Here is a 45865-nt window from a genome sequence, read left to right as displayed (position 1 = left end):
GGTCCCCGCCGAGACGGCCCCGGCCGAGTCACCCCAGGCCGAATCAGACCCGGACGAACCAGACCCGGACGAGTTGACCCCACCCGACCCGTCCCCAGCCGAACCGGTCCCCGCCGAGACGGCCCCGGCCGAGTCACCCCAGGCCGAATCAGACCCGGACGAACCAGACCCGGACGAGTTGACCCCACCCGACCCGTCCCCGGCCGAACCGGTCCCCGCCGAGACGGCCCCGGCCGAGTCACCCCAGGCCGAATCAGACCCGGACGAGTTGGCCCCACCCGACCCGTCCCCGGCCGAAAGGGCCCCACCCGACCCGTCCCCGGCCGAAAGGGCCCCGGCCGAGGCATCCCCGGAGGAGACTGCCCCGGACGGACCAGACCCAGCCGAGACGCCTCCAGCCGAACCCGTCGCGGCCGAGACGCCCCCAGCCCGACCGGCTCCAGCCGAGTCACCCCCGCCCGAGCCCTTCCCCGTCGCACCGCCCGCGGCCGAACCGGCACCACCCGAACCGGCCTCACTCGAACCGATGCCAACCGCACCGCCCCCGCCCGATTCAACTCCAGCCGCCCCGCCCCCAGGCGATTGCCTGCTGTCGTTCACCCGGCTCACCCGGCGGAGCCGAACGCGGTGTTCATCTTCTTCGCGGCGGCCTCGGACGCGGCAGCCACGCTCTTCTTGCCGCTGATGATCTCCTGGAACATCGTGGGCAGGACGAGCGAGGAGTCGATCTCGGCCCAGGCGGGTGAGGCGGGGACGAACTTCGTGCCCGCCGAGAGGGTCCGCACGAAGGGCTTCACGAACGGTTCCTTCTCCGCGACCTGCCGGCGCACGTCCGTGAAGGTCGGCAGGAAGCCCATCGCGCCGAAGAGTCCGGTCTGGGTCTTCTTCGAGGCGAGCTGTTCCATCAACTGGACGGCGAGCGTGCGGTGGGACGTGCTCTTCAGGACGCCGATGTTGTTGCCGCCCGCGAAGGCCGGTGCGATCGAGCCGGGTGTCACTCCCGGCAGCGGGACGACCGCGTACTTGCCCTTGACCTTCCCGGCCTCGACGGCGGTGTGACTGAAGTCGCCGCCGATCGCCATCCCGGCCTTGCCCGCGGCGAACGCCGAGATCGTGTCGTTGCCACCCATGCCCGCGCACTTGGCCGCCGGACAGTTGTCGTCGCCGAAGAGGGACGTGTACGCCTTGATGCCCTTGCGCGCCTGAGGGCTGTCGATGCCGGAGGCGTACGAACCGCCCTTGCCGTTGGCGATTTCACCGCCGTTGGCCCAGACGAAGGGCATCGCGCCGTAGGTGTAGGCGCCGCCGACCACCAGCCCGTACAGCTCGGGCTTCGCGGCGCGTATCTCGCGGGCGGTGGAGGCCAGTTCGTCCATCGTCTTCGGGACGGACAGGCCGAGCTCCTTGAACACGTCCGTGCGGTAGTACAGCGCGCGGACGCCGACGTAGAAGGGAGCGCCGTAGACCTTGCCGTCGACCGTCACCGACTGCTTGGCCGTCGGGTCGGTGTCCTTCGCCTCGCTCCAGCCACCGAACTCCTTCGTGACGTCGAGGAGTCCGCCGTCCTTCACATACCCGGCCGTGTCGGTGTTGCCGTACTCCATCACGTCGGGAGCGGAGGCGGGGTCGTTGAAGGCGGCCTTGACGCGCTGGGCGCGGGTGTCGATCGGGATGTACTCGACGTCGACCTCGGTGCCCTTGTGGGCCTTCTCGAAGGCGGCGACGACCGAGTCGACGACCTTCTCCTTGGGTGTGTTGCCGACCTCCTGGAAGAGCCAGACGCGGAGCGTGCCGGTCTTCTCGTCCTTGTCGGAGGAGGAGTTCGTGGCGGTCTGGGGCGCGCAGGCGGTGGCCAGGAGGGCGGCGAGCGCGGTGAGCGCGGCACATCGGACGGACAGCTTCATGGAGTGCTCCTCCGAGGGAGTGTTGCAACATGCGCAATGACGGTTTCGCTGTGCACAACACTTCGGAGGCTAGGGACTGCATGAACACGCCCACAAGAGGTCTCAACCACTCTGTGACCAGCAGACGCATCCTGCGCAACGCCCAGACAGCACAAAAGCCTCCAGGGCGCGCAAAACGCACCCTGGAGGCCTTACGCCACGCGGGCCGGAGCTACTTGTCGCCCTTGCCCTTGTCGTCGTCCCCGGAGCCCATGGACTCGTAGATCTCCTTGCACATGGGGCACACCGGGTACTTCTTCGGGTCGCGGCCCGGCACCCAGACCTTGCCGCACAGCGCCACGACGGGGGTGCCGTCGAGGGCGCTCGCCATGATCTTGTCCTTCTGGACGTAGTGGGCGAAGCGCTCGTGGTCACCGTCACCGTGAGAGGTCTGCGGCGTCGGCTCTACGAGGGTCCCCGTACCAGTCCCGCGCTCGGGCTCGAGAGTGCTCATAGGCCCAAGAGTACTGAAGGTCACAGCCATCAGTTGAGCGAAGGGTCGTCCGGGTACGTCGCCACCATCGCCAGCTCGTTGCGCTGGCGGCGCAGCACCTCGCGCCAGAGCCTCTCCGGGGACGGCGAGGAGACGTCGCCGGGCTCCGACTCGACGACGTACCACGCGCCGTCCACCAGCTCGTCCTCCAGCTGGCCGGGGCCCCAGCCGGCGTATCCGGCGAAGATCCGCAGGGAGCCGAGGGCGGAGGCCAGCAGTTCCGGCGGAGCCTCCAGATCGACCAGACCGATCGCGCCGTGCACCCGGCGCCAGCCCAGCGGCGCGGTCTCCCCGGACGCACCGCCGGGGACGACGGCGACCCCGAGGGCCGAGTCCAGCGACACCGGGCCGCCCTGGAAGACCACGCCGGGCTCGCCGGCGAGATCGCCCCAGCCCTCCAGGATGTCGTCCACGTCCACCGGGGTGGGGCGGTTGAGGACCACACCGAGAGAGCCCTCCTCGTCGTGGTCGAGGAGCAGCACCACCGCGTGGTCGAAGTTCGGGTCCGCCAGGGCCGGCGTGGCCACGAGCAACCGCCCTGTGAGCGAGGACACCTCGGTCATGCCAGACATGATCCCGCATCTTCCCTGCCCATGGGGAGCCAATGCGGGGACGCGAGTGAACGCAGCCATGAATCAGAGATGCGGCCTGGTAAGGCCTCGATTGCGGGTGGTGGTGGGAGACGGGCGGGCGCACCGATGCGTCCCACGCGCACGGACGTGACCGTGACCCCACGTGCCCGGCACGGAACCGTTCGTGTTGTGACAGAGCTATGACGTGGCTGGGTCTGACTCAGGCTTACGGAAGGGGGGTGGAGGGCGATTACCCTTTCCCTCCTGGCCCCTGCCCGACTCCACGGAACGCGAGATTCATGACCGTCAACGACGATGTCCTGCTTGTCCACGGCGGAACCCCGCTGGAGGGCGAGATCCGTGTCCGCGGTGCGAAGAACCTCGTACCGAAGGCAATGGTGGCAGCGCTGCTGGGCAGCGCTCCGAGCCGCCTCCGCAATGTTCCGGACATCCGTGACGTACGGGTCGTACGGGGCCTGTTGCAGCTGCACGGTGTGACGGTCCGTCCGGGGGACGAACCCGGCGAACTGGTGATGGATCCGACGCGCGTGGAGAGCGCGAACGTCGCTGACATCGATGCCCATGCGGGTTCGAGCCGTATCCCGATCCTCTTCTGCGGTCCACTGCTGCACCGCCTCGGCCACGCGTTCATCCCGGGCCTCGGCGGCTGCGACATAGGCGGCCGGCCCATCGACTTCCACTTCGACGTACTGCGGCAGTTCGGCGCGCGGATCGAGAAGCGGGCGGACGGGCAGTACCTGGAGGCCCCGCAGCGGCTGCGGGGCACGAAGATCCGGCTGCCGTACCCCTCCGTCGGCGCGACCGAGCAGGTCCTGCTGACGGCGGTGCTCGCCGAAGGCGTCACCGAGCTCTCGAACGCGGCTGTCGAGCCGGAGATCGAGGACCTGATCTGCGTCCTTCAGAAGATGGGCGCCATCATCGCGATGGACACCGACCGGACCATCCGCGTCACCGGTGTCGACAAACTCGGCGGCTACACCCACCACGCCCTCTCCGACCGCCTGGAGGCCGCCTCCTGGGCGTCCGCCGCACTGGCGACCGAGGGCAACATCTACGTCCGCGGCGCCCAGCAGCGCTCGATGATGACGTTCCTGAACACCTACCGGAAGGTGGGCGGGGCCTTCGAGATCGACGACGAGGGCATCCGCTTCTGGCACCCCGGCGGCCAGCTGAAGTCCATCGCGCTGGAGACGGACGTCCACCCGGGCTTCCAGACCGACTGGCAGCAGCCTCTGGTGGTGGCCCTGACCCAGGCCACGGGCCTGTCCATCATCCACGAGACGGTCTACGAGTCCCGCCTCGGCTTCACGTCCGCCCTGAACCAGATGGGCGCGCACATCCAGCTCTACCGCGAGTGCCTGGGCGGCTCGAACTGCCGCTTCGGCCAGCGCAACTTCCTGCACTCGGCCGTCGTCTCCGGCCCCACCAAGCTCCAGGGCGCCGATCTGGTCATCCCCGACCTCCGCGGCGGCTTCTCGTACCTCATCGCGGCGCTGGCGGCCCAGGGCACGTCCCGCGTCCACGGCATCGGTCTCATCAACCGCGGCTACGAGAACTTCATGGAGAAGCTGGTGGAGCTGGGCGCGAAGGTGGAATTGCCGGGCAAGGCGCTCGGGTAGCGGCGCAGGCAGTGACGCCAAAGGGGCGGCCACCCGGTTCGGGTGGCCGCCCCTTTGATGTCACTCACTGTGGTTCGTACACCGTCGGCGTACGAACGGCAGGGTTACTTGCCCTTCGCGGCTTCCTTGAGCTTGGAGCCCGCGGAGACCTTCACGCTGTAGCCGGCCGGGATCTGGATGGGCTCGCCGGTCTGCGGGTTGCGGGCGGTGCGAGCGGCACGGTGGGTGCGCTCGAAGGTCAGGAAGCCGGGGATGGTGACCTTCTCGTCCCCCTTGGAGACGATGTCGCCGACCACGTCGGCGAACGCGGCCAGAACGGCGTCGGCGTCCTTGCGGGTCACCTCGGCGCGGTCGGCCAGCGCGGCCACCAGCTCACTGCGGTTCATGTTGTTACTCCCGTGTTCATCTTGCCGTTGAGGCGTCAGATCGAAGCCGATGCTGCCAGGGTCCTCCGTGAGTCCCCGGACCCGGGTCCGTCGTCAGACCCTCGCGCCCAGGGACGCATCCTGCCTCTACCTGCGGCGGGAAAGCCAATCCGGCACCCGCAGGAGTCGTGAGAACACCCATGGGAGTCACACGAAAAGAGGGCCTGAGCCTGGCCGACACGATAGAGGGCGGCCCAAGGGGTCGGGTTCCCCGACGCGCCGTTGCCAGGCCAGTCGTGGCAATCCTCACAGCGGCCGCAGGGCTGTCGCCCTACGGCTGTGAGGTCGTCGCCGCCGCGCCGACCGCCTTCGCGGCCTCCCGGACCGCCCCGGCGACCGCGCCCGCGACCTTGTCGTTGAAGACGCTCGGGATGATGTAGTTCGGGTTCAGCTCGTCCTCGGTCACCACGTCCGCGAGGGCCTTCGCCGCCGCGAGCATCATCTCGGTGTTGACCGTACGCGACTGGGCGTCCAGCAGCCCGCGGAAGACGCCCGGGAAGACCAGCACGTTGTTGATCTGGTTCGGGAAGTCGGAACGGCCGGTGGCCACAACGGCCGCGGTCTGACGGGCGATTGCCGGGTCGACCTCGGGGTCCGGGTTCGCGAGCGCGAACACGATGGCACCCTCGGCCATGGCGGCCACGTCGTCGCCGTCGAGGACGTTCGGGGCCGAGACGCCGATGAAGACGTCCGCGCCGCGCACGGCCTCCTTGAGCGTGCCGGTCAGGCTCTCGGGGTTGGTGTTGTCGGCGATCCAGCGCAGCGCCGAGTCCGGGGCGGCGTCCACCAGGTCCTCGCGGCCGGCGTGCACGACGCCGTGGATGTCGGCGACGACGGCGTTCTTGACGCCCGCGGCGATCAGCAGTTTCAGGATGGCCGTACCGGCCGCGCCGGCTCCGGACATGACGACGCGGATGTTCTCGATCGTCTTGCCCGTGACACGCAGGGCGTTCGTGAGGGCGGCGAGGACGACGATCGCGGTACCGTGCTGGTCGTCATGGAAGACGGGGATGTCGAGGGCCTCGCGCAGCCGGGCCTCGATCTCGAAGCATCGGGGGGCGGAGATGTCCTCCAGGTTGATGCCGGCGAAGCCCGGGGCGATCGCCTTGACGATCTCGACGATCGCGTCGGTGTCCTGGGTGTCGAGGCAGATCGGCCAGGCGTCGATGCCGGCGAACCGCTTGAAGAGGGCCGCCTTGCCCTCCATGACGGGCAGCGCGGCCTTCGGGCCGATGTTGCCCAGGCCCAGCACGGCCGAGCCGTCCGTCACGACCGCAACGGAGTTGCGCTTGATGGTGAGGCGGCGGGCGTCCTCGGGGTTCTCGGCGATCGCCATGCAGACGCGGGCCACGCCCGGCGTGTAGACCATGGACAGGTCGTCACGGTTGCGGATGGGGTGCTTCGACGCCATCTCGATCTTGCCGCCGAGGTGCATGAGGAAGGTCCGGTCCGAGACCTTGCCCAGCGTGACGCCCTCGATGCCGCGGAGTTCCTCGACGATCTCGTCCGCGTGCGCGGTCGACGAGGCCGCGATGGTGACGTCGATACGGAGCTTCTCGTGACCGGATGCGGTGACGTCGAGGCCGGTCACCGAGCCTCCGGAGGACTCCACGGCGGTGGTGAGCTGCGAGACGGCGGTTCCGCTCGCGGGCACCTCCAGCCGGACCGTCATCGAGTAGGAGACGCTGGGCGCCGTTGCCATGGCCGACTTCCTCTGCTTTCACCTGACGCTGAGTTGTGCCGTCCGATCGTCGCACCTACCGCTGAGTAGCAGGTAGCCACCCTCGATTGCGAACGTTTTGTTCGCGGAACAGGCAGGCAAAAAGAGACCCACGTCACGCTGACGTGGGTCTCTTCGCAAGTCAGGTGGCACCGACCCGCCATGCTCGCCTCGCGGCAAGTGGTCGCTCGTAGCGACGATGGTTGGGCCCGGGGGCTTGGATCGGGCCGGTGCCACATCCAGGCTAACAAACAGATCCCGTAAGGCCATTCCCGTACCGGGAGTTCATTTCGCCGGCACGTGGGTATCGGTGCGCGGTGCCGCCGGTCGGACCGGAGTCAGTCCCTGAGCAGGTCCGGTACTCCCGCCGCGTCGGGCTCGTCCCGGTCCGCCGAGACGACCGTGAGCTGCTGGGTGGCACGCGTGAGTGCGACGTAGAGCACCCGCAGGCCGGCCGGGGACTCGTCGGCGATCTCCGCCGGGGAGACCACGACCGTCGCGTCGTACTCCAGGCCCTTCGCCTCCAGGCTGCCGAGGGCCACGACCCGGTCGCCGAGCCCGGCGAGCCAGCGCCGGGCCTCCTCGCGGCGCTGCATGGCGACGACCACGCCGACCGTGCCGTCGACGCGCTCCAGCAGCCGGGCCGCCTCGGCGCGAACGGTTTCGGCCAACGTGCCGTCCACGACCGTGAAGCGCGGCTCGACTCCGGTGGAGCGGACCGCCTTCGGCGACGGGGAGCCGGGCATGGCCAGGGCCAGCACCTTCGAGGCGAGCTCGGCGATCTCGGCCGGGTTGCGGTAGTTCACGGTGAGCTCGAAGCGGCGGCGCGGGCGGGTGCCGAGGGCCTCGTCGCGGGCCTCGGCGGCCTCGTCCGGGTCGGACCAGGAGGACTGGGCCGGGTCGCCGACGACCGTCCAGGTGGCGTGCCGGCCGCGCCGGCCGACCATGCGCCACTGCATCGGGGTGAGGTCCTGAGCCTCGTCGACGATGACGTGCGCGTACTCGGTGCGCTCCTGCGCGAGGCGCTCGGCCCGCTCGCGCTGCGACTCCTCGCGCACCGGCATCAGCTCCTCCAGGCCGGTGAGCTGGTCGAGCGGGTCCATCTCGCGCTTCTTCCGGGGGCGGGCCGGGGTGCCGAGGACGGCCTGGAGCTCGTCGAGCATCGCGATGTCGTGCACGGAGTGGCCGTCGCGCCTGAGGGAGCGGGCGACCTTGCGGATCTCGCCGGGGTTGAGGATCCGCCGGGCCCAGCGGCCGAGGCGCCGCTCGTCGGCCATGGCGTCCAGGACGGCCGCCGGGGTCAGCTCGGGCCACCAGGCGTCGAGGAACGCGACGAAGGCGTCCTCGGAGGTGACGTCCTCGTCGAAGGAGGAGCGCAGCTCGGCGGCGAGCTCCGGGTCGGTGTGGCGGCCGGCCGCGCCGGACTGCTCCCACAGGGCGTCCAGGAGCAGCTTGCGGGCGCGCGGGCGCAGCAGGTTGACGGGGGCGGTGCCGCCGAGGGCGGCGCGCCGGATGCCCGCGAGCTGCTCGGCCTCCAGTTCCAGACGGCGGCCGAAGGCGACCACGCGCAGCCGGGTCGGTGAATCGTTCAGCTCCAGGGCTCCGCGCGCGGCCTTGCGCAGCACCTTGAGCATGCGGGACGAGCCCTTGGCGCGGGCCACGGAAGGGGAGTCGTAGAGCGTGGCCTCGGCGCCGTCGACGAGGGAGCCGATGGCGCGGATGGCGACCTGGCCCTCCTCGCCGAGGGAGGGCAGCACGCCCTCGGTGTAGGCGACGAGCAGCGGGGTCGGCGAGACGATCAGGATGCCGCCCGCGTACCGGCGCCGGTCCTGGTAGAGGAGGTAGGCCGCGCGGTGCAGGGCGACGGCGGTCTTGCCGGTGCCCGGGCCGCCCTCGACGTACGTCACGGAGGCGGCGGGGGCGCGGATGACCAGGTCCTGCTCGGCCTGGATGGAGGCGACGATGTCGCGCATGGTGTGGCTGCGGGCCTGGCCGAGCGCGGCCATCAGGGCGCCGTCGCCGATGACGGGCAGCTCGTGGCCGTCGAGGAAGGCCGTCAGCTCGGGGCGCATCAGGTCGTCCTCGACGCCGAGCACCTTGCGGCCCTTGGAGCGGATGACCCGGCGGCGGACGACGCGGCCAGGGTCCACGGGCGTCGAGCGGTAGAAGGGGGCGGCGGCCGGGGCCCGCCAGTCGATGACCAGCGGGGCGTAGTCCTGGTCGAGGACGCCGATGCGGCCGATGTGCAGCGTCTCGGCGATGTCGGCGGTGTTGTCCTCGCGAATCGCGCCCTCGGCGGGCTCCACGGCGGTGTACGCGCCGTCCGGGCCCTTCTTTCCGTCCTTGCCGCGCAGCAGGTCGATGCGGCCGAAGAGGAAGTCCTCGAACTCGTTGTTCAGCCGGCTGAGGTGTATGCCGGCCCGGAAGACCTGGGCGTCCCGCTCGGCGAGCGCGCCGGGAGTGCCGACCTGGCCGCGCTGGGCCGCGTCGTTCATGAGGAACTCGGCCTCGTGGATCTTCTCCTCGAGGCGCCGGTACACCCGGTCCAGGTGTTCCTGTTCGACGCCGATCTCTCTGTCTCTCAGGGAGTCGAGCGCGGTTTCCTGCTGAGCCTGAGCGGCCACCGGGCCCCCTTCTGACGTGCTGGGCAGCCGTCCACCGTACGCGAAGGGGACCCGGTAAGGCTACGCGTCGACCTCGACCAGCCGCTTGCCGTCGAAGGTCACTACCTCGAAGTGGTCGATCTCGTTCGGCTCGAAGGCGGCGCCGCCCTGGACGTACAGGGGCTCCTTGGCCTTCTCGGTCGTGGCGTCGGGGAGGCCGTAGCCCCACTCCGGGACGGACCAGGAGGACAGGGTCTCCCGCTCGCCGTTCTTGCCGACCGCGACGAGGGCGCACTTGAGCGGGCCCTTGACGTTCTTGAGCTCAGTGACCACGCCCGTCCCCCAGTCCTTCTTCTGGAGGGCGACCGTCGCGGTGACCTTGGTGCTCGGGTCGGTGGCCGAGATCTTGTCGGAGATGCCGTCGAAGGCCTCCTTGGCGGGGCTCGCCGCGAGCGGGCGGTTCTCCGCGCCGCCGCCGTCACCGCCGCTGTTCGTCGCGACCGCGACGAAGGGGCCGCCGATGATCAGCGCGCCGGCCGCGGCCACCATGTAGAAGCTGCGGCGGCGCTTCTGGGCGCGGCGGTCGGCGACCTCGTCGACCAGTTTCTCCACCAGGCGCGGGCGGGGCTTCGCGGACAGCGAATCGCCGATCGCGGGTGTGCTGCCGGAACCGGGCAGGTCGGCGAGGGCGGCGAGCATGGGCTCCATGCCGGCCAGCTCGTCGAGCTGCTGGGCGCACCATTCACAGGTGGCGAGGTGGGCTTCGAAGGCGGTCGCTTCGGCGTCGTCGAGGATGCCGAGAGCGTAGGCGCCGACGGTCTCGTGCTCGTTCGGCACCGGGGACTCCTGCATGGGACCAGACATACCCATGCCTCCCGTACCGAACCCTTGGTTACCCCCGTAAACACTCATCACGCCGTCACCCCCCGCTCCTCCAGTGCCAGCTTCATCGAACGCAGGGCGTAGAACACCCTGGAGCGGACGGTGCCGCTGGGTATGCCCAGGGTTTCGGCCGCCTCATTGACCGTACGCCCCTTGAAGTACGTCTCGACGAGCACCTCCCGGTGAGCCGGGGTCAGGTCGTCGAGTGCGTCCGAGAGAGTCATCAGCCACAGCGCCTTGTCGATCTCGTCCTCCGCGGGGATGACCTCCAGCGGCGACGGGTCGACCTCCTGCGGCCGGGCCTGCCGGCTGCGGTGGCCGTCGATGACGATGCGCCGGGCGACCGTCACCAGCCAGGGGCGTACCGATCCGGTCGCCCGATTGAGCTGACCGGCGTTCTTCCAGGCACGGATGAGCGTCTCCTGCACGACGTCCTCGGCGCGCTGCCGGTCTCCGGCGACCAGGCGCAGGACATATGCCAGAAGGGGTCCGGCGTGTTCGCGATAGAGCGCACGCATCAGCTCCTCGTCGGGTTCCGAGGGCTGGGACATGCGATGTCGGGCCCTCGGTGCACGTTCATTGGCCACGACGGAATCCTTGCGCACGCCCACCTCCGGTGTCCGGGGGTTCCCCCAGTCGGTCGCTCCACATGCCGTACGGACGCGAGGCGTTGGGTGTTCAAAGTGGCGTGACAGATTTCTTCGAAGTGACGTGACGAGCGGGACATGGGAGCACATTCCCACCCCGCGTTCTTTACATTTCCGCCACATCGACGCGATCAAGCCAGGCTTTCCCTACGGGTCCGTAGGTAAACGGCATGTAATCGAAATCACTTCGACGGCGCGCCCGCAGAAGTCGCATTTAGGACAGGGAAATTGGGTGCAGTGACCACCCAACGGCCTTGCCGCGAAGGGCAAAAGGGACTTAAGCCCGTGTGAGTGCCGCGCGGCGGCGGTGCCGGGCGACCCGTTCGCGGTTTCCGCAGACCTCGCTGGAACACCAGCGCCTCCTGCGCCCCCGGGAGGTGTCGAGGTACACGATCGGGCAGTTGTCGCCCTCGCACTGGCGCAGGGCAGCGCGGGCGACGGGGTCGGTCAGCAGGTCCACGGCGTCCCGGGCGACGGCCGCGAGCAGGGCGGGACAGCCCGGCGGACCGTCCAACTGCCGCAGGAGTTCGCCGTCTCCACCGCGGACCGCGCGCGGGGCGGGGGGCGCCGTACGGGCGAGATCGTTGACGCGCGCCAGCGCGAAGTCGTACGCCCTGGCTCCGGCTCCCGGCCAGCCGCGTACCAACCGGTCGATCTGGCCACGCAGTTCGCGGAAGGCGACCAGCCAGGCCGCGTCGGCGTGGGCCAGGGCGGTGTCCGCCGGGACCAGCCCGGAACCGGTGATCCAGGCCCGCAGCACGTCCACGGAGTCGAGCCGTTCCTCCGGATGCGTGGTCGAGAGCAGGTCGAGGCAGATCCGCCCGGCATCGAAGCGCAGCTCGTACGGGGCCGTGGCCGTACCCAGTGCCATGTGCCTGTCACCGCCTATAGGGGGTGCACCCCGGACGCGAGGGCTCGGTGAGGTGCCAGTGAGAGGGCCGGGAAACCGTTCCCTCTTACAGTGCCTGCCCACTCCGGCGCCGGGAACCCCTAGGGCCTGTCGCGAAAGTGCCCTCTGCCGCGCGACGCCCGGCACGCTCCCCCACTGCCTTGAGGGCGTGGGAGGTGCCCCCACTCGCCGCACCGCCCGAAAGCCCGAGTACGCCCGTACGAGGGCTTCCGGGCGGCACTCCCCCAGCCTTCGGCCGGGGGGACCCCAGAGCACGCACCGGACGCCGCGCGGCCGCCCTCCGGGCGACGAGGCCACTTTCGCAACAGGCCCTCGTGTCCGCAAAGTCCCGCCTGCCCCGGGCGGACGACGGGACTTCGCGGACACGACCTGGCACCGGCCGCTCGCCTGCCGGCGTGGCGGTATCCCGCTCAACCCGCGGACGCGCTCACGCGTCCACGTACTTCGTCTCCGCCGCCGGGTCCAGGGCGAGGCGGTACCCCCGCTTGACCACCGTCTGGATCAGTTTCGGGGTGCCGAGGGCCGTGCGGAGACGGGCCATGGCCGTCTCGACCGCGTGTTCGTCGCGGCCGGAGCCGGGCAGGGCGCGCAGGAGTTCCGCGCGCGCGACCACCCAGCCGGGGCGGCGGGAGAGGGCGCGGAGCAGGGACATGCCGGCGGGCGGTACGGGCTTGAGGTCGCCGTCGACCAGGACGGCGTGGCCGCGGATCTCCACCCGGTGCCCGGCGATCGGCAGCGCGCGTGCCCGGCCGGGCAGTTCCTTGCACAGGAGCTGGACCAGGGGGCCGAGCCTGAAGCGTTCGGGCTGGATCGTGTCGATGCCGCGGGACTGCAGCGGCAGGGCGGTGACCGGGCCCACGCAGGCCGGCAGCACGTCGTGGCTCAGGGCCTCCAGCACCTCGGGCAGCATCCCCCGCTCCTCCGCCCGGGAGAGCAGGGAGGCCGCGGCCGGGGCGCTGGTGAAGGTCAGCGCGTCCACGCCCCGGGAGACCGCCGCGTCCAGCAGCCGGTCCACCGGGGCGATGTCCTCCGGCGGCATCCACCGGTAGACGGGCACGCCCACGACCTCGGCCCCGCCCTCGCGCAGCGCCTCCACGAACCCGGGCAGCGGCTCACCGTGCAGCTGGATCGCGATCCGCTGCCCGTCGACGCCCTCCTCCAGCAGCCGGTCGAGCACCTCGGCCATGGACTCCGAGGACGGCGACCACTCCTCCGTCAGCCCGGCGGCCCGGACCGCGCCCTTCACCTTGGGCCCGCGCGCCAGGATCCGTACGCCGCCGAGCCGTGAGAGCAGATCGTCGCCGAGCCCCCAGCCGTCGGCGGCCTCGACCCAGCCCCGGAAGCCGATCGCGGTCGTGGCGACCACGATGTCCGGCACCTGGCGGATGAGTTCCTTCGTCGCGCCCAGCAGTTCACTGTCGTCGGCGAGCTGCACGATCCGCAGGGCAGGGGCGTGCATGACGGCGGCACCGCGCCGCTGGAGCAGCGTCCCCAGCTCATCGGCCCGGCGCGCGGCCGTCACGCCCACGGTGAAACCCGCCAGGGGTCCGTGGTCCGGTCGCTGTTCTTCCTCGTACATGGCTCTCGTCCCGCACTCGAGTCGTCGTACTTCGTGGGTACGGCGTACCTACATGCCGATCGAGCCTGTCAACGGCTCGTGACAGGCTCGGATCGGCATGATGTCGACGGTGTTACCGATGCCGCTTTCCGCCGGATCGACGGCTGCGGGCTTCGGCCGGGGGTCCGGGGGTTGTCCCCCGGGTCAGCACAGCGTCAGACCTTGGCGTAGCTGAGCTGCGGCTCCGCCTCCGAGGTCGCCGTCGTGGCGGGTACCTGCGGGGTCGTGCGGCGAAGGTATACGGACCAAGTGACCGCGAAGCAGACCGCGTAGAAGGCGAGGAAGGCGACGAACGCCCCGGTGCCGGAGCCGTAGGAGAGGAAGGACTGGCGGAAGGCGAGGTTGATGCCGACGCCGCCGAGTGCGCCCACCGCGCCGATGAGTCCCATGGAGGCGCCGGAGAGGCGACGCCCGTAGGCAGCGGCCGCTTCACCCTCCAGTCCCTTGGCGAGGGCCTTGTTCTGGAAGATGCCCGGGATCATCTTGAACGTCGAGCCGTTGCCGAGGCCGCTGAGCACGAACAGCACCACGAACGCCGCGGTGAACAGCGCCAGCGACTTCTCCATCGAGGCACCGATCAGGATCGCCGTCGCGACGCCCATGCCGACGTAGTTCCACAGGCTGATCTTCGCGCCGCCGTACTTGTCGGCCAGCCAGCCGCCCAGAGGCCGGATCAGCGAGCCGAGGAGCGGACCGATGAAGGTGACGTACGCCGCCTCCAGCGGGGTGCGTCCGAACTGGTTCTGGAGGACCTGCCCGAAGGCGAAGCTGTAGCCGATGAACGAGCCGAAGGTGCCGATGTAGAGGAAGGCCATGATCCACGTGTGGGCGTCCCGTGCGGCGTCCTTGGCGGCACCGGTGTCGTTCTTCACGTTCTCGATGTTGTCCATGAAGAGCGCGGCCATGACGGCGGCGACGAGGATCAGCGGGATGTAGATCCCGAGCAGCACGCGCGGTCCGCCGCCGGCGCCGATGATCGCGAGGGCGGCCAGCTGGATCACCGGTACGCCGATGTTGCCGCCGCCCGCGTTCAGGCCGAGGGCCCAGCCCTTCTTCCGCAGCGGGAAGAAGGCGTTGATGTTGGTCATGGAGGAGGCGAAGTTGCCGCCGCCGATGCCGGCCAGCAGGCCGACGAGCAGGAAGGTCGAGAAGGAGGTCCCCGGCTCCATCACCATGAACGCGGCGACGGTCGGGACGAGGAGGAGGCTGGCGGAGATGATCGTCCAGTTCCGGCCGCCGAAGATCGCGACGGCGAAGGTGTAGGGGACGCGGACGACGGCGCCGACCAGCGTGACCATCGAGGTCAGCATGAACTTGTCGGCCGGGGTCAGCCCGTACTCCGGGCCCATGAAGAGGACCAGAACGGACCACAGGGTCCAGATCGAGAACCCGATGTGCTCGGAGAGGACGGAGAAGAAGAGGTTCCGGCGGGCGATCTTCTCGCCCGTCTCCTTCCAGAAGGTCTCGTTTTCCGGATCCCAGTGCTGGATCCAGCGTCCGCCCCTGCTCGGGGGTGCGGGTGCCGTGCCAGGACCTGTCATGACGCCTCCACTTGCTCCGGGACTCGGTCGTTCCATGAGTGCTGATCCCGAAGGTAGGGAGGACGCGTTTCGTCACTGTGCCAGCGAGTGACCGCAAGGGAACTTTGCTCTCACCCCGGCTTGGGGCGGGATGAGAGGTTCCGTGGCGTCGGGTCAGCTTTGCGGCTGCTGTCCAGGCGGATTGTGCTGCCCGTGGGGCTGCTGTTGCTGAGGGTACTGCTGGGCGTACGGGCCGGGGGGCTGTTGCCGAGGGTACGGCGTGGGGGCGGGCTGGGCCGCGTACGGGCCCGGCGCGGGAGGGCCGGGGTACGGGCCGGGGGCGGGCTGGCCGGGGTGCGGGCCTCCGTACGGACCAGCGGCCGGCTGGCCCCCGTACGGGCCCGGCGCGGTCTGGCCGGGGTACGGACCGGGAGCCTGCTGGCCGGGGTACGGACCGGGAGCCTGCTGGCCGGGGTACGGACCGGGGGCGGGTTGGGCGTACGGGCCCGGCGCCTGCTGTCCGTACCCCGCGGGGGCGCCTGCGGCCGGGGCGGGCATCCCACCGGGCTGACCCGGTACTCCCGGCTGACCGGGCACTCCGGGCTGACCCGGCGCACCCGCGTACCCCGGCGTCCCGGCCGTCTGCCCGCCGCCGTACGGCCCTCCCGCGAACGGATTGCCCTGCCCCGGCGGCTGCGCCCCGGGCGGCAGGTACCGCACGCGCCCGTTCTCCTCGGTCACCGGCATGAAGCCGGCCGCCTGCAGGCGCGCGGCGAACTTCGTGTTGCGCTTGCGCGTGACCAGCAGTCCGATGCCGAGGATCGCCATGATCACGAGCCACACCAGACCCGCCGCGATGAAGTCGAAGGACTCACCGCCGGACCGGAGCGCGAGCACCACGCAGCCGATCGTGACGCCGAGCGCCCCGTAGCCCATGCGCTTCTCGGCGTTCTTGCCGGTGAGGTCGAAGTTGATGCGGGCCTTGAGGAGCTCGAAGGCGTCCGGCACCAGCGGCGGCAGGGAGACGCCGTCGCCGGCATTGGGGTACTGCGCCCAGTTCTGCGCGGCCCGGGCCCGGGCCTGCGGGCTGGGGTCGGGCAGGATCAGCATGGTGAGCGCGCCGTTGCGGCCGCTGCTCTGCCGGACGTCCGCGTACTCGTAGCCGAACTGCTGGGCGACGAAGGCCAGCCGGGCGAGCTTCTTCACGGATGCCATCGGGCTGGTGAGTTCGACCGGTTCTCCGCTCGCCATCAGCCGCAGCATCTTCTGTGTCTGCCGCTTACTCATTCCACCGCTCCCCCGGCGCCCACTGGGCACAGTTGTTCACATGCGCAACCCGGGCAGTTTTCCACACCGGGAAGGCCCGGGGGAACGGGGTCCCGTTATCCTCTAGCGGACCCCACACGGGAAGGGGGGGAGTCCATGTCCGCGGAGTCGGGGGCCGAACGGCCCAAGGCGCGGCGCCCGCAGCGATCCTTTGCCGCGAACGTGGCCTTCGGAGCGGGCATGCTCCTCGTGCTGGCGACGGCGACGCTCGGCGCGTTCGCGGCCGTTGCCCTGCTGGGCGGGGCGGTTGACGGGCCGCTGTCGAGCGTGGTGCCCGACGACGGCACCAGCGCCCTGGTCGTGGGTGGCATCGCGGTCGGCGGGCTGACCGGGCTGATGCTGCCGGTGATCCTCTTCGGCATGGTGCGGGGGACCGAAGAGAACGGAGGCACGCCCCGGGTCGGCCCGGGAGCCGCGGCCCGCAAGGTGCTGGCAGTTCTGGTGTTCGACGTCTGGCTGCTGGTCGTGGCGTTGCTCGTCGCCCAGCTGGGGTGGTTCCTGCCGGCTCAGCTCACCACCGTCGTGGCCGTGTTCGCCGTCGGGTTCAGCTGGATGCCGCTGGCGATGGTCCCCTGGGAGCGGTTCGGGCTGGGGGATGTGCTCGGCAAGCGCCGGGGTTCCGCCGCGTCACGCCAGGCGGAGTGAGTTGGCCAGCTCGTCGGCGACCTTGACGAGTTCCGCGCCGAGTCCGAGGGACGTCCACAGCAGCCGGCACTCCAGCGCGGTGGGATGCTGCCGCGGCAGGACGTAGTGGGCCACTCCCTCCACGATGGTTCCGCCGTCCGCGTCCGGGTCCGTCGGCTCCTGGCGGTGCACGCGCAGGGCCGGGCCCAGGGGCAGTTCGACCTCGGTGAGGATCTGCTCCCCACCGAAGTACGGGCCTTCCGCGCGTTCCGCCTCGGCCCGGAAGGCGGCCATGGTCCGGGATTCCGCCGGGACCTTCAGCTCCCGCACCGTACAACCGGCGACGACGGGCCCGTCCCGGGGTGCCAGGACCGCCGCGCACAGGGCGCCCTGCCGCACCGCCGCCCCCCAGTACCAGAGCAGGTCCGCCGCGAAGGCCTCCCGCCACGGCTCGGGGACGTCACCGCCGAGATGGTGTCCGGCGAGGGTGCGCGCCCAGTCCTCGGGGTCCTCGCTCTCCAGGTTCAGGACCAGCCAGTTGTGGTGGGCCGGCAACTCGACCCGGCACTCCCGCCAGTCCGCCTTGTTCGTCATGGCCGGGCTCACCGCCCGGCCAGGGACGCGTCGGGGCCGGTGACGTCGATCTCCGGCTCGCCGCCGAACAGGCCGACGAAGCTGTTGGTGTCGGAGGCCGCGCCCGTCCCGGTGCCGCCGAGGCCGATGGCGTTGTAGGCCATGGCCTGCTTGAACGCGTCGGGCGTGCCGATGAACCGCAGGTCCGCCGGGTCGATGTTCTTGATGCGTGCGAGTTCGTCGACCATGCCCGGGCCCGCGTACATGCTGGCCAGGCCGCGCGGTCCGGCGGCGTTGTAGGCGTCGCGGGCGGCCAAGAGGTTGTCGCCGACCTTGAACAGGTCCCGCCAGTTGCCCCGGATGCTCGCCAGGTCGTCCGCGAAGGAGCTCGGCAGTCCGCGGAAGGCCGCCCTCAGGCCCACGTCGGGCAGGGCCGCCCCGGGGCGCGCTCCGGCCCGTGCCCCGACCATGGACTCGACGAGGGCGCGGCGCGCGGCCGAGTTCATGCCCGGGTTCCAGCCGCGCACGTACTGGGTGGCCGCCGTCCAGACGCGGCTGCGGCCGACGGTGGCGGCGGCCTTGGCGCCCGCGGAGAAGACGCGCCCGATGCCGAACGTGGCGAGGCCCAGCGCGTCGATCGCCACGTCGCCCCAGGAGCCGTCGCCGTTGATGGCGAGCAGCACATGGCAGACCAGTGATATCGCGGTCATGACCAGGGCGATGGTGCCGAGCACTCCGGCCAGGGCCTGTCCGATGACGGGGATCCAGCCGACGAGCAGGGACAGGACCCCGCAGACGGCGGCGATGGCTCCCGTGATGTCGCTGACGAGCTTCAGGGTGTCGCGCAGGTCGTCCAGCCAGCCGTCGTTGAGGCCGTCGCCCTCGGTGGTGTCGTTCTCTCACCTGGACCGAAAAGAAACCCCTCGGAAAGGGCCGCTCATCGTCCGCCCCCGCCGATGACGGGTCAGCTTAGCTTCCGGATGCCGAGCTCCTCCGGCTGCCACGAACCCTCACCCGAGGCGCACTGTTCGGCCACAACCGGGGTTTCCGCTTCGCCGCGACGTCCTCGACCCAGCCGAACGCGAGGGTCGCCGCGCCGATCAGGGGCCAGACCAGGACGAACATCCAGATCGTGTACGTGGCGTCCAGGGCGGAGACCGCGCGATCGCCCTGGAGGAACGGCAGTTCGTAGAGGAGGTCGAGGATCGGGACCGTGGCCATGATGAGGAGGTTGTGCCAGAGGTAGATCGTCACGGCGCGGTTGTTGGAGAGGGTCACGAGCCCGTCCCACCTGGCGAGGCGGCCCGGGAGTGCGCGCCAGGACGGGGAGTACTGGAGCAGGACGACCACGAAGCCGAAGGACCAGGCCGCCTGGGCCAGGGGGATGTCGTTCAGGTCCCAGCCGTCGGGGCCCAGGTGGCCGGAGGCCCACCACAGGCCGAAGGCCATCAGCAGGGCCGCGCAGGAGATCGACAGGTAGCGGGGGATCTGCTTGAGCAGGCCCTCGTGGTGGGCGAAGCCCAGGACCCAGCAGCCGCCGTAGACCGCGAAGTCCGTCACCGCGTTGCCCGTCTCGCCGGGGATCTTCACCAGGCCCGTGCCGACGACCGCCGTGAGGCCCAGGGGCGCCAGCAGCGTCGGCCACGGTGCCCGGCGGAACGCCCACAGCAGCAGCGGGGAGGCGATGACGAACCACAGGTAGGCCCGCAGGTACCACAGCGGACCGGCCGCCTGCACCGCCCAGGTGTCCTCCAGCAGGCCGGACTTGGCGCCAAGGTGCCAGGGGAAGGGCGGGGCGCCGACGGGGAAGACGTAGTTGACCAGGTCGATCAGGCCCCAGGTGCCTCCGTGGTCCGGGTCCTTCAGCGGGTTCCAGCCGCCCGCGAACATCATCGCCAGCACCACCACGCTGAACGCCCAGAGCGGGGGCAGGAGCCGGCGGATCCGGCCCCGGATCACCCCGAGCGCCGGGCGCTTCAGCGAGCGCGCCATCAGGGAGCCCGCCAGCGCGAACATCACGCCCATCGACGGGAACAGCACCGTCAGCCACGCCCAGCCGAACAGGTGGTAGACGACGACACGGACCAGGGCGATGGAGCGCAGCAGGTCCAGGTAGCGGTCACGGCCGCCGCCCTGGCGCGGCGCCGTGTCCGGGGCGGTTTCGCCCGGGGCCGCGGGGTCCGTCGTGCGCTGCTGCGGGATGCCGTACGACGGCGGTCCCGGCATGCCGGACGCCGCCGATGACGTGGGGATCGGGTTTCCGTGGGTCATGCCACCGGCCTCCGCTCGCCGCTGCTCTGGGATCGCTGGCGCGGCACGGGGCCGCCGCCGGGTGCGTCGACGACACCGGTGCGCCGCAGCTTCTGCCAGCGCAGCCGGCCGCCGGTGAGGGCGGTGATCCAGGACTGGAGCAGGACGACGTACATGAGCTGCCGGTAGAGGATCTGCTGCAAGGGCAGGGAGACGAGGTGGGTCATGCGCTCACGATCGAGTCGGAAGGCGTAGGCCGCGCAGACCGCCTGGATCGCCAGGACGCCGAGCCACGCCATGATTGTCTTCTGAGTGGGGCCGAACACGAGGCCGTAGACGAGGAACACGTCGATCAGCGGGGCCAGCAGGGGCGCCACGACCATGAAGAGGGACACCAGCGGCAGGCCGACACGGCCGAAGCGGCCCGAGGGGCCCTTGTCGACCAGGGCCCGGCGGTGCTTCCAGATGGCCTGCATGGTGCCGTACGACCAGCGGTAGCGCTGGGACCACAGCTGCTGGACCGTTTCCGGCGCCTCGGTCCAGGCACGGGCGTTCTCGGCGTAGACCACGCGCCAGCCGTCGCGGTGCAGGGCCATCGTGATGTCGGTGTCCTCGGCGAGCGTGTCGTCGCTCATGCCGCCGACCCGTTCCAGCGCGCTGCGGCGGAACGCGCCGACCGCGCCGGGGATCGTCGGCATGCAGCGCAGGACGTCGTACATGCGGCGGTCGAGGTTGAAGCCCATCACGTACTCGATGTGCTGCCAGGCGCCGATGAGCGTGTCCTTGTTGCCGACCTTGGCGTTGCCCGCGACGGCGCCCACCCGCGGGTCGCCGAAGGGCTGCACCAGTTCACGCACGGTGGACGGTTCGAAGACCGTGTCGCCGTCCATCATCACGATCAGGTCGTAGCGGGCGTTGGCCACACCGCGGTTGAGCGCGGCCGGCTTGCCCGCGTTGAGCTGGCGGACCACCCGGACGTTGGGCAGGCCCATGGCCTCCACGATCCGTGCCGTGCCGTCGGAGGAGCCGTCGTCGATGACGAGGACCTCGATGGGGTGGTCACTGGCGGCGAGGGAACGGACCGTGTTCTCGATGCACTTGGCCTCGTTGTACGCCGGCACCAGGACCGACACCGGTTCGGTGACCGGCGCTCCCCAGCGGAAGCCGCGGCGGCGCACCCGGCGTGCGTGCACTCCGGAGAGCAGCAGCATCAACACGAAGCGGCCGATGACGAGGGTGCCGACGATCGCGAGGCCGACGACCAGCCCGTCGGTGAGGTGCTCCGAGGCCTGGACCAGGAAGATCCACGCCGTGCCCTTCCACTGGTCGAGGCCGGTGACCTGGGAGTGCGCGCTCGGGGCGTCGAGGGCCTCGGTGAGGTTGTCGAACGCGTAACCCTGCTGGCGCAGGTCGGGCAGCATGCGGTCCAGTGCCGCGACGGTCTGGTGCCGGTCGCCGCCGGAGTCGTGCATCAGGACGATCGCGCCCTTGCCGCCCTTGGGCGTGGCACGGCGGACGATCTCGGCCACGCCGGGCTTGCGCCAGTCCTCGCTGTCGGTGTTGTTGACGACGGTGATGTAGCCGCGGCGGCCGATGTACTCGGTCACCGGCCAGGACCTGTTGTCCATGGCGTCGGCGAAGGAGGAGTACGGCGGCCGGAAGAGGGAGGTGCGGATGCCCGCCGCGCCCGAGAGGGCGAGCTGGTTCTGGGACAGCTCCCAGTCGATGCGCTTCTTGGACTGGTAGGACAGGTCGGGGTGGTTGAAGGTGTGCAGACCGACCTCGTGGCCTTCCTCGACCATGCGCCGGACGAGGTCCGGGTAGCGCGAGGCCATGGTGCCGGTGACGAAGAAGACGGCGTGCGCGTCGTGCTTCTTCAGTACGTCCAGGACCTTCGGCGTCCAGACCGGGTCCGGGCCGTCGTCGAAGGTGAGGACCAGGTGACGGTCGGGCACGCGCAGGCTCTCCGTGCGGCCGCTGCGGGTGTCGATGACCGGGCCGCCGTTCATGATCTTCTCCGGCACCTGGTCGGTGGCGGCGGGCGGCCGGACCCGGTGGTCGGCGAGGATCTCGCTGTGCACGTAGCCGCGCAGCATGAGCATGGCCATCAGCGCGACGAGGACGAGCAGGGGCAGCAGCAGGCGCAGGGGCAGGCGGCGCCTGGAGCCGCCACGGGCTCGCGGCGCGGGCCCGGAACGGCGGGTATGGGATGCCATGGGTGGTGGTACTCCGGGGTGGTGCGGGGACGAAGTGCTGCGGGGACGGGGTGGTGCGGGGACGGGGCCGGCATGCTCAGCGGCGTCATCAGGTCCCTCCGCTCCAGCGGGACCACGACGTGCCGATGCACGCCATTCACCGGGCCGTGGGCCGGAAGCTCTGGGCCTGAGATCCGGGCGGGAGCGCCCTTCCCCCCGGATCTGCCCTGAGGGCGGACGAGGCGGACGCCGCCCTCGCGACCGGGCACAGGGGGTTGTCCGCGAAGTCCCGTCGTCCGCCCGGAGGGCGGGCCCTGCGGCGTTCGGTGCGTGCTCTGGGGGTCCCCCTGTTGCGCGAAAGGCTTGGGGGAGCGCCGGGCGTCGCAGGGCAGGCGGGGCTTTGCGGACACCCGCTAGGTGGCGGGTGGCTCCGCGGCGGGCGGCTCCGCGACGGGTGACTGGGCGACGGGCGGCGTCTCGGGCGGGCCTTCGGCGACCGTGTCGGTGCCGTCGCCGGCGTCCGTGGGCTCGGTCGGTTCCGGCGTGGGCTCGACCGTCGGCGTCGGGTCGGTCGCCGGCGTGGTCGGCGGGTCCGCCGGCTTGGTCGGGGTCGGGTCGGTCGCGCCCTTCACCGGGGCGGGTGCTGTCGGGGTCGCGGGCGGCGAGGGCCTGGCGGTCGGGCCGGAACGGCCCGGGCCCGCGGAGGCCGCGGGTTCGAGGGCGCTGGGGCCGGACGCAGGTGCCGTGGCCTCGTCGGTCGCCGGCGCGCTGCCCGGGGCGGTGACGCCCGTGTCACCGGCCGGTGCCGACTCCGTGGGCTGCGGCGGGGTGTCGACCTGCCCGGCCGGGCGGCCTTCCTGCTGGCCCGGCACGGGCAGCCAGGGGGCGTTGGAGTTGCCCGACAGCACCGTGGCGACGATGACAACGGCGTAGACGCCGCAGGCCAGGGCGATGGCTATGCCGATCCGGCGCAGGCGACGGCTGCGGCGACCGGACTCGTCCACGAAGACGGGCCGGTCGGCGGTGCCCGCACCGGTGCCTTCCTTCGCCTGCCGTACGAACCCGTCCCCGAGCTGGACGGCGTCGAGCTGGACGGTGACCTCGTGCGGGTCGTGAGCATGCCCGTCCCGGGCGGGCCCGACCGGGTCGGCGTCCTCCTGCCAGGGGTCGCGGACGGCCCGCCGGGTAACGGGACCCGCCGCGTACGAGTCGGCCTCGCCCTCGCTCTGCCGGGGAATGCCGCGCAGAATCTCCGTCAGCTCCGTCCCTGCGGACGGGCGGGTACCCGACACCTGGACCTCGCCACCGGAGAAGACCTGGGTGGCTCTCCGGTCCCGGGCTCTGCCGTTCGCGAGGAGGTCACCGGTCGTCGCTGCGACCTCGGGCCATTCGGGTTGGGCGTCTTCTCGCCACGGTTCCACACGCACGCACTTCCCCCCACGGGATGGTTCAGGTGCGCTTGCGACCTGAGCACCCGTCGTTCGGACCGGGTCCCCAACCCGTCCCAAGCGCCCCCATTACCACACCGTGCTCAGACGTCGAATGTAGCGCACGCGGAGGATATGTGCGGACCAGGTGCGGAATCGAGTCACTAGTGAGACACCATGAGGACATCATCGGTGGCCGGGATCCACCCTCCGTCAGGCCTCCGCAGCCACCCCTCCTCGGCCGCGAGCCGCGCCGCCGCCCGCCGCAGCGCGTCGAGCCCGGGGTGCGTCAGGCCCTTGCGCCACACCAGCGACACGGGAGAGAGCGGAACCGGATCGACCAGGGGACGGGACACCGTCCCCGGCAGGGCCGGGAACCCCACGACGGCCAGCACCGGGTTGCGCGTGCGGGCCATGACCCGCTGGAACTCCTCGTCCCCGACGGCCAGTGGCGCCGGTGGCGCGATCTCGATGTCCCGCCCTTCGAACAGCAGCCGCGCGAGGCCGGTCCACTCCGGCGTGCGGGGATTGCCGGCGCCCGCGTAGACGGTCTCTCCGGCCAGCTCGGCGAGCGGCACCTGCGCCAGCGGGGCCAGCCGGTGGTCCTCGGACAGTACGACCGCCATCGGCTCGTACCGCACGGGCTGGTGGTCGAGCCCGGCCCGCAGCGCCGGGTCCAGCCCGGCGAACCGTCCGAACGAGGCGTCCAGCCGGCCCGCGAGCAACTCCCCCGCGGCCCCGGTCAGGCCGCTCTCGTAGCGGGCCATCAGCTCGTGCTCGGGGGCGAGTTCACGCGCCCGGTGCAGCACGCGCCGCGGTGTGACCAGGCCCGGGGAGTTGAGGTCCACCAGCAGGGGCCGGGCCTGGTCGAAGGCGGCGAGCAGTTCCTCCTGCGCCTGGAGCACGCGGCGGGCGTACGGCAGCAGCCGCTCTCCGTCGGGCGTGAGCGTCACCTGCCGGGTGGTCCGCACGAACAACTCGGCGCCCAGCTCCCGCTCCAGCCGCCGCACGTCCCGGCTCAGCGCCTGCTGGGCCGTGTGCAGACGCACCGCGGCACGGGTGAAGTGCAGTTCCTCGGCGACGGTGACGAAGGCACGCAGGAGCCGGGGGTCGAGGTGGCCGGACATGCCGTGAACCTACAGCGGCGGGTTGCCCGCGCGGTCCCCCGGCGCCCCGGCGACCTCCTCAGCCCCCGGCCGGCCGTTCAGGCCCCTCGCACTCCCCCACACACTCACCGGAAACCGCCGCACCAGAACCAGCACTGGCACTCGCACCCGCACTGGTCACTTCGCACCCCGGAACCTCCCCACCGGAAAGCTCCCTCGACGCCACCTGCCCGAGGCGATGCCGAGGCACCGGCGTACGCACGGGCGGACGCATCAGTGTGATCTGACGGACGACCTGCTGGAAGCACGCCAGCGCCGCCAGTCCGGGCAGGGCAGCGGCCGCGGTACCGAGGACGGTCCTCGGCGCCTGGGCGACGCACAGCAGCACGGCGACACACGAGAAGACCAGCACCACACACCAGGAGTGCACGGCACGGCGCTGGTGCAGCGCGGCCCGCAGGACGGACAGGGAGGCCACCAGCCAGGGCCCGTACACCAGCAGGGGCCACCAGGTGCCGAGGCCGTGCCCCGTGGGGGCCAGGCCGACCAGGCGCAGCGGGTGGTAGGCGACCATGCCGCTCAGGAGACTCACCGCGGAGGCGATGACGGCCGTCAGGGCGGCGACGAGGAAACTGGTGGCGCGGAGCAGGCCCGAGGCTTTGCGATCCGGGACCTTGCGGTGGCGCCGGGGGACGTCCCGCACGGGCGGCAGTTCCTCGGTGATGTCCTGGAGCCGCTGCATGCGTTCGCCCGGGTCCGGGTCCGCGGGGGCGGCCGGTGCCGCGTCAGGGCGGGTGGGAGTCCTCGGCTCCTGCTCCCCGAGCGCCTCCTCGAGGATGAACGCCAGTTCCTCCGCCGGGTCCCAGGTCGGGTCCGGTGGCGTCAGCGGAGTCACGTAATCCCTGGCCGGAGCCCGGTGCCGGCCGGTGCCCTCGATTCCTTGATCGTACATAGCGCGTCCCGACTATTCCGCGAGCGCGAAAGCGGGCCACTCCGTCGCACTGATCCACCGCCGGGCGAGGTCCTTTTCCAGCACACTCATGGCATCGATGAAAGCGCGCAGCACCGGCTCGGTCACCTGGAGCGCGACCGGGCAACCGCCCTTGGTAAGCGTGCCTTTGACGGTGGCCGACGAGTGCGCTGGAGCGGGGATGTAGGTGTAGGGGCCGAGCGTTACCGCCCAACCGTCTTTCCTGGTCGCCTCGGTCATGTACCGACTAACCGTCGGCCCTCTCCAGCGGATGCGCGGCAAACGAGTGAAGGATTTCCCGGTTGAGCATTTTTTCCATGCGCGATTAAGGACTCTCCATATCTCTGTATGAAGAACGAGGGGCGAATATTTCCAGCCCGTCCTACAACCCAGGTGCGTGATTCGGCGCGGAACAGGTGTTGGACCGCCCGGTCACCTCCGGGCGACGGTGGGCGCATGCCGCAACTCACCCCGTACCGCCGTCTCTTCGGGCTGCCGGGCGCCCGTGCGTTCACCGCCGGGAACCTGATCGCCCGGCTGCCGATGGGCATGTTCAGCGTCAGCGCGGTCGTCATGATCGCCGGGACGCGGGGCTCCTACGCCCTCGCCGGTGCCGTCACGGCGACCGGACTCGCGGCGACCGCGGTGGTGGCGCCGTGGACCGCCCGGCTCGTCGACCGGCACGGGCAGGCCCGGGTGGCCCTGCCCGCCACGATGATCGCCGTCCTCGGCTCGCTCGCGCTGCTGCTGTGCGTGCGCCACGGCACCCCTGAATGGACCCTGTTCACGTCCTACGCCGCCACCGCCACGACCCCCAACACCGGCGGCATGTCCCGGGCCCGCTGGGCACATCTGCTGGCCGGTGACGCCAAGGCGCTGCACACCGCCAACTCCTTCGAGCAGGCCGCGGACGAGCTGTGCTTCATGCTGGGCCCGGTGCTCGCGGCCTTCCTGTGCGGGGCGTTCTTCCCGGAGGCGGGCACGCTCGTCGGGGCGGTGCTGCTGCTGACCGGCATGGTCCTGTTCACGACCCGGCGTGCGACGGAGCCGCCGGTCCGCGCGCACATCCCCGCGAAGGCACCGCTGCGCGCCCCCGGCATGCTCCCGCTGCTCGCGGTGTGCCTGGCGATGGGCGCGGTGTTCGGCTCGACGGAGGTCGTCACGCTGGCGTTCGCGGACGCGCGGGGGCACCGGTCGGCCGCCGGTGTCGTCCTCGCACTCCAGGCGGCGGGCTCGTGCGCGGCGGGCCTGTTGTACGGCGCCGTGAAACCGGCCGGGCCGGCCGCGTCCCGGCTGCCGTGGTGCGTGGCCGCGATGACCGCGCTGCTGACCCTGCCCCTGCTCGCGGCCGCCCTCACCGGTGCACTCCAGCTCCTGGCGGGCGCGCTGCTGATCGCCGGAATGGCGACGGCCCCGACGATGGTCACCACGATGACGCTGGTCCAGCAGCGCACCCCGGAGGGCCGGCTGAACGAGGGCATGACTCTGGCGGTGACCGGCCTGCTCGGCGGCATCGCCTGCGGCAGCGCGCTCGGCGGCTGGACGGTGGAGCACGTGTCGGTGACGGCGGGATACGGCATCCCGGTGACGGCGGCGGCCGTGGCCCTGATGGTGGCGCCGATGAGCGCATCGAATCGCTTCACCGATCACCGCACGCCCCATTGACGCCCTCACATACCCCACATACGTTCTTCCGTCGAAGCGCTTCGACGTCACCTGCCGCCCCGCGGGCACGGGAAGAAGGACCCCCCACATGAAGTTCACCGACGGCTACTGGCTGCTCCGGGAGGGCGTCACCGCGGCGTACCCGGCCGAGGTGCTCGACGTCACCGAGTCGGACGGCACGCTCGAGATCCACGCGCCGACCCGGCCCGTCCGCTCCCGCGGGGACCTGTTGAAGGGCCCCGTGCTCACGCTGCGCGCGCACTCGCCCATGCCCGACGTCATCGGCCTGACCATGACGCACTTCACGGGAGGCGAGCCACGGGGCCCCGAGTTCGAACTCACCGGGTCAGGAGCCGCCCCGCAGATCTCGTACGACGACCAGCACGCGACCTTGACCTCGGGCGAACTGTCGGTCCGGGTGGCCCGCGGCGGCCCCTGGCAGGTCGAGTTCCGCGCGCACGGCCGCACTCTCACCAGCAGCGGCCACAAGAACGCGGGCATCATGCGGGACGCGACCGGCGCGCACCACCTGCGCGAACAACTGGTCCTCCAGGTCGGCACGTCCGTCTACGGCCTGGGCGAGCGCTTCGGCCCGCTGGTCAAGAACGGCCAGGTCGTGGACATCTGGCAGGCCGACGGCGGCACCTGCAGCGAACAGGCCTACAAGAACGTCCCCTTCTACCTCACGGACGCGGGTTACGGCGTCTTCGTCGACCACCCGGGCAAGGTGTCCTTCGAGGTCGCCTCGGAGGTCGTGTCCCGGGTGCAGTTCAGCGCGGAGACGCAGGAGCTGACGTACTACGTCGTCTACGGCCCGACCCCGAAGGAGATCCTGCGCACGTACACGGCCCTGACCGGCCGCCCGGCGCTGCCGCCCGCCTGGTCGTTCGGCCTGTGGCTGTCGACGTCCTTCACGACGCCGTACGACGAGAAGACGGTGACGTCCTTCATCGAGGGCATGCGGGAACGCCGGCTCCCGCTCTCCGTCTTCCACTTCGACTGCTTCTGGATGCGCGAGTTCCACTGGTGCGACTTCCAGTGGGACGCCCGGGTCTTCCCCGACCCTGAGGGCATGCTGGCCCGGCTGAAGGCCCGTGATCTGCGCGTTTCCGTCTGGATCAATCCGTACATCGCCCAGCGCTCCCCGCTGTTCGCGGAGGGCAAGGCGCTCGGGTATCTGCTGAAGCGCCCGGACGGCAGCGTCTGGCAGTGGGACCTGTGGCAGCCCGGCATGGCCCTGGTCGACTTCACCAGCCCGGCCGCCCGCGACTGGTACGCCGGCAAGCTGGAGGCGCTGCTCGCGCAGGGCGTGGACTGCTTCAAGACCGACTTCGGCGAGCGGGTGCCGCTCGATGTGGCCTGGTCCGACGGCTCCGACCCGGAGCGGATGCACAACTACTACACGTACCTGTACAACCGCACGGTCTTCGAGGTGCTGCGCAAACACCGCGGCGAGGCGGAGGCCGTCCTCTTCGCCCGCTCGGCGACCGCCGGCAGCCAGCGGTTCCCCGTGCACTGGGGCGGCGACTGCGAGGCGACGTACGAGTCGATGGCCGAGTCGCTGCGCGGCGGCCTGTCCCTCGGGCTGTCCGGCTTCGGCTACTGGAGCCATGACATCGGCGGCTTCGAGGGCACTCCGACACCGGCCCTGTTCAAGCGCTGGCTGGCCTTCGGCCTGCTCTCCTCGCACAGCCGTCTGCACGGCAGCAGCTCCTACCGGGTCCCCTGGCTGTTCGACGAGGAGTCGGTGGAGGTCGCGCGCCACTTCATCCGGCTGAAGCTGCGCCTGATGCCCTACCTGTACGAGACGGCCCGCACCGCCCACACCGAGGGCGTGCCGATGATGCGGGCGATGGTGCTGGAGTTCCCGGACGACCCGGGCTGCGCGCACCTGGAACGGCAGTACATGCTCGGCCCGGACCTCCTGGTGGCACCGGTGTTCAGCGACGAGGGCGACGTCACGTACTACGTCCCCGAGGGCACCTGGACGCACTTCCTCACCGGAGAGCAGGTGACCGGCCCGCGCTGGGTGCGCGAGCGGCACGCCTTCCTGAGCGTGCCGCTGCTGGTCAGGCCGGGTGCGGTGATCCCGGTGGGGGCGGTGGACGACCGCCCGGACTACGACCACGCCGACGGGGTGACGCTGCGGGCGTACGGCCTGCGGCCCGGTGACGAGACGACGGTACGGGTCGGGGATGTGACCTTCACGGTGGTACGCGAGGGCGACACTCTGCGGGCGACCTGCAGCGACCCGGCGGCCCCCTGGGCGCTCGCCACCGCCGGACAGGAGACCCGGGCATCGGCCGGAACCGGCACCCTGACGCTGGGGCTGGAGCCGTCCTGATGGTGAGGATCACGGACGTGGCACGCCGGGCCGGGGTCTCCCCCAGCACCGTGTCGTACGCGCTGAGCGGCAAGCGCCCGATCTCCGACGAGACCCGGCGCAGGGTCGAGGCGGCGGTCCGGGAGCTGGGCTACCGTCCGCACTCGGGCGCACCGGCGCACGGCAGATCGAAGGTCCTGGCCGTGGCGGCCCCGCTGCGCGCCGGCGTCCACGTACCGGCACTGATGCGTGTGACGGAGTCGGTGGTGACAGCGGCACGCGGATACGACCACGACGTCCTGCTCCTCACCCATGAGGAGGGCCTGACCCGCGTCGGGGAATCGGCACCGGCGGACGCGTTACTGGTCTTGGACATCGGCCTCAGAGATCCGCGGCTCCCCCTGCTCCGCTCCCTGGACCGCCCCTGCGTCCTCCTCGGCCTCCCCGCCGACCCGCACGGTCTGACCTGCCTGGACCTGGACCACCGGGCAGCGGGCGAGACCTGCGTGGACCACCTGGCCCGCCTCGGCCACCGGACAGTGGCCCTGGTCGGCTCGCCGCCCGAGGTCCACCTGCGCGGGACTGCCTCGGCGCACCGCCTGGTCGAGGGCTTCACGGCCGCGGCCGACCACCACGGGCTGACGTCCTGCGTGCACCCCGCCGAGTCGGCCCCGGACGCGGCCCACCCCATCGCGGACCGGCTGCTGCGCGAACACCCCGCCCTGACGGCCGTGGTCGTCCACAACGCCCCGCTCCTGGAACCCCTGCTCACGGCCTTCCGGCAGCTCGGCCTCCGTATCCCAGAGGACCTGTCGATCATGGCCGTCTGCCCCGACGACCCCGAGACGGTCACGTCGGTCCCCCTGCCGGCCGGCGAGCTGGGCACCCGAGCGGTGGAACTGCTGATGGCGCACCTGCACGGCACGCCCGTACCGGAGGCGACGCTGCTGCCGCCGCGGCTGACCGGGCGGCCCAGCACGGGCCACGCATGACACAGGCCCCGCCGCTCGTAAGCGACGGGGCCTGTGCCCACATGGGATGAGTGGAGATGGCGGGAATCGAACCCGCGTCCAACGGTGTGGAAACAGGGCTTCTCCGTGTGCAGTCGGCTGTGCTTTTCTCGGCCCCGGAGATCACGCCGACAAGTCTCCGACGGGCCCAGTCACTGTGTGGTTTCCCTTTTCACCCCGTGACCGGGATCAAGGTTTAGTTCCCTAAATGATGCCAGGATCCGGGTCGGGAACACCCCCGGGCTGACACTCCCTTAAGTAGGGGAGCCGCTGCTCGCTACCTGAAGATCAGGCAGCGAGGGCGAGCTCGCCCTGGGAGATGGATCGCTTGGAATTGGCGATTATTTTTTTCGGCCTGTGGTTTACGAGATCATGGCCGCTTCCTCGACACGCTTCCCCTGCTTCGACAGCCGCTGTCGAAACCGATCATCCCCATGTTGATTTTTCAATCGTCGCCCCCGCGAGGGAGCACGCACCCGCTGTGAGGTGCAGGTGCCATCGTACGTGACCAACGCAGGTCGATGCCAGCGTATTCCCACGCACCCCTCGGGGGCCTACGCCCGCTGCTTGCGCCGTACCGCCGAGATCACCCGCTCGGCCTCGCGCCGGTCCTGCTTCTCGCGGAGCGTCTGGCGCTTGTCGTACTCCTTCTTGCCCTTCGCCAGCGCGATCTCGACCTTGGCGCGGCCGTCCTTGAAGTACAGGGCGAGGGGCACGATGGTGTGACCCGTCTCCTGCGACTTCGACTCCAGCTTGTCGATCTCCTCGCGGTGCAGCAGCAGCTTCCGCTTGCGCCGCGCGCTGTGGTTGGTCCACGTGCCCTGGCTGTACTCGGGCACGTGCACGTTGTACAGCCACGCCTCGTGCCCGTCCATCTGCACGAAGCCGTCGACCAGCGACGCCCGTCCCTGGCGCAGCGACTTCACCTCGGTGCCGGTGAGGACCAGACCGGCCTCGTAGGTGTCGATGATGAGGTAGTCGTGCCGCGCCTTCTTGTTCTGCGCGATCAGCTTGCGCCCTTTTTCCTTAGCCATAGTGCCGCCCATTTTCGCACTACGGAGGGGGCCTGGGGGAAGTCGATTACGAGGGACCGGCCAGACCGCGCAGTACGGTCTCGGCCCGCTGGAGTGCGCCCTCGTCGGCCTCCAGGTCGGGCGTGATGCCCCGGCCGTCGACCGCGCGGCCGGAAGGGGTGCGGTAGTGCCCGACGGTCAGCTCCGCGACGGAGCCGTCGGGCAGCCGGCTCGGCATCTGGACCGAGCCCTTGCCGAAGGTCCGGGAACCCACGACGAGCGCCCGTCCGCGGTCCTGAACGGCGCCGGTGAGCAGTTCGGCCGCGCTCATCGTCCCGCCGTCGACGAGTGCGACCAGGGGTCTCGTCGTGTCGCCCCCGGGCTCCGCGTGCAGCGCGCGCTGCTCGCCGTCGACGTCGTACGTCGCGACCAGGCCGCCGTCGAGGAACGCGGAGGCCGTGGTGACGGCCTCGCTGACCAGACCGCCGGAGTTGCCGCGCAGGTCGAGGACGATCCCGGCGCCGGGCGGGGCCTGCCGGACGGCCTCGCGGACCTGGTCGCCGGAGCCCTTGGTGAAGGTGTCGACCCGGATGAGAGTGACCGAGCCGGCGACTTTTCGAACGGCGACCGAGTCCGTGGACAGCTGGGCGCGGCGCACGATCTCGGTCCACGCGCGCGTGCCGCGCTCCAGGCCGAGGCGGACGGTGGTGCCGGCGGGGGCGTCGGTGGCGTCCCCGCGCAGTATGGCGACGACCTCGGTGACGGGCCGCCCGTCGGTCTTCCGGCCGTCGACGCTGCGCAGCAGGTCTCCGGGGCGGATCCCGGCGGTGGCCGCGGGCGAGCCGGCCCGCACCTTCGTCACCTCGATACGGCCGTCGTGTGCGCTGCGCGCCCACAGGCCGACGCCGGTGTACTGGCCGTCGAGGGTTTCCTCGAACTCCTCGTACTCACCCTGGGAGTAGACGGCGCCCCAGCGGTCCCCGCTGCGGCTGACGGCGCGCTTCGCGGCCTCCATCGGGGACTTGCCGTCGGCCATGGCCTCCTCGGCCGCCCTGGTGACGTCCGCGTGGCGCCCGGCCGGAGCGGCCGAACGGGCCTCGTCCGGCGCCGGCTTCCGGTCGGCCTGCGGGAGGGACCCCGTGGCCGCGCCGGCGACGAGCACACTCGCGAACATCAATGTCAGGGCGGCCCCGCGGCGAACGCGACGGGGCTGACAGAACGGGTCACGACCTGACATGGCGGTGAGTCTAGGACAAGGGGAAGGGCCGTACGGCTTGTTGACCGCACGGCCCCTCTTGGTATGCGTCACACCTTCAAGTACTTGCGCAGCGCGAAGAACGCCGCCAACGCGGGCATCAGCAGGCTCGTGGCGAGGATGAGCGGCAGCTTCGTCAGGACGGCGTCCCAGCCGATGAAGTTGATCAGCGTCAGCTGGTCGGCCAGGGCCAGTCCGTGGTCGATGAGGAAATACCGGGCGATCAGCAGGAAGCCACACGCGAGCGTGCCGCCGATGAGCCCGGCGACCGCGGCCTCCATGATGAACGGCGCCTGGATGTAGAAGCCCGAGGCGCCGACCAGGCGCATGATGCCGGTCTCGCGCCGACGGCTGAACGCCGAGACGCGCACCGTGTTGACGATCAGCATCAGCGCGACGACCAGCATCAGCGCCATCACCGCGCGGGCCGCCCAGTTCATGCCGTTCAGCAGCTTGAAGAGGTTGTCCAGGATGCCCTTCTGGTCCTGGACGGACTGCACGCCGTCCCGGCCGTTGAAGGCGGTCGCGATGACCTGGTACTTCTGCGGGTCCTTCAGCTTGATGCGGTACGACTCCTGCATCTGGTCCGGCGTGAGGGAGCTGGCCAGCGGGGAGTCGCCGAACTGCTCCTTGTAGTGCTTGTACGCCTGGTCCTGCGACTCGTAGGTGACCGTCTGGACGACGCCCATCTTGTCGAGGTCGGCCTTGATCTGCTTCTTCTGGTCGTCCGTCACCGCGCCCTTGGCGCAGTTGGGGTCGGACTCGGCGTCGCTCTTGTTGCAGAGGAAGATCGAGACGTTGACCTTGTCGTACCAGTAGCCCTTCATGGTGTTGACCTGGTCGCTCATCAGGAGCGACCCGCCGAACAGGGCGAGCGACAGGGCGACGGAGACGACGACGGCGAAGGTCATCGTCAGATTGCGGCGGAGACCTACGCCGATCTCCGACAGGACGAACTGGGCGCGCATGGCGAGGGGTTATGCCTTTCCGTGACTCTCGGGTGCGGTCTCAGTGCTGGTAGCCGTAGACACCGCGGGCCTGGTCGCGGACGAGGCGGCCCTTCTCGAGTTCGATGACGCGCTTGCGCATCTGGTCCACGATGTTCTGGTCGTGCGTGGCCATCACCACGGTGGTGCCCGTCCGGTTGATGCGGTCGAGCAGCTTCATGATGCCGACGGAGGTCTGCGGGTCGAGGTTGCCGGTGGGCTCGTCGGCGATGAGCAGCTTGGGCCGGTTGACGAAGGCCCGCGCGATGGCCACACGCTGCTGCTCACCACCGGACAGCTCGCCGGGCATCCGGTCCTCCTTGCCGCCGAGCCCGACGAGGTCGAGCACCTGCGGCACTGACTTGCGGATCTCGCCGCGTGACTTGCCGATGACCTCCTGCGCGAAGGCGACGTTCTCGCCGACCGTCTTGTTCGGCAGCAGGCGGAAGTCCTGGAACACCGTCCCCAGCTGGCGCCGCATCTGCGGCACCTTCCAGTTGGACAGGCGTGCGAGGTCCTTGCCCAGAACGTGCACCTGCCCGTGACTGCACCGCTCCTCGCGGAGGATCAGCCGCAGGAAGGTGGACTTTCCGGAGCCGGAGGACCCCACGAGGAAGACGAACTCGCCCTTCTCGACCTCCAGGGAGACATCCCTGAGGGCGGGGCGGGTCTGCTTGGGGTAGACCTTGGAGACGTTGTCGAATCGGATCACGGATGCACCACGGGTCGCCGGGGGTAGATGAGCGTGACCATACGCGAATCGGGCAGCAGACCGCAGTCACCAGTGGTGCTTGTGTAGCACTTGTGCCTTTTTCTGCCGGTGAGGGGCAGGCCCCTCAGGGGCGCGGGGAACTGCGCGACAAGCCACATACGGCCCGCAGCCGCGAGACCATAGCAAACACCCTCTTGGGAGCGACCCGCGCGACGTCCGGAGGAACCTGGCACAGTGGAGAGGGAACGTTCGCACCGCCACGAGCGTTACACACAAGGAACCGGCGCAAGGAGGGCGAGCGCATGACGTACGACCGGCTGGTGTGCGCGAACTGCGCGGCGCCCGTGAGCGAGGGCCGGTGCCCCGTGTGCCGTGCGAACCGCGAGCGGCTGCAGCAGGAGAACTTCCTCGCGGGTCTGAACCCGATGGCACTGATCGCACTGCTCACGGTGCTGATCGCCGCGGTCGCACTACTGGCGCACCAGACAGCCTAGCGACGACATGGCCGAGGGCCCGGAGCGTTTCGCTCCGGGCCCTCGGCTCTGCGCTGCGCCTACCGTCCGTACGGACGCGGCTACCGTCAGGCGGCAGCCCCGCCGCGGCCGCCCACGAGGCGCGGCAGAACGCGGAAGCCGACACCGCCGGCGATCATCGTGGCGGCGCCGATCACCAGGAAGGTGGTCTGCGCGGCACCCGTCTCGGCGAGCTCCTGGCCGTTGCCCTGGGCCTGCGGCGCCGCCGGGGTGGCGTCCGAGCCGGTGTCGGTGAGGGACGAGGAGCCCTCCTCCTGCGGCGAGGTGCCGCCGTCGGGGTCGGCGGCGTTGCCGCCACCGTTCCCGCCGCCGTTGGCGTTGCCGCCGCCGTTACCGCCACCGTTCCCGTTGCCCGGGTTGGTCGGCTGGCTGGTCGGGTCCTCGGTCGGCTCGGTGGGCTCGTCCGTCGGCTCGGTCGGCTCGTCCGTGGGCTCCTCGGTCGACGGCGGGTCGGTCGGGAGGTCCGTGGGCGGGTCGGTGGGGAGCTCGGTGGGAACCGGCGGGGTCGGGGTCGGGGTCGGCGACTCCTCACCGCACAGAATGCCCAGCAGGCAGTCGTCGGTCTCCGCGGCGGATGCGGCACCAGCGGCGGTCAGCGAGGCGCCGGCGGCGATCACGGCACCGGCCGCGATCCGCGCGACACGGATCCGCGTCTTCTTCGTCATGTGGTTGCTACCCCCAGTAGCTCATCGTCATTAGGCAGCGTTCGGAGCTGTGCTCGACGGGGGTAGCTGCGGTGAAAGAGCCCCCCGGTTCACATGCGCCCCAGAGACACGCATGCCGCGCTTTACCTTTCCCATTTTCCAAAGACACGTCAAGGGCGTTTGCGGGCGCCATGTCCAACTACGGGGGCAATGCCGGGAGTCTGACTCTGTGAGTGTGATGTAAAACCCAGACATGCCGACACAGAAGCGTGCACAGAAAAGGCAACTGCCGCCCTGACGGCGGCAGTTGCCTTGTCGACAAACTTACTTCTCCTGCTGCTTGCGCCAGCGAATTCCGGCTTCGAGGAAACCGTCGATCTCACCGTTGAAAACGGCCTCGGGGTTACCGACCTCGAAGTCGGTGCGCAGGTCCTTGACCATCTGGTACGGGTGCAGCACGTACGAACGCATCTGGTTGCCCCAGGAGTTGCCGCCGTCGCCCTTGAGGGCGTCCATCTTGGCCTGCTCCTCCTGGCGGCGCCGCTCCAGCAGCTTGGCCTGGAGCACGTTCATGGCCGTCGCCTTGTTCTGGATCTGCGAGCGCTCGTTCTGGCAGGAGACGACGATGCCGGTGGGGATGTGCGTGATGCGCACCGCGGAGTCGGTGGTGTTCACGCCCTGGCCACCGGGGCCCGAGGACCGGTAGACGTCGATGCGCAGCTCGCTCTCGTCGATGTCGACGTGGTCGGACTGCTCGACCACGGGCAGGATCTCCACGCCCGCGAAGGAGGTCTGCCGCCGGCCCTGGTTGTCGAAGGGCGAGATGCGCACCAGCCGGTGCGTGCCCTGCTCCACGGAGAGCGTGCCGTACGCGTACGGCGCCTGGACGGCGAAGGTGGTCGACTTGATGCCGGCCTCCTCCGCGTACGACGTCTCGTAGATCTCGGTCTTGTAGCCGCGCTGCTCGGCCCACCGCAGGTACATGCGCTGGAGCTTCTCGGCGAAGTCGGCGGCGTCGACGCCGCCGGCCTCGGCGCGGATGTTCACCAGGGCCTCACGGGAGTCGTACTCGCCGGACAGGAGCGTGCGGACTTCCATCTCGTCCAGCGCCTTCTTGACGGCGACGAGCTCGGACTCGGCCTCCGCGCGGGTGTCCGGGTCGTCCTCCTCCTCGGCCATCTCGAAGAGAACCGCGAGGTCGTCGATGCGACCGCGCAGCGCCTCCGCCTTGCGCACCTCGGCCTGGAGGTGGGACAGCTTGCTGGTGATCTTCTGCGCCTCATCGGGGTTGTCCCACAGGGACGGCGCGGCCGCCTGCTCCTCGAGCACGGCGATGTCTGCCCTCAGCCTGTCGAGGTCCAGGACGGCCTCGATCGACTCCATGGTCGAGGAGAGGGACTTGAGCTCTTCGGATACATCGACGACTGCCACGCCCTCCAGCGTAACGGCTCCGCCCGGCGGCCATCGCCGGGCGCCCGGGCCGGCCGGCGGGATCGGAAGGGGCCCGGGAGGTCAGGGGGACTGCGGGGCCGAGTTCTTCGTGTCCTGGGGAGGTGCGCTCGCGTCGTCGCCCGAGGTGGACAGCCACGCCCCGACGCCGACCGCCGCCGCCAGGAGGACCGCGCCCGCGCCGAGGGCCACGCGGCGGCGCCGGGCGAGGGCGCGGTTGCGGGCCGAACCCGGCCGGGGGGTCCCCGAGGCGCGCGGGGCCCGGGCCGTGCCGTGCGCGCCCCCGGCCAGCTCGTCGGGGGCCGGTACGCGCATCGAGGTGTGGGTGTCCCGGTTGGAGTCGGCCGGTTTCGCTCCCGGCACCAGGGGGACCGCGCCCCGCCGCCGGACCCGCTCGGCCGGTGCCGGCCTGGCGGGCTGCTCTTCCCGGTCCGCCTCCTCGGCGGACTCCGTGTCCGGCTCGTCCACCTCCAGCGGCGGCATGCCCGCCAGCATCGGCAGCAGCTCCCGCAGCCGGGCCCCGAGCTCCGAGGCCCGCAGTCGCGAGGCCGGCGCCTTGGCCAGGCACTGCACGAGCAGCTGCCACAGCTCGTCCGGGATGCCGGGCAGCGGGACGACCGTCTCCGTGACGTGCCGGCGCAGCACCGCGCCCGGGTGGCCGCCGCCGAACGGGGTGAAGCCGGCCAGCAGCTCGTAGAGGACCGTGGCGAGCGCGTAGATGTCGACGGAGGCGCGGGGCGGCAGGCCCTCGACGATCTCCGGGGCCAGGTAGTCCGGCGTGCCGATGATCTTCGTCGCCTTGGTGCGGCGCGGGGTGTCGATGAGTTTGGCCACGCCGAAGTCGGTCAGCAGCGCGCGGTGGGAGCCGCCGGGACCCAGGGGGCCCTGCATGTCCAGGAGGACGTTCTCCGGCTTCACGTCCCGGTGCACGACGCCCGCGGCGTGCGCGGCCGCCAGCCCGTCGGCGATGTCGGCCGAGATCGCGACGGCGGCCTCGGGCGCGAGGCGCCGGTCCCGCTCCAGCCGGGTCCGCAGGTCGGTGCCCCGGACGAGGTCCATGACCAGTGCCAGGTCGTTGCCGTCGACGACCAGGTCGCGCACCGACACCACGTGCGGGTGCTCCAGGCCGAGCAGCGCCGTCCGCTCCTGCACGAAGCGCCCGACGAGTTCCTGGTCGGAGGCCAGGTCCTCGCGCAGCAGCTTGATGGCGACGGGGCCCTCGGGACCCTCGCCCAGCCACACCGTGCCGGCGCTGCCCCGCCCCAGGATCTGGTGGGCGGTGTACCGGCTGCCGATCTTCCGTGCCAAGGCTGCTCCTACCGACGCGTGTTGTCGCTAAAACTACGCGTCCGGAGAGCCAACCTTCACCGCGGAGACAGAAATCACCCGCCAGGTGTCGACAAATCACCAACCCCGCAGGGAGGTTCCGGTCAGTTCGTGCCCGAACCGCTTCCGCCGACCTTCTCGATCCAGCCGCTCACCGTGCTGAACCAGTCGGTGAGCTGGTCCCAGTAGCCCTTGGTGGTACCGATCCACTCCTGGAGCGGGCTCAGCTCCCAGATCAGCCAGCCCGCGACGAACAGGATGACGATCGTGAAGAGACAGCCCTTGAGGCAGCCGAGCCCGGGAATCCGCATCGGGTTGGCGCTGCGCTGCCGGGGCTGGCGCGGCTCGCGCTGGGGCTGTTGGGGCTGGGGCGGCGGCGCGGGTGGCGCGTAGCGCTGCGGCGGCTGGGGTCGCTGGGGCTGCGGGGCGTACTGCTGGGGCTGCTGCTGCGGATGGCCGTAGCCGGGCCCGGGCGGGGGTGCCTGGCGGCGCGGCGGCTGCTGGGGCCGGGCGACCTGCCGCTGGGGGCGGCGGCGCAGCGGGTCCTCGTTCGGGTCGAGGTACTGGACCTGCGTCTGTTCGTTGCGGTCGCGGGCCGCCCGCAGCTGGTTCTGCCAGGGGTGCGGGTCCTCGGGTCCGCCCTGCTGAGCCTGCTGGCCGGAGTGGCCGGGCGAGCCGGGCGGGACCGGCGGCATGACGGCGGTCGGGTCGGCCGCGCCCCGGTTGGGGAGTACCGCAGTGGGGTCGGCGGCGCCGGCCGGACCGCCGGTGTGCGGCATGACGCTGGTCGCGGCGTTCGGGTCGTACGAGCCCGCGCCCTGCGGGAGGACCTGAGTGGGGTCGGCGTCGCCCGCGCCGGGCGTGTCCGGCACGGGCGCGGGCGCCGGGTCGGGCACCAGGAGCGCGCCGACGTTCTCGGCTGCGGCGATCTGCGCGGAGTTCGCGTGCACCCCGATGCCCTCGGCGACGACGCGCAGGCCACGGGCGAGGTTCACGGCGCTGGGCCGCTCGTCCGGGTTCTTGCGCAGGCAGCGCTCGATGATCGTCCACAGCGGGTCGGGGACCGTGGAGGGACGGCGCGGCTCGGCGCTCAGGTGCTGGTGCAGCACCTCCAGGGCGGAGCCGCCGGAGAACGGCGGGCGGCCGGTGACCAGCTCGTACAGCAGGATGCCGGCGCCGTAGATGTCGACGGCGGAGGTCTGCGGGCGGCCCTCGGCGGACTCGGGCGCGACGTACGCGGGCGTGCCGACGAATTCCTGGGTGCGGGTCAGGCCCGGGGAGTCGGCCAGGCGGGCGATGCCGAAGTCGGTCAGCAGCGGGTGCATCTGCCCGTCGTACTGCTGGAGCAGCACGTTCGCCGGCTTGAGGTCGCGGTGGACGACGCCGTCGGCGTGGCTGGCGGCGAGCGCGTCGGCGATCTGGGCGGTGAGCAGGGCCGCGGCGACGGGGCTGAAGGGCCCGTTCTCGCGCAGGTAGCGGTGCAGGTCGGGACCCTCGACGAGGTCCATGACCAGCGCCAGCAGCTCGCCCTCGACGACCAGGTCGCGGACCCGGACGATGTTCGGGTGGGTCAGCCGGAGCAGGACGGAGCGCTCCCGGAGGAACCGCATGACGATGTCCGGGTCGCTGGCCAGCTCCTCCTTGAGGACCTTGATCGCGACGGTCTCGCCGGGCTGTCCCGGCACGGCCGCCTCGGCGCCCGCGGTCTCGCGCTGGCGGGCTCGCCAGACGGTGCCCGTGGCGCCGCGCCCGAGCGGCTCCTCGAGCAGGTACTTGCTGCCTACCGGCCGCACGTCATGCGCTCCCTGGTGCTTGCCTTGCCTGCTGGCCTGTCCGACCCACTGTAGTGCCGTGCCGCCGGGGACCGGGGTGTCGTCATTCTGTGGGTCTTACGTACGTGTTCTCGCATGCGTTCGAATGTCGCACGCGTTCGCTGGAAAGACGCTCACCTCGGTCTCGTGGTTGCCGAGACTGAGCGTGACCGATCTCAAGTGATCGCCAGTGGGTCATCTCTCAGGCACTTTTGCGGGCAGAGCCGACCAATCAAGATCGCTTCTTCCGGAGCGAGGGGCGCGGTGTCAGTGGCAGGTGCGAGGATGCGTGCAGTACTGGCCGACGTGCTGGGGCGGGGTGGGGGACTCCGCACCCGGGCAGAAGGGACCGCTGACGGCGATGCAGATCCGGCTGACCGTCGTAGACCCGCTGGGCCTGGCGGCTCCGGCCCGGGACCGCGCCGCGCGCTGCGACGTGCTGGTCACTGCGCCCGCCGGGACGGCGCTCGCGGCGGTGGCCTCCGGGCTCGCCCAGGCGGTCCTCGGCGGTGACGGCACGGGCACCCCGGTGCTGTACGCCGGGGAGCAGCGGCTCGACGCCCAGCGCTGCACGCTCGGCGAGCCACCGCTGACCGACGGTGCCGTGCTGTCCGTGGGCGCGCCGGGCGAGCCGGAGCCGCATCCCGAGCTGGACGACGCCCCGGCCCAGCTCCAGGTGGTGGCCGGGCCCGACGCCGGCGGCGTCCACATCCTGCACGGCGGCGAGATCCGCATCGGCCGCTCCGCCGACGCCGACGTACCGCTCGACGACCCGGACGTCTCCCGGCTGCACTGCGCGGTGACGGTGAGCGCCGACGGCCACGTCTCGGTCGCCGACCTCGACTCCACGAACGGCACGACGCTGGACGGCACGCGGGTGGGCGGCCGGGCGGTCCGTTTCGCACCGGGGGCGCTGCTGCGGATCGGCGAATCGGCTCTGCGGCTGGCTCCCGCCGGGGGGCCGGGGGGCCGGGTGGACACGGCGCCGGACGGGGAGGGGCACGTGCGCGTGCCGGGGCCTGCGGGCGCCGGCGGGGCTGCGGTGGGTACGGCGGGGTCGCGTACTGGGGCATCGGGTTCGGTGGCTGCCGGGTCCTCCGGGGGTTTCGGGGGTTCCAGGTCTGCTGCGGGATCCGGATCTGCCGGGGCTGCCGGGCGTGGCAGGGCATCCGGTCCTACCGGCGCTTTCGGGGCTGCCGGGGCTGCCGGGCCTACCGGGGCCGCCGGGTCTGCGGGGGCCGCCGAGTCTTCCGGGGCTTCTGCGCCTGCTGGCTCTAGGGGGTCTTCGGGGACATCCGGGCCTGGCAGGCTTTCCGGGGCTTATGGGAGCGAGGGGACTGCAGGAACATCCGGTACTTCGGGCGCTTCCGGCGCCTCCGGTACAGGTGCTTCAGGTGTTTCTTCCGGGAGTGTCGGGGCCTCCGGTTCTTTCGGGACCGCGGGAGTTTCTTTCGGGACTGCGGGGGCCTTCGGTCCTGTCGGCACTTCCGAGGATTCCGAGCCTGCCGGGTCTTCCGGGACTTCCGGGGCCACCGAGGCCGGCACCAGGTTTGCCGGGGCGTCTGGGGCCTCCGGTCCTGCCGGGTCCACCGAGCACGCTTACGGCTCGGCGGCCTGGGGCACGCCGGGCACCGCCCGGCACGGCTCCGGGGACTCGGCGGTGGTGCCGGGGCAGGGTGGGACGCCTCGGGTCGAGAGCAGGGGTACGCGAGCGGCCGCGGAGGCTTCGCAGCCGGCTGCCGAAGGTGAGCCGGGGGCCCCGCAGGGCGGCTTCCGGGCCGCTGCCGGTAAGTACGGGCCGGGCATCGCCCGGGGCCAAGGAGACTCAGGGCCCGTCGGCTCCGGCGGAGACTCGGCGCGCCCGGCATCCCGGGAAGAGCCGCGTACGGCGTCGTCGGAGGGGGGCGTGGGCCGGGCCCCGCGGCAGCGTGGCAGCGCCGAGGGCTCGTCGATGGGTTCCCCCGACGGCGTCACCAGCACTCCCCGGCAGCACGGCGCGGCGCGGCACGGGCTCGGTGCCGGGGACACGCACGCCGGCCGCTCAGGTGCCGGGGCGCTGGGCGGGACGTTCGATGACGGGCGTGCGGGCGGTTCCGGCCAGGGCGCCGGAACGGCGGACGGCACGGGCCCTCATGCCCGGGCCGGGGCCCCGTATGCCCCCGGTCCGACGGCTCCCACGGGCGCCGGCCAGGCAGGGCGCGGTCGCCCTGGCGACACCAGCGGCACGGGCGCAGGCCCTCACGCCCCGGCCGGAGGCCGAGGCGGACACCCCGGCGACACCAGCGGCACAGGCGTCACCCCACATGCCCCGGCCGGTGGCCAAGCAGCTCCCCGTCCGACGCCCCCCACCGCTGCCGGCCCGGCCGGGCGCGGTCGCCCCGGTGATGACAGCGGCCCGGGCGCCCCGGACGAGCGGTCCGGTCGGGGACGTAAGGGCACTCCTCTGCGGGGTACCGATGTTCCGCCGGGGACGCGCAGGCGGGGCGGGCTCGGGGCGTGGGCTCGGCGGCTGACCGGAGGGCGTGGTGAGCAGGGAGCTCCCGCGCGCGAGACGTACGAGGACGAGCCGGTAGAGGTGGCAGCGGAGCGCTCCGCGGTCGTCGGGCCGGCCGTGCCGGAGACCTGGCCGGATCCGGCCACACTGCTGCTGACGGCGCTCGGGCCGGGCCCCCGGCTGTGGGAGCGCGGGCCCGGCCACCCCGAGGCGCTCGCGGTGCGCCTCGGCACCGCCGACCGGGCCGCGCCGGACGGCTCTGGCCTGCTGCCCGCGGTGCCGGTGACCGCCGGGCTGCGCGAGGTGGGCGCACTGGGAATGGCCGGGCCCCGGGCGCGGCTCGCCGGGCTGGCCCGTGCCGTGCTGGCGCAGCTCACCGCGCTGCACTCCCCCGACACACTGGAGATCGTCCTGATCTCGGCGGACCGCTCCCGCCCGCTGGCGGAGCGCACGGCCGAGTGGTCCTGGCTGGGCTGGCTGCCGCATGTCCGCCCGGGGCACGGGCAGGACTGCCGCCTGCTGCTCGCCTACGACCGGGAACAGGCCGCCGCCCGCACGGACGAGCTCATCCGCCGTCTGGAGGACCAGGTGGCGGACGCGGAGGGCAGCGCCGCAGGGGCCGGCGGGCTGCTGGGCAACGTGCGGTTCTCCAGAGCCCAGGGGGCCGACGGCCAGGGCGGTGAGACCCAGGGGACCAGCACCGCCGGTCCCCTGGCCCGCCGCCCCTCCTGGGCCCGGGACGACACGCCCGCTCCCGTCCCCGGCCAGGCGACCGGCTTCCCCGGCCCGTACACCGTCCTCGTCGTGGACGGCGACCCCGGCGGCGCCGACCTGCGTGCGGTCGTGGCGCGGCTGGCGTCGGAAGGCCCCCGGGCCGGGATCCATGTCGTCTGCCTGGCCGAGACCGCCGCCGCCTCCCCCGCCTCACCGGTGACGGAGACCTACGAGGCGGCCTGCTCGGTGGCGCCGACGTTCCGGCAGTGCGGTGCCGTCGCGCTGCTCAGCGGGGATGTGGCGACTGCCCTGCGGCTGATGCGCGTGGCCCGGGTGGGGGGCGAGGACTCCCCGGCCGGACCCGTCGGACACGGCACCATCGCCACGGTCGACGCCGTCTCCCCCGCGTGGGCCGAGCGGTTCGCGCGGGCGCTGGCGCCGCTGCGTACGGACGGCTCGGCGAGCGACGGGCAGCCGCGTGTCTCCGCGCCGCTGCCCCAGGCGGCACGGCTGCTGGACGAGCTGGGCCTGGCCCGGGCCACCCCGGCGTCGCTGATGGCGCGCTGGGCGGACGCGGCCGACGACACCGAGGCGCTGGGCGGGCGGGTGCGCGCGGTGCTGGGCGCCGGGCCGCGCGGCCCGGTCTGCGCGGACCTCGCGGCCCAGGGACCGCATCTGCTGGTCGAGGGCCCGCCGGGCAGCGGCCGTACGGAGCTGCTGCGGGCGATCGTCGCGTCCCTGGCCGCCGCCGAGCGGCCGGACCGGCTGGGCATCGTGCTGGTCGACGGCCGGGGCGGCCCCGGCGCGGGCAGCGGGGCCGGTGAGGGACTGCGCGTGTGTACGGACGTCCCGCATGTCACTACGTACCTCACGGCCCACGACCCGGTCCTGATGCGCGAGTTCGCGCAGTCCCTGAGCGCCGAGCTGAAGCGGCGCGCCGAGCTGCTGGGCCGGTCCGACTTCGCCGAGTGGCACACCGGGCGCGAGCTGTCGGGCCGTATGGTCGCCCAGCGCACGGCGACGGCCCGGGGTGGCGCCCCAACCGAGGCAGGTGACGCGGATCTCGACTCCCCGCCCAGTTCGACGATGCGGCTGCGGCCCGGAGCGGCCCGGCGGCAGACGCAGGCGGCGCCGCCGCCGCTGCCCCGGCTCGTCGTGGTCGTGGACGACCTGGACGCGCTGGTCTCCCCCGCCCTCGGCTCGACCGGACGGCCCGCGGCCGGGTCGGTGATACGCGCACTGGAGGCCGTGGCCCGGGAGGGCGAGCGGCTGGGCGTCCACCTGGTGGCGGCCACCGGCCCGTGCCCCCGTACGGCGGAGACGGAACCGGCGCGCCGTGCCACCCTCCGCGTCACCCTGGACGCTCCCGCGCCGGGCCCTGACGAGCCCGCTCCGGGCCGTGGCCGTCTCGCCTGCGAGGACGGGCGGGTCACACCGTTCCAGGGCGGGCGGGTCACCGGCCGTATCCCCCGGACGGCGACGCTGCGACCCACGGTCGTACCCCTGGAATGGCACCGCATGGGTGACCCTCCGGCCCGGCGTCCGGTGCGGGAGCTCGGAAACGGCCCGACCGACCTGGCACTGTTGGCCAGCGCGCTGGAAAGGGCGGCGCGGGAGGTCGCGGCGGCCAAGGTGCCGTCACTTCTGTAGCACTTGTCCATGGCACTGGCTGGATGCCGACCCCCTCCGTTGATCAGGGACGAGTCCCTGGTCACGAGGGTGTCACGATCCCCCGCTTGACAGCCGACGCCATCTTGCCGCCCCCGCACACCCGGGCGTAGACCAGATCGCACGGGAGCGCGCTCGACGTTCGACGAGGGAACGAAGAACGGGGCAGTCATGCGCATGACGAGCAGCACCATCCTGAAACGCCGGTCGCCGGAGAGGGACAAGGCGACCCCCCAGTACCGCGGAGCCGCCAAGGCCGCGGCAGCCGTCGCCGCGGGAGCGCTCGCGCTCTCGCTCACCGCCTGCGGAGGCGACGACAAGGACAGCAGTGGAAGCCCGGGCAACACCGAGGAGGCCGCCGCCAGCAACGTCACTCTTCCGAAGCTGGACGGGACGAGCCTGGAGATCGCCGCCGTGTGGACCGGCGCGGAACAGGCCAACTTCAAGAAGGTCCTGGCGGAGTTCGAGAAGCGCACGGGCGCCAAGGTCACGTTCGTGCCCGCCCAGGACCCGATCATCAACTTCATCGGCTCGAAGGTGGCCGGCGGGCAGCCGCCGGACATCGCGATGCTGCCGCAGCCGGGCGCCATCAAGCAGGCCGTCGACCGGGGCTGGGCCAAGCCCATCGGCGCGGAGGCGCAGAAGGAGCTCGGCGAGAACTACTCGCAGGGCTGGCAGGACATCGGCAAGGTGGGCGGCAAGCAGTACGGCGTCTACTACAAGGCCGCCAACAAGTCCCTGATCTGGTACAACAACCAGGTCTTCGAGAATGCCGGGGCGAGTGAGCCCGAGACCTGGCCGGATCTGCTGAAGACCGC

At 71.5% G+C, this 45865-nt stretch carries 36 protein-coding genes and 1 other RNA gene (1 of these 37 running past the window's edge); 8 read left to right on the top strand and 29 right to left on the bottom strand.

Annotated elements, in window-relative coordinates; genetic code table 11:
- Positions 1–605 precede the first annotated feature (605 nt).
- The 3 genes from AC07F0_RS29980 to AC07F0_RS29970 all read right to left on the bottom strand — a co-directional run bounded on the left by AC07F0_RS29980 (position 606) and on the right by AC07F0_RS29970 (position 2999).
- The gene (locus AC07F0_RS29980; protein ID WP_478983157.1) at positions 606–1904 is read right to left on the bottom strand and encodes an extracellular solute-binding protein; all 1299 of its coding nucleotides are present in this window, start codon (positions 1902–1904) and stop codon (positions 606–608) included.
- 211 nt (positions 1905–2115) lie between these two features.
- Entirely contained in the window at positions 2116–2397 is a 282-nt protein-coding gene (locus AC07F0_RS29975; protein WP_010039914.1) for a DUF3039 domain-containing protein, read from the bottom strand.
- A gap of 29 nt (positions 2398–2426) precedes the next feature.
- The gene (locus AC07F0_RS29970) at positions 2427–2999 is read right to left on the bottom strand and encodes a YqgE/AlgH family protein (RefSeq protein ID WP_356926960.1); all 573 of its coding nucleotides are present in this window, start codon (positions 2997–2999) and stop codon (positions 2427–2429) included.
- Between the two features lie 308 nt (positions 3000–3307).
- Here AC07F0_RS29970 and murA point away from each other — a divergent pair, with 308 nt between their 5' ends.
- Positions 3308–4648, top strand: coding sequence for a UDP-N-acetylglucosamine 1-carboxyvinyltransferase (gene murA, locus AC07F0_RS29965; protein ID WP_399408264.1), 1341 nt, complete (start codon positions 3308–3310; stop codon positions 4646–4648).
- A gap of 104 nt (positions 4649–4752) precedes the next feature.
- Here murA and AC07F0_RS29960 read toward each other — a convergent pair whose 3' ends face one another.
- From AC07F0_RS29960 to AC07F0_RS29920, 9 genes are all read right to left on the bottom strand, one after another.
- Positions 4753–5034 carry an HU family DNA-binding protein gene (locus AC07F0_RS29960; protein ID WP_003990598.1) on the bottom strand — a complete coding sequence of 94 codons (282 nt, stop codon included), beginning with the start codon at positions 5032–5034 and terminating at the stop codon, positions 4753–4755.
- Between the two features lie 310 nt (positions 5035–5344).
- Positions 5345–6775 carry an NAD-dependent malic enzyme gene (locus tag AC07F0_RS29955; protein ID WP_478983156.1) on the bottom strand — a complete coding sequence of 477 codons (1431 nt, stop codon included), beginning with the start codon at positions 6773–6775 and terminating at the stop codon, positions 5345–5347.
- Positions 6776–7131: 356 nt separating this feature from the next.
- Positions 7132–9417: a HelD family protein gene (locus AC07F0_RS29950; RefSeq protein WP_478983155.1), complete on the bottom strand. Its 2286-nt coding sequence runs from the start codon at positions 9415–9417 to the stop codon at positions 7132–7134.
- Between the two features lie 60 nt (positions 9418–9477).
- Entirely contained in the window at positions 9478–10308 is an 831-nt protein-coding gene (locus tag AC07F0_RS29945; RefSeq protein ID WP_478983154.1) for an anti-sigma factor family protein, read from the bottom strand.
- A complete protein-coding gene (locus tag AC07F0_RS29940) occupies positions 10308–10829 on the bottom strand; it encodes a sigma-70 family RNA polymerase sigma factor (protein WP_010039908.1) in 522 nt (173 codons plus the stop codon). The genes AC07F0_RS29945 and AC07F0_RS29940 overlap by 1 nt, the downstream gene beginning before the upstream one ends.
- Positions 10830–11202: 373 nt before the next feature.
- Positions 11203–11796 (bottom strand): CGNR zinc finger domain-containing protein, encoded by a 594-nt coding sequence (locus AC07F0_RS29935; RefSeq protein ID WP_478983153.1) that lies wholly within the window; start codon positions 11794–11796, stop codon positions 11203–11205.
- A 466-nt stretch (positions 11797–12262) separates the two neighbouring features.
- Positions 12263–13414 (bottom strand): uroporphyrinogen-III synthase, encoded by a 1152-nt coding sequence (locus AC07F0_RS29930; RefSeq protein ID WP_478983152.1) that lies wholly within the window; start codon positions 13412–13414, stop codon positions 12263–12265.
- A gap of 194 nt (positions 13415–13608) precedes the next feature.
- Positions 13609–14994 carry a nitrate/nitrite transporter gene (locus AC07F0_RS29925; protein ID WP_478983151.1) on the bottom strand — a complete coding sequence of 462 codons (1386 nt, stop codon included), beginning with the start codon at positions 14992–14994 and terminating at the stop codon, positions 13609–13611.
- 153 nt (positions 14995–15147) lie between these two features.
- Positions 15148–16260 carry a hypothetical protein gene (locus tag AC07F0_RS29920; protein ID WP_478983150.1) on the bottom strand — a complete coding sequence of 371 codons (1113 nt, stop codon included), beginning with the start codon at positions 16258–16260 and terminating at the stop codon, positions 15148–15150.
- 135 nt (positions 16261–16395) lie between these two features.
- On the opposite strand from AC07F0_RS29920, the gene AC07F0_RS29915 reads away from it, so the two are divergent.
- A complete protein-coding gene (locus AC07F0_RS29915) occupies positions 16396–16944 on the top strand; it encodes a hypothetical protein (RefSeq protein ID WP_478983149.1) in 549 nt (182 codons plus the stop codon).
- Here AC07F0_RS29915 and AC07F0_RS29910 read toward each other — a convergent pair.
- The 8 genes from AC07F0_RS29910 to AC07F0_RS29875 form a co-directional block, all read right to left on the bottom strand.
- Positions 16927–17517, bottom strand: a complete 591-nt coding sequence (locus AC07F0_RS29910) for a hypothetical protein (RefSeq protein ID WP_478983148.1) — start codon at positions 17515–17517, stop codon at positions 16927–16929. The genes AC07F0_RS29915 and AC07F0_RS29910 overlap by 18 nt on opposite strands.
- 8 nt (positions 17518–17525) lie before the next feature.
- A complete protein-coding gene (locus tag AC07F0_RS29905; protein WP_478983147.1) occupies positions 17526–18206 on the bottom strand; it encodes a hypothetical protein in 681 nt (226 codons plus the stop codon).
- 259 nt (positions 18207–18465) lie between these two features.
- Positions 18466–19767 (bottom strand): acyltransferase family protein, encoded by a 1302-nt coding sequence (locus tag AC07F0_RS29900; protein ID WP_478983146.1) that lies wholly within the window; start codon positions 19765–19767, stop codon positions 18466–18468.
- Positions 19764–21962, bottom strand: a complete 2199-nt coding sequence (locus AC07F0_RS29895; RefSeq protein ID WP_478983145.1) for a bifunctional polysaccharide deacetylase/glycosyltransferase family 2 protein — start codon at positions 21960–21962, stop codon at positions 19764–19766. The genes AC07F0_RS29900 and AC07F0_RS29895 overlap by 4 nt, the downstream gene beginning before the upstream one ends.
- A 392-nt stretch (positions 21963–22354) precedes the next feature.
- A complete protein-coding gene (locus AC07F0_RS29890; RefSeq protein WP_478983144.1) occupies positions 22355–23368 on the bottom strand; it encodes a hypothetical protein in 1014 nt (337 codons plus the stop codon).
- A gap of 164 nt (positions 23369–23532) precedes the next feature.
- On the bottom strand, positions 23533–24495 hold the full coding sequence (locus AC07F0_RS29885; protein WP_478983143.1) for a LysR family transcriptional regulator: 963 nt from the start codon (positions 24493–24495) through the stop codon (positions 23533–23535).
- 58 nt (positions 24496–24553) lie between these two features.
- A complete protein-coding gene (locus AC07F0_RS29880; RefSeq protein WP_478983142.1) occupies positions 24554–25426 on the bottom strand; it encodes a hypothetical protein in 873 nt (290 codons plus the stop codon).
- 12 nt (positions 25427–25438) lie between these two features.
- Positions 25439–25684: a hypothetical protein gene (locus tag AC07F0_RS29875; RefSeq protein WP_478983141.1), complete on the bottom strand. Its 246-nt coding sequence runs from the start codon at positions 25682–25684 to the stop codon at positions 25439–25441.
- Positions 25685–25792: 108 nt separating this feature from the next.
- On the opposite strand from AC07F0_RS29875, the gene AC07F0_RS29870 reads away from it, so the two are divergent.
- The 3 genes from AC07F0_RS29870 to AC07F0_RS29860 all read left to right on the top strand — a co-directional run bounded on the left by AC07F0_RS29870 (position 25793) and on the right by AC07F0_RS29860 (position 30424).
- Entirely contained in the window at positions 25793–27109 is a 1317-nt protein-coding gene (locus AC07F0_RS29870; RefSeq protein ID WP_478983140.1) for an MFS transporter, read from the top strand.
- Positions 27110–27197: 88 nt separating this feature from the next.
- On the top strand, positions 27198–29453 hold the full coding sequence (gene yicI, locus AC07F0_RS29865) for an alpha-xylosidase (RefSeq protein ID WP_478983139.1): 2256 nt from the start codon (positions 27198–27200) through the stop codon (positions 29451–29453).
- Positions 29453–30424 (top strand): LacI family DNA-binding transcriptional regulator, encoded by a 972-nt coding sequence (locus tag AC07F0_RS29860; protein ID WP_478983138.1) that lies wholly within the window; start codon positions 29453–29455, stop codon positions 30422–30424. The genes yicI and AC07F0_RS29860 overlap by 1 nt, the downstream gene beginning before the upstream one ends.
- Before the next feature lie 48 nt (positions 30425–30472).
- On the opposite strand, the gene ssrA is transcribed toward AC07F0_RS29860, so the two are convergent.
- The 5 genes from ssrA to ftsE form a co-directional block, all read right to left on the bottom strand.
- Positions 30473–30876, bottom strand: a transfer-messenger RNA (tmRNA) gene (ssrA, locus tag AC07F0_RS29855).
- Between the two features lie 120 nt (positions 30877–30996).
- The gene (gene smpB, locus AC07F0_RS29850) at positions 30997–31476 is read right to left on the bottom strand and encodes an SsrA-binding protein SmpB (protein WP_010039871.1); all 480 of its coding nucleotides are present in this window, start codon (positions 31474–31476) and stop codon (positions 30997–30999) included.
- A 46-nt stretch (positions 31477–31522) separates the two neighbouring features.
- On the bottom strand, positions 31523–32692 hold the full coding sequence (locus AC07F0_RS29845; RefSeq protein WP_478983137.1) for a S41 family peptidase: 1170 nt from the start codon (positions 32690–32692) through the stop codon (positions 31523–31525).
- Between the two features lie 68 nt (positions 32693–32760).
- Complete coding sequence (gene ftsX / locus AC07F0_RS29840) at positions 32761–33678, bottom strand: permease-like cell division protein FtsX (protein ID WP_399167503.1); 918 nt, start codon at positions 33676–33678, stop codon at positions 32761–32763.
- A gap of 40 nt (positions 33679–33718) precedes the next feature.
- The gene (gene ftsE / locus AC07F0_RS29835) at positions 33719–34408 is read right to left on the bottom strand and encodes a cell division ATP-binding protein FtsE (RefSeq protein ID WP_003990615.1); all 690 of its coding nucleotides are present in this window, start codon (positions 34406–34408) and stop codon (positions 33719–33721) included.
- Between the two features lie 302 nt (positions 34409–34710).
- On the opposite strand from ftsE, the gene AC07F0_RS29830 reads away from it, so the two are divergent.
- Positions 34711–34902, top strand: coding sequence for a hypothetical protein (locus AC07F0_RS29830; protein ID WP_306966631.1), 192 nt, complete (start codon positions 34711–34713; stop codon positions 34900–34902).
- Positions 34903–34988: 86 nt separating this feature from the next.
- Here the strand turns inward: AC07F0_RS29830 and AC07F0_RS29825 are convergent, their stop codons facing one another.
- The 4 genes from AC07F0_RS29825 to AC07F0_RS29810 all read right to left on the bottom strand — a co-directional run bounded on the left by AC07F0_RS29825 (position 34989) and on the right by AC07F0_RS29810 (position 40153).
- A complete protein-coding gene (locus tag AC07F0_RS29825) occupies positions 34989–35606 on the bottom strand; it encodes a hypothetical protein (RefSeq protein WP_478983136.1) in 618 nt (205 codons plus the stop codon).
- 303 nt (positions 35607–35909) lie between these two features.
- The gene (gene prfB, locus AC07F0_RS29820; protein ID WP_436731697.1) at positions 35910–37016 is read right to left on the bottom strand and encodes a peptide chain release factor 2; all 1107 of its coding nucleotides are present in this window, start codon (positions 37014–37016) and stop codon (positions 35910–35912) included.
- Positions 37017–37097: 81 nt separating this feature from the next.
- Positions 37098–38342 carry a serine/threonine-protein kinase gene (locus AC07F0_RS29815; protein ID WP_478983135.1) on the bottom strand — a complete coding sequence of 415 codons (1245 nt, stop codon included), beginning with the start codon at positions 38340–38342 and terminating at the stop codon, positions 37098–37100.
- A gap of 122 nt (positions 38343–38464) precedes the next feature.
- Positions 38465–40153 carry a serine/threonine-protein kinase gene (locus AC07F0_RS29810; protein ID WP_478983134.1) on the bottom strand — a complete coding sequence of 563 codons (1689 nt, stop codon included), beginning with the start codon at positions 40151–40153 and terminating at the stop codon, positions 38465–38467.
- 379 nt (positions 40154–40532) lie between these two features.
- Between AC07F0_RS29810 and AC07F0_RS29805 the strand changes: the two genes are divergently transcribed.
- A complete protein-coding gene (locus tag AC07F0_RS29805) occupies positions 40533–45029 on the top strand; it encodes an FHA domain-containing protein (protein WP_478983133.1) in 4497 nt (1498 codons plus the stop codon).
- Between the two features lie 189 nt (positions 45030–45218).
- Positions 45219–45865 carry the beginning of an ABC transporter substrate-binding protein gene (locus AC07F0_RS29800; RefSeq protein WP_478983132.1) on the top strand. It continues 760 nt past the right edge of the window, so 647 of the gene's 1407 nt are visible here — the first part of the coding sequence; the start codon lies at positions 45219–45221; the stop codon falls past the right edge of the window.

This window comes from Streptomyces sp. NPDC045955 (genome assembly GCF_056430805.1).
This window is presented reverse-complemented; position numbering and strand designations above follow the sequence as displayed.

Excerpts from the sequence above, each read along its gene's own strand:
- AC07F0_RS29980 (WP_478983157.1), bottom strand. The coding sequence starts at position 1,904 with ATGAAGCTGTCCGTCCGATGTGCCGCGCTCACCGCGCTCGCCGCCCTC.
- AC07F0_RS29975 (WP_010039914.1), bottom strand. The coding sequence starts at position 2,397 with ATGAGCACTCTCGAGCCCGAGCGCGGGACTGGTACGGGGACCCTCGTA.
- AC07F0_RS29970 (WP_356926960.1), bottom strand. The coding sequence starts at position 2,999 with ATGACCGAGGTGTCCTCGCTCACAGGGCGGTTGCTCGTGGCCACGCCG.
- murA (WP_399408264.1), top strand. The coding sequence starts at position 3,308 with ATGACCGTCAACGACGATGTCCTGCTTGTCCACGGCGGAACCCCGCTG.
- AC07F0_RS29960 (WP_003990598.1), bottom strand. The coding sequence starts at position 5,034 with ATGAACCGCAGTGAGCTGGTGGCCGCGCTGGCCGACCGCGCCGAGGTG.
- AC07F0_RS29955 (WP_478983156.1), bottom strand. The coding sequence starts at position 6,775 with ATGGCAACGGCGCCCAGCGTCTCCTACTCGATGACGGTCCGGCTGGAG.
- AC07F0_RS29945 (WP_478983154.1), bottom strand. The coding sequence starts at position 10,308 with ATGAGTGTTTACGGGGGTAACCAAGGGTTCGGTACGGGAGGCATGGGT.
- AC07F0_RS29940 (WP_010039908.1), bottom strand. The coding sequence starts at position 10,829 with ATGTCCCAGCCCTCGGAACCCGACGAGGAGCTGATGCGTGCGCTCTAT.
- AC07F0_RS29935 (WP_478983153.1), bottom strand. The coding sequence starts at position 11,796 with ATGGCACTGGGTACGGCCACGGCCCCGTACGAGCTGCGCTTCGATGCC.
- AC07F0_RS29930 (WP_478983152.1), bottom strand. The coding sequence starts at position 13,414 with ATGTACGAGGAAGAACAGCGACCGGACCACGGACCCCTGGCGGGTTTC.
- AC07F0_RS29925 (WP_478983151.1), bottom strand. The coding sequence starts at position 14,994 with ATGACAGGTCCTGGCACGGCACCCGCACCCCCGAGCAGGGGCGGACGC.
- AC07F0_RS29920 (WP_478983150.1), bottom strand. The coding sequence starts at position 16,260 with ATGAGTAAGCGGCAGACACAGAAGATGCTGCGGCTGATGGCGAGCGGA.
- AC07F0_RS29915 (WP_478983149.1), top strand. The coding sequence starts at position 16,396 with ATGTCCGCGGAGTCGGGGGCCGAACGGCCCAAGGCGCGGCGCCCGCAG.
- AC07F0_RS29910 (WP_478983148.1), bottom strand. The coding sequence starts at position 17,517 with ATGACGAACAAGGCGGACTGGCGGGAGTGCCGGGTCGAGTTGCCGGCC.
- AC07F0_RS29905 (WP_478983147.1), bottom strand. The coding sequence starts at position 18,206 with ATGACCGCGATATCACTGGTCTGCCATGTGCTGCTCGCCATCAACGGC.
- AC07F0_RS29900 (WP_478983146.1), bottom strand. The coding sequence starts at position 19,767 with ATGACCCACGGAAACCCGATCCCCACGTCATCGGCGGCGTCCGGCATG.
- AC07F0_RS29895 (WP_478983145.1), bottom strand. The coding sequence starts at position 21,962 with ATGGCATCCCATACCCGCCGTTCCGGGCCCGCGCCGCGAGCCCGTGGC.
- AC07F0_RS29885 (WP_478983143.1), bottom strand. The coding sequence starts at position 24,495 with ATGTCCGGCCACCTCGACCCCCGGCTCCTGCGTGCCTTCGTCACCGTC.
- AC07F0_RS29880 (WP_478983142.1), bottom strand. The coding sequence starts at position 25,426 with ATGTACGATCAAGGAATCGAGGGCACCGGCCGGCACCGGGCTCCGGCC.
- AC07F0_RS29875 (WP_478983141.1), bottom strand. The coding sequence starts at position 25,684 with ATGACCGAGGCGACCAGGAAAGACGGTTGGGCGGTAACGCTCGGCCCC.
- AC07F0_RS29870 (WP_478983140.1), top strand. The coding sequence starts at position 25,793 with ATGAAGAACGAGGGGCGAATATTTCCAGCCCGTCCTACAACCCAGGTG.
- yicI (WP_478983139.1), top strand. The coding sequence starts at position 27,198 with ATGAAGTTCACCGACGGCTACTGGCTGCTCCGGGAGGGCGTCACCGCG.
- AC07F0_RS29860 (WP_478983138.1), top strand. The coding sequence starts at position 29,453 with ATGGTGAGGATCACGGACGTGGCACGCCGGGCCGGGGTCTCCCCCAGC.
- smpB (WP_010039871.1), bottom strand. The coding sequence starts at position 31,476 with ATGGCTAAGGAAAAAGGGCGCAAGCTGATCGCGCAGAACAAGAAGGCG.
- AC07F0_RS29845 (WP_478983137.1), bottom strand. The coding sequence starts at position 32,692 with ATGTCAGGTCGTGACCCGTTCTGTCAGCCCCGTCGCGTTCGCCGCGGG.
- ftsX (WP_399167503.1), bottom strand. The coding sequence starts at position 33,678 with ATGCGCGCCCAGTTCGTCCTGTCGGAGATCGGCGTAGGTCTCCGCCGC.
- AC07F0_RS29830 (WP_306966631.1), top strand. The coding sequence starts at position 34,711 with ATGACGTACGACCGGCTGGTGTGCGCGAACTGCGCGGCGCCCGTGAGC.
- AC07F0_RS29825 (WP_478983136.1), bottom strand. The coding sequence starts at position 35,606 with ATGACGAAGAAGACGCGGATCCGTGTCGCGCGGATCGCGGCCGGTGCC.
- AC07F0_RS29805 (WP_478983133.1), top strand. The coding sequence starts at position 40,533 with ATGCAGATCCGGCTGACCGTCGTAGACCCGCTGGGCCTGGCGGCTCCG.